The sequence below is a fragment of the Vagococcus fluvialis genome, from assembly GCF_048815235.1.
Classification (GTDB): Bacteria; Bacillota; Bacilli; order Lactobacillales; family Vagococcaceae; genus Vagococcus.
In genome coordinates, this window is sequence record NZ_JBMEAO010000002.1 from 172804 (window position 1) to 230474 (window position 57671).

General features: G+C 32.5%; 57 protein-coding genes, 1 pseudogene and 1 other annotated feature (1 of these 59 running past the window's edge). Of the genes and pseudogenes, 47 read left to right on the top strand and 11 right to left on the bottom strand.

Going from position 1 to position 57671, the window contains the following annotated elements:
• The first annotated feature begins 88 nt into the window (after positions 1 to 88).
• Together ACODH8_RS02135 and ACODH8_RS02140 are read left to right on the top strand one after the other, a co-directional pair.
• Positions 89 to 1747 (top strand): glycerol-3-phosphate dehydrogenase/oxidase, encoded by a 1659-nt coding sequence (locus ACODH8_RS02135; protein WP_332465465.1) that lies wholly within the window; start codon positions 89 to 91, stop codon positions 1745 to 1747.
• Between the two features lie 134 nt (positions 1748 to 1881).
• Entirely contained in the window at positions 1882 to 2640 is a 759-nt protein-coding gene (locus ACODH8_RS02140; RefSeq protein WP_332465464.1) for a class I SAM-dependent methyltransferase, read from the top strand.
• Positions 2641 to 2672: 32 nt separating this feature from the next.
• On the opposite strand, the gene ACODH8_RS02145 is transcribed toward ACODH8_RS02140, so the two are convergent.
• On the bottom strand, positions 2673 to 3377 hold the full coding sequence (locus ACODH8_RS02145) for an alpha/beta hydrolase (RefSeq protein ID WP_332465463.1): 705 nt from the start codon (positions 3375 to 3377) through the stop codon (positions 2673 to 2675).
• Between the two features lie 23 nt (positions 3378 to 3400).
• Positions 3401 to 4216, bottom strand: coding sequence for an NUDIX hydrolase (locus ACODH8_RS02150; protein ID WP_332465462.1), 816 nt, complete (start codon positions 4214 to 4216; stop codon positions 3401 to 3403).
• A gap of 327 nt (positions 4217 to 4543) precedes the next feature.
• Between ACODH8_RS02150 and abc-f the strand changes: the two genes are divergently transcribed.
• The 3 genes from abc-f (at position 4544) to ACODH8_RS02165 (ending at position 8160) form a co-directional block, all read left to right on the top strand.
• Entirely contained in the window at positions 4544 to 6091 is a 1548-nt protein-coding gene (gene abc-f, locus ACODH8_RS02155) for a ribosomal protection-like ABC-F family protein (RefSeq protein ID WP_332465461.1), read from the top strand.
• A 125-nt stretch (positions 6092 to 6216) separates the two neighbouring features.
• A complete protein-coding gene (locus ACODH8_RS02160; RefSeq protein WP_420517473.1) occupies positions 6217 to 7854 on the top strand; it encodes an FAD-dependent oxidoreductase in 1638 nt (545 codons plus the stop codon).
• A gap of 36 nt (positions 7855 to 7890) precedes the next feature.
• Positions 7891 to 8160, top strand: coding sequence for a metal-sensitive transcriptional regulator (locus tag ACODH8_RS02165; RefSeq protein ID WP_332465459.1), 270 nt, complete (start codon positions 7891 to 7893; stop codon positions 8158 to 8160).
• A 51-nt stretch (positions 8161 to 8211) separates the two neighbouring features.
• Here the strand turns inward: ACODH8_RS02165 and deoC are convergent, their stop codons facing one another.
• A complete protein-coding gene (gene deoC, locus ACODH8_RS02170; protein ID WP_332465458.1) occupies positions 8212 to 8877 on the bottom strand; it encodes a deoxyribose-phosphate aldolase in 666 nt (221 codons plus the stop codon).
• A 122-nt stretch (positions 8878 to 8999) separates the two neighbouring features.
• Positions 9000 to 9252, top strand: a binding site (T-box leader).
• An 85-nt stretch (positions 9253 to 9337) separates the two neighbouring features.
• Here deoC and ACODH8_RS02175 point away from each other — a divergent pair.
• The 4 genes and pseudogenes from ACODH8_RS02175 to ACODH8_RS02190 all read left to right on the top strand — a co-directional run bounded on the left by ACODH8_RS02175 (position 9338) and on the right by ACODH8_RS02190 (position 13673).
• Entirely contained in the window at positions 9338 to 10369 is a 1032-nt protein-coding gene (locus ACODH8_RS02175) for a methionine ABC transporter ATP-binding protein (protein ID WP_332465457.1), read from the top strand.
• Positions 10362 to 11045 (top strand): annotated as a pseudogene (locus ACODH8_RS02180) (methionine ABC transporter permease); the annotation flags it as partial. The gene ACODH8_RS02175 and the pseudogene ACODH8_RS02180, both read left to right, overlap by 8 nt.
• The gene (locus ACODH8_RS02185) at positions 11046 to 11912 is read left to right on the top strand and encodes a MetQ/NlpA family ABC transporter substrate-binding protein (RefSeq protein WP_332465598.1); all 867 of its coding nucleotides are present in this window, start codon (positions 11046 to 11048) and stop codon (positions 11910 to 11912) included.
• A 129-nt stretch (positions 11913 to 12041) separates the two neighbouring features.
• On the top strand, positions 12042 to 13673 hold the full coding sequence (locus ACODH8_RS02190) for an LPXTG cell wall anchor domain-containing protein (protein WP_332465456.1): 1632 nt from the start codon (positions 12042 to 12044) through the stop codon (positions 13671 to 13673).
• A 61-nt stretch (positions 13674 to 13734) separates the two neighbouring features.
• Here ACODH8_RS02190 and lrgB read toward each other — a convergent pair whose 3' ends face one another.
• From lrgB to ACODH8_RS02210, 4 genes are all read right to left on the bottom strand, one after another.
• Positions 13735 to 14421 (bottom strand): antiholin-like protein LrgB, encoded by a 687-nt coding sequence (gene lrgB, locus ACODH8_RS02195; protein ID WP_332465455.1) that lies wholly within the window; start codon positions 14419 to 14421, stop codon positions 13735 to 13737.
• Entirely contained in the window at positions 14421 to 14849 is a 429-nt protein-coding gene (lrgA, locus tag ACODH8_RS02200; protein ID WP_332465454.1) for an antiholin-like murein hydrolase modulator LrgA, read from the bottom strand. The genes lrgB and lrgA overlap by 1 nt, the downstream gene beginning before the upstream one ends.
• A gap of 179 nt (positions 14850 to 15028) precedes the next feature.
• On the bottom strand, positions 15029 to 15751 hold the full coding sequence (locus tag ACODH8_RS02205) for a LytR/AlgR family response regulator transcription factor (RefSeq protein ID WP_332465453.1): 723 nt from the start codon (positions 15749 to 15751) through the stop codon (positions 15029 to 15031).
• A 16-nt stretch (positions 15752 to 15767) separates the two neighbouring features.
• Complete coding sequence (locus tag ACODH8_RS02210) at positions 15768 to 17531, bottom strand: sensor histidine kinase (protein ID WP_332465452.1); 1764 nt, start codon at positions 17529 to 17531, stop codon at positions 15768 to 15770.
• Between the two features lie 193 nt (positions 17532 to 17724).
• Here ACODH8_RS02210 and sufC point away from each other — a divergent pair, with 193 nt between their 5' ends.
• From sufC to sufB, 5 genes are read left to right on the top strand one after another with little or no spacing between them, the layout of a single operon-like run.
• Positions 17725 to 18495: a Fe-S cluster assembly ATPase SufC gene (gene sufC, locus ACODH8_RS02215; RefSeq protein ID WP_332465451.1), complete on the top strand. Its 771-nt coding sequence runs from the start codon at positions 17725 to 17727 to the stop codon at positions 18493 to 18495.
• Between the two features lie 19 nt (positions 18496 to 18514).
• Entirely contained in the window at positions 18515 to 19804 is a 1290-nt protein-coding gene (gene sufD, locus ACODH8_RS02220) for a Fe-S cluster assembly protein SufD (RefSeq protein WP_332465450.1), read from the top strand.
• Between the two features lie 2 nt (positions 19805 to 19806).
• Positions 19807 to 21039: a cysteine desulfurase gene (locus ACODH8_RS02225; protein WP_332465449.1), complete on the top strand. Its 1233-nt coding sequence runs from the start codon at positions 19807 to 19809 to the stop codon at positions 21037 to 21039.
• A complete protein-coding gene (gene sufU / locus ACODH8_RS02230; RefSeq protein WP_332465448.1) occupies positions 21026 to 21523 on the top strand; it encodes a Fe-S cluster assembly sulfur transfer protein SufU in 498 nt (165 codons plus the stop codon). Before ACODH8_RS02225 ends, sufU begins: the two co-directional genes overlap by 14 nt.
• Positions 21516 to 22910 (top strand): Fe-S cluster assembly protein SufB, encoded by a 1395-nt coding sequence (sufB, locus tag ACODH8_RS02235; RefSeq protein ID WP_332465447.1) that lies wholly within the window; start codon positions 21516 to 21518, stop codon positions 22908 to 22910. The genes sufU and sufB overlap by 8 nt, the downstream gene beginning before the upstream one ends.
• A 97-nt stretch (positions 22911 to 23007) precedes the next feature.
• Here sufB and ACODH8_RS02240 read toward each other — a convergent pair whose 3' ends face one another.
• Positions 23008 to 24150, bottom strand: a complete 1143-nt coding sequence (locus tag ACODH8_RS02240; RefSeq protein ID WP_420517474.1) for a tyrosine-type recombinase/integrase — start codon at positions 24148 to 24150, stop codon at positions 23008 to 23010.
• Positions 24151 to 24211: 61 nt separating this feature from the next.
• Positions 24212 to 24826, bottom strand: coding sequence for a helix-turn-helix domain-containing protein (locus ACODH8_RS02245; RefSeq protein WP_420517475.1), 615 nt, complete (start codon positions 24824 to 24826; stop codon positions 24212 to 24214).
• Between the two features lie 134 nt (positions 24827 to 24960).
• On the opposite strand from ACODH8_RS02245, the gene ACODH8_RS02250 reads away from it, so the two are divergent.
• The 19 genes from ACODH8_RS02250 to ACODH8_RS02340 all read left to right on the top strand — a co-directional run bounded on the left by ACODH8_RS02250 (position 24961) and on the right by ACODH8_RS02340 (position 37867).
• On the top strand, positions 24961 to 25173 hold the full coding sequence (locus ACODH8_RS02250; protein WP_420517476.1) for a helix-turn-helix domain-containing protein: 213 nt from the start codon (positions 24961 to 24963) through the stop codon (positions 25171 to 25173).
• The gene (locus ACODH8_RS02255) at positions 25174 to 25467 is read left to right on the top strand and encodes a hypothetical protein (RefSeq protein ID WP_125943531.1); all 294 of its coding nucleotides are present in this window, start codon (positions 25174 to 25176) and stop codon (positions 25465 to 25467) included.
• Between the two features lie 54 nt (positions 25468 to 25521).
• Entirely contained in the window at positions 25522 to 25707 is a 186-nt protein-coding gene (locus ACODH8_RS02260; RefSeq protein ID WP_420517477.1) for a hypothetical protein, read from the top strand.
• Entirely contained in the window at positions 25700 to 25948 is a 249-nt protein-coding gene (locus ACODH8_RS02265) for a hypothetical protein (RefSeq protein ID WP_420517478.1), read from the top strand. Before ACODH8_RS02260 ends, ACODH8_RS02265 begins: the two co-directional genes overlap by 8 nt.
• Before the next feature lie 115 nt (positions 25949 to 26063).
• Positions 26064 to 26300 carry a hypothetical protein gene (locus ACODH8_RS02270; protein WP_227258574.1) on the top strand — a complete coding sequence of 79 codons (237 nt, stop codon included), beginning with the start codon at positions 26064 to 26066 and terminating at the stop codon, positions 26298 to 26300.
• A 20-nt stretch (positions 26301 to 26320) separates the two neighbouring features.
• Entirely contained in the window at positions 26321 to 26674 is a 354-nt protein-coding gene (locus ACODH8_RS02275) for a hypothetical protein (RefSeq protein WP_420517479.1), read from the top strand.
• Positions 26675 to 26676: 2 nt separating this feature from the next.
• The gene (locus tag ACODH8_RS02280; RefSeq protein WP_420517480.1) at positions 26677 to 27498 is read left to right on the top strand and encodes a hypothetical protein; all 822 of its coding nucleotides are present in this window, start codon (positions 26677 to 26679) and stop codon (positions 27496 to 27498) included.
• A gap of 15 nt (positions 27499 to 27513) precedes the next feature.
• Positions 27514 to 28341, top strand: a complete 828-nt coding sequence (locus ACODH8_RS02285) for an ATP-binding protein (protein WP_227258570.1) — start codon at positions 27514 to 27516, stop codon at positions 28339 to 28341.
• A gap of 86 nt (positions 28342 to 28427) precedes the next feature.
• Positions 28428 to 28949, top strand: coding sequence for a hypothetical protein (locus tag ACODH8_RS02290; RefSeq protein WP_420517481.1), 522 nt, complete (start codon positions 28428 to 28430; stop codon positions 28947 to 28949).
• 45 nt (positions 28950 to 28994) lie between these two features.
• Positions 28995 to 29177: a hypothetical protein gene (locus ACODH8_RS02295; protein ID WP_420517482.1), complete on the top strand. Its 183-nt coding sequence runs from the start codon at positions 28995 to 28997 to the stop codon at positions 29175 to 29177.
• Between the two features lie 100 nt (positions 29178 to 29277).
• Positions 29278 to 29781, top strand: a complete 504-nt coding sequence (locus ACODH8_RS02300) for a sigma factor-like helix-turn-helix DNA-binding protein (RefSeq protein ID WP_420517483.1) — start codon at positions 29278 to 29280, stop codon at positions 29779 to 29781.
• 689 nt (positions 29782 to 30470) lie between these two features.
• Positions 30471 to 30959, top strand: coding sequence for a hypothetical protein (locus ACODH8_RS02305; RefSeq protein ID WP_420517484.1), 489 nt, complete (start codon positions 30471 to 30473; stop codon positions 30957 to 30959).
• A gap of 755 nt (positions 30960 to 31714) precedes the next feature.
• Positions 31715 to 32407, top strand: coding sequence for a hypothetical protein (locus tag ACODH8_RS02310; RefSeq protein ID WP_420517485.1), 693 nt, complete (start codon positions 31715 to 31717; stop codon positions 32405 to 32407).
• 299 nt (positions 32408 to 32706) lie between these two features.
• Complete coding sequence (locus ACODH8_RS02315) at positions 32707 to 33648, top strand: hypothetical protein (RefSeq protein WP_420517486.1); 942 nt, start codon at positions 32707 to 32709, stop codon at positions 33646 to 33648.
• 20 nt (positions 33649 to 33668) lie between these two features.
• The gene (locus ACODH8_RS02320) at positions 33669 to 34127 is read left to right on the top strand and encodes a hypothetical protein (RefSeq protein ID WP_420517487.1); all 459 of its coding nucleotides are present in this window, start codon (positions 33669 to 33671) and stop codon (positions 34125 to 34127) included.
• A gap of 121 nt (positions 34128 to 34248) precedes the next feature.
• Positions 34249 to 34854, top strand: a complete 606-nt coding sequence (locus ACODH8_RS02325; RefSeq protein ID WP_420517488.1) for a hypothetical protein — start codon at positions 34249 to 34251, stop codon at positions 34852 to 34854.
• A gap of 1 nt (position 34855) precedes the next feature.
• Positions 34856 to 35932 carry a YecA family protein gene (locus tag ACODH8_RS02330; protein ID WP_420517489.1) on the top strand — a complete coding sequence of 359 codons (1077 nt, stop codon included), beginning with the start codon at positions 34856 to 34858 and terminating at the stop codon, positions 35930 to 35932.
• Positions 35933 to 36288: 356 nt separating this feature from the next.
• Positions 36289 to 37455, top strand: coding sequence for a recombinase family protein (locus ACODH8_RS02335; protein ID WP_332465428.1), 1167 nt, complete (start codon positions 36289 to 36291; stop codon positions 37453 to 37455).
• Positions 37436 to 37867: a hypothetical protein gene (locus tag ACODH8_RS02340; protein WP_332465427.1), complete on the top strand. Its 432-nt coding sequence runs from the start codon at positions 37436 to 37438 to the stop codon at positions 37865 to 37867. The genes ACODH8_RS02335 and ACODH8_RS02340 overlap by 20 nt, the downstream gene beginning before the upstream one ends.
• Positions 37868 to 37920: 53 nt before the next feature.
• Here ACODH8_RS02340 and ACODH8_RS02345 read toward each other — a convergent pair whose 3' ends face one another.
• Positions 37921 to 38361, bottom strand: a complete 441-nt coding sequence (locus ACODH8_RS02345; protein ID WP_332465426.1) for a GNAT family N-acetyltransferase — start codon at positions 38359 to 38361, stop codon at positions 37921 to 37923.
• A 440-nt stretch (positions 38362 to 38801) separates the two neighbouring features.
• Between ACODH8_RS02345 and ACODH8_RS02350 the strand changes: the two genes are divergently transcribed.
• Positions 38802 to 40196, top strand: a complete 1395-nt coding sequence (locus ACODH8_RS02350; RefSeq protein WP_420517490.1) for a helix-turn-helix domain-containing protein — start codon at positions 38802 to 38804, stop codon at positions 40194 to 40196.
• Between the two features lies 1 nt (position 40197).
• Here ACODH8_RS02350 and ACODH8_RS02355 read toward each other — a convergent pair whose 3' ends face one another.
• Positions 40198 to 41556 (bottom strand): helix-turn-helix domain-containing protein, encoded by a 1359-nt coding sequence (locus ACODH8_RS02355; RefSeq protein ID WP_332465424.1) that lies wholly within the window; start codon positions 41554 to 41556, stop codon positions 40198 to 40200.
• A gap of 444 nt (positions 41557 to 42000) precedes the next feature.
• Between ACODH8_RS02355 and ACODH8_RS02360 the strand changes: the two genes are divergently transcribed.
• From ACODH8_RS02360 to ACODH8_RS02420, 13 genes are all read left to right on the top strand, one after another.
• Positions 42001 to 42558 (top strand): recombinase family protein, encoded by a 558-nt coding sequence (locus ACODH8_RS02360; protein WP_332465423.1) that lies wholly within the window; start codon positions 42001 to 42003, stop codon positions 42556 to 42558.
• A 228-nt stretch (positions 42559 to 42786) separates the two neighbouring features.
• Positions 42787 to 45990 carry a SpaA isopeptide-forming pilin-related protein gene (locus ACODH8_RS02365; protein WP_420517491.1) on the top strand — a complete coding sequence of 1068 codons (3204 nt, stop codon included), beginning with the start codon at positions 42787 to 42789 and terminating at the stop codon, positions 45988 to 45990.
• Positions 45987 to 46772 (top strand): pilin N-terminal domain-containing protein, encoded by a 786-nt coding sequence (locus tag ACODH8_RS02370; RefSeq protein ID WP_332465421.1) that lies wholly within the window; start codon positions 45987 to 45989, stop codon positions 46770 to 46772. Before ACODH8_RS02365 ends, ACODH8_RS02370 begins: the two co-directional genes overlap by 4 nt.
• A 50-nt stretch (positions 46773 to 46822) precedes the next feature.
• A complete protein-coding gene (locus ACODH8_RS02375) occupies positions 46823 to 48466 on the top strand; it encodes a SpaH/EbpB family LPXTG-anchored major pilin (protein WP_332465420.1) in 1644 nt (547 codons plus the stop codon).
• A 140-nt stretch (positions 48467 to 48606) separates the two neighbouring features.
• Positions 48607 to 49821 carry a class C sortase gene (locus ACODH8_RS02380; RefSeq protein ID WP_332465419.1) on the top strand — a complete coding sequence of 405 codons (1215 nt, stop codon included), beginning with the start codon at positions 48607 to 48609 and terminating at the stop codon, positions 49819 to 49821.
• Positions 49818 to 51002, top strand: coding sequence for a class C sortase (locus tag ACODH8_RS02385; protein WP_332465418.1), 1185 nt, complete (start codon positions 49818 to 49820; stop codon positions 51000 to 51002). Before ACODH8_RS02380 ends, ACODH8_RS02385 begins: the two co-directional genes overlap by 4 nt.
• 428 nt (positions 51003 to 51430) lie before the next feature.
• Entirely contained in the window at positions 51431 to 51886 is a 456-nt protein-coding gene (locus tag ACODH8_RS02390; protein ID WP_332465417.1) for a PTS sugar transporter subunit IIA, read from the top strand.
• A 1-nt stretch (position 51887) separates the two neighbouring features.
• Complete coding sequence (locus tag ACODH8_RS02395; RefSeq protein WP_332465416.1) at positions 51888 to 52163, top strand: PTS sugar transporter subunit IIB; 276 nt, start codon at positions 51888 to 51890, stop codon at positions 52161 to 52163.
• Positions 52164 to 52192: 29 nt separating this feature from the next.
• On the top strand, positions 52193 to 53455 hold the full coding sequence (locus ACODH8_RS02400; RefSeq protein WP_332465415.1) for a PTS ascorbate transporter subunit IIC: 1263 nt from the start codon (positions 52193 to 52195) through the stop codon (positions 53453 to 53455).
• 67 nt (positions 53456 to 53522) lie between these two features.
• The gene (locus tag ACODH8_RS02405; protein WP_332465414.1) at positions 53523 to 54146 is read left to right on the top strand and encodes an SIS domain-containing protein; all 624 of its coding nucleotides are present in this window, start codon (positions 53523 to 53525) and stop codon (positions 54144 to 54146) included.
• Entirely contained in the window at positions 54136 to 55032 is an 897-nt protein-coding gene (locus ACODH8_RS02410) for a dihydrodipicolinate synthase family protein (RefSeq protein ID WP_332465413.1), read from the top strand. Before ACODH8_RS02405 ends, ACODH8_RS02410 begins: the two co-directional genes overlap by 11 nt.
• Before the next feature lie 2 nt (positions 55033 to 55034).
• Positions 55035 to 55661: a ketohydroxyglutarate aldolase gene (locus ACODH8_RS02415; protein ID WP_332465412.1), complete on the top strand. Its 627-nt coding sequence runs from the start codon at positions 55035 to 55037 to the stop codon at positions 55659 to 55661.
• Positions 55662 to 55690: 29 nt separating this feature from the next.
• A protein-coding gene (locus ACODH8_RS02420) for a BglG family transcription antiterminator (RefSeq protein WP_332465411.1) crosses the window boundary here: on the top strand, positions 55691 to 57671 show its 5' portion. The gene runs 101 nt beyond the window's last position; 1981 of the gene's 2082 nt are visible here — the first part of the coding sequence; it begins with the start codon at positions 55691 to 55693; its stop codon lies off the right edge, out of view.

A 57671-nucleotide genomic window follows, 5' to 3' on the forward strand; every position in this document is an offset into this window, starting at 1 on the left:
AGATTAAAAAAAGATATCAAAGTCTTTAAGATGTGTTAAAATATAGATAGTAAACGCTTATCTCAATAAAACGTCTAGGAGGAATTATATGTTATTTTCAAATAAAGAAAGAATAAAGAACTTAGAACGTATGTCAGAACAAGAATTAGATGTTTTGGTCATTGGTGGTGGAATTACTGGAGCGGGTATCGCATTAGATGGTACTTTAAGAAACTTATCTATGGGGCTTGTAGAAATGCGTGATTTTTCATCAGGTACTTCAAGTCGTTCAACTAAATTAGTCCATGGTGGGTTACGTTATTTAGCTCAGTTTGATGTAAAAACAGTGGCGGAAGTAGGGCAGGAAAGAGCAGTTGTTTATGAAAATGCTCCTCATGTGACAACGCCTTTAAAAATGGTGCTTCCTTTTTATTCAAAAGGAACATTTGGTGCTTTTTCAACTTCTATTGGTTTAGAAATTTATGACCGATTAGCTCGAGTTAGAAAAGATGAACGTAAATTTATGTTAGATCCAAGTGATTCATTAATACGAGAACCTTATCTTAAAAAAGCAGGCTTAAAAGGAACAGGTGTATACGTTGAGTATCGAACAGATGATAGTCGATTAACCTTAGAAACAATCAAAAAAGCTCATGAAAAAGGAGCTCTAATTTCAAATTATAGTAAAGTAACCAAACTTCTTTACAGTAACGACACAGGACGAGTTATTGGTGTGGCTGTTAAGGATACGATTAACAATAAAGAACATCGAATTTATGCTAAACGAGTTGTTAATGCAGCTGGTCCATGGGTTGATAAAGTAAGAGAAATGGATAACTCTAAAAAGGGTAAATATCTCCATTTAACAAAAGGGGTTCACGTAGTTGTTGATGGGGCAAGATTCCCAATTACTAACTCTATATACTTTGATACTCCTTATAACGATGGTCGTATGATGTTTGCTATTCCTCGAGAAGGCAAAGTTTATATCGGAACAACTGATACTTTTTATGAAAAAAATCCAGCTGAACCTGAGATTAAACGAGAAGATGTAACTTATATCATTGAAGGTGTGAATCAAATGTTCGACATAAATCCTTTAACTTTAGAGGATGTTGAATCAGCTTGGGCTGGGGTTAGACCATTAATTCACGAAGAAGGAAAAGATCCATCAGAGATTTCAAGACGGGATGAAATTTTTGTATCAGAAAGAGGCCTTTATTCAATTGCTGGCGGAAAACTGACGGGTTACCGCAAAATGGCAGAAGAAATAGTAGATAAAGTCTTGAAAGATATGGCATTAGATTTTGAAGCGCAATTTGTTCCTTGTCAGACTAAGGAAGAAGCCTTATCGGGAGGTAATGTTGGCGGAAGTGAAGGGTTTGAAAGATTTATTACTAAAGGAGTTCGCATCGGGACTGAGAACTTCAATTTAGATGAGGAAACAGCAGAAGCTTTAACCCATCGTTATGGAGGGAATGTTGAAAGAGTCTATGATTATTTAATGGAAGACAATGAGACAACTCTTGATGACATGACTTACGCGATGTTAAGATACGGATTAGAAGAAGAGATGGTTATTCATCCAATTGACTTTTTACTTAGACGAAGTAGTATGATGCTTTTCAATATTGAAAGATGTTTAAGTGTTAAAGAAGAGGTTATTTCGTATATGGCAAGTTATTATGGTTGGTCTGAAGAAATAACAGAAATTATAAAACAAGAAGTTGAAGAGGAAATAACAAGACACACAGTGTATGGTTATTAATTAAAAGGAGATTAAAGAAATGATGATGTCACGAGGTAGCAACTCGATATAGCTGGAATGATAGGCACTATATCGAGTAAATAAGCTATCAATTTGGCTATATCCTTTAGAGTATAAAATAAGGAGATATGGCAATGAACATCGAGCAATTAAAAAAAGAATGGCTAATGAGTCAAAAGAGACAAGAAGAATTTGAAGGATGGGATTTTTCAAGTATCTATAAGGATTTTTGGCAAGAAGAACTGGAATGGTCGTTTCAAGAAATAGTCAAAAATTACTTAACAAAAGAGATGAACCTTCTTGATATGGGGACTGGTGGTGGCGAATTACTCGCAACTTTCAATCATCCATGTCAACTAACTTCTGTGACTGAAGGATGGCTACCAAACTATCAATTGTTACAAAAGAGGTTAGTCCCAAAAGGCATCACTGTAAAATTTGTTGAAGAAAATGATTATCTTGATTTTCCAGATAATTCTTTTGATATTGTAATAAACTCGCATGAATCTTTTGATTTGAAAGAAGTAAAACGCGTGTTGAAACCTAATGGACTATTTATTACCCAACAAGTAGGGGATTTAAATGGAATAAACTTGGCGTCACGCTTAATTCCTGGCTATCAAAAAACTGATTTTAATCTTCACTTGTCATCAGTCGTGAAAGAGTTGAAAAACTTGGATTTTGATATAATAGAAGAATTTGAAGCCTATCCGCCGCAAAAGTTTTTAAGCATGGATGCGTTAATTTATTATGTTAGAACGATTTCTTGGGAGTTCCCTAATTTTGAAGTTGAAACACATTTAGAAGAATTGGGTTATTTGTATGAAGAGTTACAACGAAATGGATTTATTTATAATCAGGAACATCGTTTTCTGGTTGTTGCTAGAAACTAAAAAAACGAGAGTGACTTTTCAGTCGCTCTCGTTTATTTCGTTTGTTCTTTTAAAAAAGATAAACTTAATTGATTTAATTTTTTAGGTTTGAGTTTTGGAACAGAATGGCCACAATTTTTAATAACCGCAAGATGTCCTGATGGTAACGTCTTAACAAAATCAGACATTTTATCTGGTGTCACAATATCATGATCTCCCATGACAACTAAAGTTGGAATATTAAGCTGTTCAAAATGAGTGACAGGTACAGGTAAATCTTCCCGCGCTAATTGAAGGACACGTTCTTTTTTCTTTGAGCGTAAAATATTTTTAGCTGCCCAATGAAGTTTGTTAGAAACAAATTGTTGAAACGGTTTTAATTGATTGAAGCTAATATTAGGTGACACTAAAATCATTTGACTGACTTTCTTTTGATAATGAGAAGCAAAGGTTAAAGCAATATTTGCCCCATCACTAAAACCAAAAAGAGCCGTGCGTTTGATTTTTTCATGTGTCATAATGACATTCATATCGGAAACGATTTGTTCAAAACTTAAATGGTCTTTACGGTTCTTAGAACGACCATGATCTCTTGTATCCATAAGGATTAAAGTGAAGCGGTCTTTAAAAAATTTGATTTGTTGTTTGAAATATTGGTGACTGCCACTATTACCATGAATGAAAAAAAGTGGCGGACCTTGACCTATTGTCCGATAAAAAATATGAGAACCATCTGCTGTAGAGATTATTTTTTTCATCTAATCATCACCTTTGAATTAGTTTAAAAATGCAGTTCGTAAATTTTAGAAGGTCGACCAACACCCATTGGTTTTTCACCAATTTCTTTAAAGTAAGGTAACATTGCTTTTTTAAAGTTAGAATGGTCAATCTCTCGGTAATTAACGCCTAAAAATTTAGCATAAACTTTCCTTGCTTCTGTAATTGTAAACTCTTCTCCCAAAACACGCAAGACTTGAGGCTCGTGATACATTTTATTACAAACACGGTTAAAAGCCTTAATGATAATACGAGAGTGGTCAAAGGCTAAGCTTTCTTTTCCTAAAGATTCATTGGTTTTTAAATCTAAAATAATTTTGGCTTGGTCTTCTTCACTAGTTAAGTAGAGAAGATTGTCTTTTCTTTCTACAGAGAACCAAGAAGCATCAGCAGCTTGATCACCAGCAGTTAAAGGCTCTTCACCAATAAAAGCAAGATAACTTACAGTAATAACCCACCCACGAGGGTCACGTCCTGGTGTACTAAACGTATGAAGTTGCTCAATGTGATCTCTTGTAATTGAGACGTTTGTTTCTTCTTTTGTTTCTCTAATACAACTATCTGAAGTTGCTTCCCCATTACGAACAAAACCACCAGGCAAGGCCCAAGAGTTTTGGAAGGGGTGAGTTTTTCTTTTGATTAAAAGAACTTTAAAATCATCATTTTCTTTATTATAACAAAATAACACCATATCCACCGTCACAGATGGCATATCTTGAGTAGGGAAATGTTGTTTTTTGTACCATTCTAAAAATTCACTTTCAGAAACTTGAGTTTCAAAATAATGACGTTCTTCAGTTCTTGATGTAAATGAAGACATTTATGTACATCCTTTCTTCATGCAGTGCATATGTTCAACATTCTTATTTTAACAAAAAAACAATACGAATCAAGAGTTAATGGTTGAAAGATGAGAAGAACTTTGATACGATTAAATTAATTTAAAGAAAGGGATAGGTATTTAAGACTATGTGGACTACATTCGCTAACTAATTTTTTAATCAAATTAAAAATTACAAGTGGATGAGTGTGTCTAAAATTACCTATACTAACGTTGAACCAAGGGATAAATGTATCTTTATTTCGTGGGGTTATTTTAAGTATATTTGTAGACAACATCCATTCGTAAGCGAGAGGATGTTTTTTTATGCTGTTAAAATTTCAAAAAGTAAAATATTATATTGGTGAGCGTTTGTTATTAGATATACCAGATCTAACGATTCCTGCTCAAAGTCGAATAGGAATCGTCGGAAAAAATGGTAGTGGAAAAACAACGTTGCTAAAATTAATTGAAGGGCAGTTAGAATTAGATGAAGGGCGAATTGATTATCAAGGGGATATTACTGTGATTGACCAATTTATCGCAGTGGATAGTCAAAAAAGTGGTGGTGAGCAAACAAAAGAAAAAATTAGGCAAAGCATTCATCAAGGGGCTAGTATTTTATTAGCAGATGAGCCAACTAATCACCTAGACTCTGCGGGACGCGAATATCTCATTAAAGAATTGAATCGTTTTTACGGAACTGTATTAATGGTGTCTCATGACCGTGATTTTTTAAATCAAATGTGTGAGGATATTATTGAGATAGAAGACGGGACAGTGACCTTATATCCAGGTAACTATGATAATTATTTAGCTCAAAAAGAGATTGAAGAAAAAGAGCATGCTCGTAAATACGATGCTTATGTGAAAGAAAAAGACCGTTTGATTTCTTCAGTGAATGAGTTACATAATAAAAGTGCTGGTATTAGAAAAGCGCCGAAAAGAATGGGGAACTCTGAAGCGAGACTTCATACAAGAGGAAAAGGAACTCTTGCGCAAGGAACCATTTCTAGGCAAGCTCAAACAATCGATACCCGATTAGAACGCTTAGAAAAAGTAGATAAACCTTGGAAGAAAAAAGACTTAGTTATTCCTTTTTCAGAAGGACAACAAATTCACAAAAAACATGTGATAGAAAGTGAAGGATTTAGTTTAGAGGCTGGGTCTAAGCAATTGCTTGATAATACTGATTTTAAGATAAAAACAGGACGAAGAACGGCTATTATTGGAGCCAACGGTGTAGGGAAAACAACTTTATTAAAAGCTATTTTAAATCAAAATATAGCTATTTCGATTAGTCAAAAAGCAAAATTTGCATACTTCAGCCAATCCTTTAATCAATTAAAAGAAGAAAAAAGTATTTTAGAAAACGTACAAGCAACCTCTATTCATGAGCCGCAAGTGGCGCGTGATTTATTAGCTCATTTACTATTTAGAGGTCAATCAGTAGATAAGAAAGTTGCTGTTTTAAGTGGTGGCGAGCGAACTAAAGTAGCGATTGCTAAACTTATTTTAGGTGAGAGTAATGTGCTGATTTTAGATGAACCAACCAACCATTTAGATATTGAATCATTAGAAGTGTTGGAAGAATCATTACGAGCGTATCAAGGAACTATTATTTTTGTCAGTCATGACCCTTATTTTGTGAAGCAAGTGGCTCAGGACGTGTTAGAGTTGAAAAATAAAAAGGTGATTAATCCTAATCAAAAAGATAAGCCCAAAAAACGTGATACACAAAAAGAAAATAAAATGCTTCTTGATATGAGAAAAACAATGATTTTATCTGAGTTAACTTTTGAATCAGATGAGAAGAAAAAACTGGCTTTAGAAGAGGAACTTCAAGAAATCGGCCTAAAATTAAGAGACTTGTAAGAGAATAACTTAAGGTTATTCTCTTTTTTTGAGCAATTCCCTTTTCTTTTTATAGGGTAGGGGGTATATTAATAGTGTAATCAAAACTTTTAAAGTTAATTTTTAAAATAAAGGAAGGTACAAATATGAAGAGAACAGTCATTGTAGGTGGAGTAGCTGGAGGAATGTCAGCCGCAACTAGATTAAGAAGATTAGATGAGAACAGAGAAATTGTTATTCTTGAAAAAGGGCCATACGTTTCTTTTGCTAACTGTGGGTTACCCTACTATGTATCGGGAGAAATTATTGACAGAAGTCAATTATTAGTTCAAACACCAGAATCATTAAAAGCAAGATTTAATTTAGATGTTCGTCCGTTTTCAGAAGCAACTGATATTAATACGAATAACAAAACTGTTGTGGTTAAAACGAATGAAGAAATTTATGAGTTAAGTTATGATGAGTTAATTTTATCACCAGGAGCAAAACCATTTGTTCCGCCATTAACAGGATTAGAAGAAGCAAAGAATGTGTTTACTTTAAGAAATGTGCCTGATGTTGACCGTATTATGGAAAGTATCGAAACAACTCAACCTAAAAAAGCGGTAGTTGTTGGTGCCGGATTTATTGGATTAGAGATGGCTGAAAACTTAGCTAAAAAAGGGTTAGAAGTGACGATTGTTGAGTTTGCCAGTCATGTTCTGCCAACAGTCGATGATGAAATGGCAGCTTTCATTCATAACGAATTAGTTGATAACGGCTTAACAGTTCATACTGAAAAAGGTGTGGTAGAACTTCAAAACGAAGGCCGTACACTTGTATTAAATACAGGAGAAACCATTGAAACTGATATGGTCATTCTTTCAGTTGGGGTTCGTCCTGAAAATGAATTAGCTAAATCAGCAGGTGTCAAATTAGGTATGCGTGGCGGTATTTTAGTGGATGAGAACTATCAAACATCTATTAAAGATATTTATGCCGTAGGTGACGCGATTATTGTTACTAATCAAATTACTAACGAAGATGCGATGATTGCTTTAGCTTCACCTGCTAATCGCCAAGGTCGTCAAGTAGCTGATGTGATTGCTGGAATGAATCGTAAAAATAAAGGAAGCATCGGAACAGCCATTGTCCGTGTTTTTAATCAATCGATTGCTTCAACAGGTTTAACTGAAAAACAACTAATTGATTTAGGTTATGAGTTCTCAATCGTTCATATTGATGGAAAAAATCATGCGGGATATTATCCAAATGCTTCTATGGTCTTCTTAAAATTACTATTTAATCCAACAACAGGGGAGATTTACGGAGCTCAAGGAGTTGGAAAAGATGGCGTTGACAAACGTATTGATATTTTAGCAACAGCTATTAAAGGACAATTAACGGTTGAAGATTTACCAGAGTTAGAATTAACTTATGCGCCACCATTTGGTTCTGCAAAAGATGTCGTTAACATGGCAGGGTATGCAGCTTTAAATATTATGGAAGGCGTGGCAAGAAATATTCAATTACATGAATTAGATGAAGCACGTGAATCTGGTGCGTTATTAGTAGATGTGCGAACTGAAGCTGAGTTTAATCGTGGAACAATTCCAGGATTTGTTAACTTCCCATTAAATGAGTTAAGAGATAATATGGAACAATTACCAAAAGACAAAGAATTGATTTTAAGCTGTCATAGTGGTCAAAGAAGTTATATCGCTGCACGTATGTTAGAGCAACATGGCTTTAAAGTTAAAAATTTAGATGGTTCATATTTGCTTTATGAGGCTGTAAACAGGTAGAATAGACAAAATACCATTGATTTAGGAGGGAAGTCTATGACTGAATCAGACGTTACTAAGAAAAAAATAGAGAATCGGCTAAAACGAAGCGAAGGACAAATTCGTGGTGTTTTAAAGATGCTTGATGAAGATAAAAGTTGTCGCGAAGTAGTGACTCAATTATCAGCCATCAGATCTAGTATTGATCGCGCGATTGGTGTGATTGTTGCTGAAAATTTAAAAGAGTGTTTAGCAATGGAAGATATTAGTGAAGATGAAAAAACAGAAAAAATACAAGAAGCTATTGCTCTTGTTGTAAAAAAATAATAAAAGAACAGATTGTCGATTCAGGCAATCTGTTCTTTTACTTAATTTGGATTAATACCCAGAAAATTCACCTTTATCACTAACTAAAGCAATACCAGAACTTGTTCCTAAACGGTCTGCACCAGCAGCAATCATGTTTTGAGCGTCTTCTAGAGAACGAACACCACCAGAAGCTTTAACTAAGGCTTTATCACCAACTGTTTCTTTCATCAATTTCACGTCTTCAACAGTTGCGCCACCTGTTGAAAATCCAGTTGATGTTTTAACAAAATCAGCACCAGCAGCAACTGACAATTCACAGGCTTTAACGATTTCTTCTTTTGTTAAAAGACATGTTTCAATGATTACTTTAACAATCGCTTTAGGATGACTTGCTTTAACAACTGCAGCAATATCAGCTTGAACGTCATCATAATGTGTTGCTTTTAACTCACCCACATTAATGACCATATCAATTTCAGTTGCGCCGTTATCAATAGCATTTTTAGCTTCGAAAAATTTAGTAGCAGAAGTAGAAGCTCCTAAAGGAAATCCGATAACAGTACACACCTTAACCTCTGAATCGTTTAGTAACTGACTTGCGTAATTTACCCAGTAAGGATTAACACAAACAGAAGCAAAAACATGCTCAGTAGCTTCCTCACATAATACTTTTATTTGTTCTTTTGTTGCGTCTTGTTTTAAAAGAGTATGGTCTACATATTTAGCTAAATTCATTTTAAGTCTCCTTTATTTAGTTATTTACTTCTTCATTTTACCATATTTGGCATATTTTCTGAGAAATTAATTGTGTTATTGACAATAATTGATTTGTTTGCTAAGATACACTTTATTAATATCAACTAGCATTGATAAGGAAAGTACGTTTTAGGAAAGTTTAAAGAGACCTCGGATAGTGTGAAAGGGGAGCTGGAGCAAAACAGAAAATGGCCTTTGAGCTTAAAAAAGTGAGCTATTGAAGTAAACTTTTTTCGGGAGTTCCCGTTATCGGACAACAGTATTCAAAGAGTTTTCTTGCGTACTGGGTGAGGTCATCATTGCGAAGTGATGGCAAATAAAGGTGGTAACACGATAAATGCTTTCGTCCTTTATTTACTTTGTTGTAAAAGTAAATAAAGGAGGGAAGCTTTTTTTGTTTTCATCTGAAGTGTAAGAGATAAGTTAAGGAGGAAAGAGTATGATTACAATAAATAATGTGACTAAAAAATATGTGACAAAAGAAAAAGAAGTAACTGCAGTGGATCATGTTAATTTAACCATTGAAACAGGCGAAATTTATGGCATTATTGGTTATTCTGGGGCAGGAAAAAGTTCTTTAATTCGTTTGCTAAATAATTTAGAAACACCAACGACAGGTGAAGTGGTTATTAACGGGCAAAAGATTAACCAATTAAAAGGGAAAGAATTAAGAGATTTTAGAAAGAAAATCGGGATGATTTTCCAACATTTTAATCTCCTTTGGTCAAGAACGGTTTTAGACAATATTATGTTACCTCTTGAATTAAGTAATGTACCAAAAGCAAAACGTTTGGAAAGAGCACAAGAATTAATTGAACTAGTAGGCTTAAAGGGGAGAGAACATGCGTATCCAAGTGAACTTTCAGGCGGTCAAAAACAACGTGTGGGAATTGCTAGAGCACTAGCAAATGAACCAGAAATCTTATTATGTGATGAGGCAACGAGTGCTTTAGACCCTCAAACAACAAATGAAGTACTAGATTTATTGCTGGACATTAATAAAAAGTTAGGGTTAACAATTGTTTTAATCACTCATGAGATGAACGTTATTCGAAAAATTTGCCACAAAGTAGCTGTTATGGAGCAAGGGAAAGTTGTGGAAGACGGTGAAGTGCTGTCACTATTTAAGCAACCAAAACACAAAGTAACGGAGCGTTTTGTGAAGCAAGATGCTTTAATTGATAGAGAAGAAAATGATGAAGCGATTGAGTATTTATTAGAAGCTTATCCAGAAGGGTTAATTGTTCGATTATTATTTGAAGGAAAGAAAGCGAATGAAGCTATTATTTCCAAAGCAGTTCGTGAGCTTAATATTGATGTGAACGTTCTGCAAGCCAATATTAAAAATAGTAATCAAACTTCATTTGGAAACATGTTAGTTCAAATTACAGGTGAAAAAGAAGTCTTGAATGATACCTTAGACTTTTTCCGTGATAATAGTGTGGGGATTGAGGTGATTCAACATGGATAAAAGTTTTATTGAAACTTATTTTGATTTTAGTCATGTTAAAGCAGATAGCTTTTTAGTAGCAACAAAGGAAACTCTTTATATGACTTTTATATCAATGTTTTTTGTTATCATTTTAGGATTAGGTATTGGATTGTTATTATTTTATTTTGGTAAAAGTGATAAAAAAGCAAGCCGTTTTGGTTATGGTGTTATCTCATTGATTAGTAATACCTTTCGTTCGATTCCATTTATTATATTAATGATTTTACTATTTCCTTTAGTCAAAGCATTATTAGGAACGATGTTAGGACCAAGTGCGGCAATTCCTGCTTTAGTCTTATCAGCAGCCCCATTCTACGGCAGACTGGTTGATATTGCTTTTCGGGAAGTGGATAAAGGCGTTCTTGAAGCAAGTGATGCTATGGGAGCAAGCCGATTCCAAATTATTTGGAAAGTGTTGATTCCAGAAAGTTTACCAGCATTAATTTCAGGTATTACAGTTACAACGATCACAATGATTGGTTTTACAGCAATGGCTGGAGCTGTTGGTGCAGGTGGTTTAGGAACTTTAGCCTACCAAGCAGGATTTATGGGAAATGATTATTCAATTATCATGTTAGCTACTTTGCTGATTCTATTGTTTGTTTTCTCAGTGCAGTGGTTAGGGGACGTATTAGTTCAGTTAGTTGATAAACGTATTACAGGAAGTAAAGGCAGTGGTAAGAAACAGCTAGTTATTGGTTTTGGTGTGATTGTAGCTGTTACAGCAGGGTTGTTTGTTTTCTTTAATAATCATCAAACAGAAGAAAAACAATCAGTTGCCTCAACAGATGATAAAGTAATTGTGGTTGGAGCTTCTCCGACACCACATGCTGAAATTTTAGAGCAAGCTAAACCTTTATTAGCTGAAAAAGGGTATGAATTGAAAATTCAAGTCTTTCAAGATTTTGTTTTACCTAATACAGCTTTAGCTGAAAAAGAAATTGATGCTAATTACTTCCAACATATTCCTTACCTAGAAAAAGAAATTTTAGATAAAGGGTATGATTTTGCTAATGCAGGTTCAATTCATTTAGAAAAAATGGCTTTTTATTCTAAGACAGTTGATAATGTAGAAGATGTTAAAGAAGGAGCAACTGTATTAGTAAGTAATTCTCAATCTGATTGGGGACGAGTGATTACAATTTTACAAGATGCAGGGCTAGTCAAAGTGAAAGATGGTGTCGAGCTCTCGAAAGCTACTTTTGATGACATTGAAGAAAATCCTAGAAATCTAAAATTCAAATATGATGTAGCACCAGAAATTTTAACAACAGCTTATCAAAATAATGAAGCAGATCTTATTGCGATTAATGCCAACTTTGCTGAAAACGTAGGTTTAAACCCAGAAAAAGATGGTGTTTTCGTGGAAAAAGGTAATTCACCTTATGCTAATGTTATTGCAACGCGTACTGAAGATAAAGATAGCGATAAAATAAAAGCATTGATAGAAGTGCTTCGTTCAGAAGAAATTAAAAAGTTTGTTGCTGAAAAATGGAACGGTACCATTTCAATTGTTGATTAAAAAAATTAAGCACCTTAAAGAGTTTAACGACTTTTTAAGGTGCTTTTCTTTGTAATTGAGAAGTTTATTAAACGTATGTTAAAAGTGTGGTATAATAGAAGTGAGGGTATAAAAGAAAGGGGTAAGGGCATGAAGAAAATAGTATTTGGCCTTATTTTAGGCTCAGCACTTGTTTCTTTTAATGGCGCTCTTGCTTTGGCTGAAGAAAGTCAAACACAAGAATCAGCTGCCATTGAACAAGTTGAAAAAAATCAAACTAATTTAGTAACAAAAGAAATGATTAATATTGGCGGAGAAGGAAAACTTAAGGTAGAAGAAAAAGAATTAAAAGGTAAAGAGCTTGAATTTGTTCCGTTTAAAAATGAAGGAATTGAACTAAAAGCTGATGGGACCTATGTTGGTTTAAAATCAGGTAAATTTACTTTTACACCTTATTACGTGATTAAAGAAGAGGCTAATACAAAAAATGCTTCATCAAAAATGGCTTTTCCAGAAGTAGCTGTAGAAGTTAAAGATAAAAGACAAGTTTTTTATGAAGTGAAAAGTGACTATGAATTAGATAAAGCTTCTTATTTAGTTGGAGAAACGGGACACATTACAAGAAAACCTGTTAATAAGATAGAAATGAAAGGTGAATTTAAGCCAGTTAAAACACCTTACTTTGAATTAGCTAAAGACAGTAGTTTCAAGAACTTAAAAGCTGGCAAAGAAAAATTAGATTTTGAGTTTATTCTTTCAGAAGAGACAGAAAAAAATCTTAAAGAAGATTACATTAAAAATGCTAAAGAAGAATTGACCTTAGATGATATTACAATTGTTGATGGCAATAAAACAAGTAGTTTAACTATTGAGGTTAAAGAAAAAGAAGTACCAGGAGAAAAAGTAACTCTAGAAGTGGTTAAAGCTTATACTATCAATACCTCAACAATAAAAGTTGGAGAATCAGCTCAAATATCAATCAAGCCATTAAATGGCGTTAACTTATCAGGAGAATATAAAACAATTGATAATGCTAATGTCAGTATGGATAAAGATGGTCGAGTAGTAGCCAAAAAAGAAGGTAAAATTGATATTCAACCGGAATTAATGCTTTCAGAAGACTCAAAAAAAGTAGTGAAAGAGCAGTATATAAAAGATTCTGGTCGAGATGATTTGAAATTAGAAGACATTACCATTGTTGAAAAAAATCAAAACGATCCAATAGCTATTCAAGTTAATAAAAAAGAAGAACCTAAAGCAGAGAAACTAAGCATTGATGTAACACCTAGTTTTTCTTTAAACAAACAAAGTTTCCAAGTGGGTGAAACAGGTGGTAAATTAACGGTTAATCCACTTCATGGTATTCAAGTGAAAGGGAAATTTAAAGAAGTGACTAATCCAGTGATTAATTTTAAATCAGATGGAAGTTTTATTGGAATGCAAGCTGGTTCAGTTGAGTTAGCACCAACCTTCGAGATTGCACCAGAAAGTTTAGAAGAAATTGCGACAGTGTTCTTGAAGAAAAGTGAAAATGCTCATTTAACCCGTAAAGATGTTGAATTCACGCATAAAGATGTTCAACCAGTTTTCCCAATCAAGTTCACTTCACCTTCTGGAAATAACAATAATAACAACAGCGGAGGAAAATCTGCTAAAAATTATGTACCAGTAGAAGAAAAAAGAATCTTACCGCAAACTGGAGAAAATCGTAGTTGGGCAATTAGCTTAATCGGTGGACTTTCAATTTTAGGAAGTAGTCTATTGTTTAGAAGTAAACGTTAAACATTAAATAATAAGCAAAAACGACTGAGTTCTTTAAGAACATCAGTCGTTTTTTATCATCTTAAACTAAATGAAGTAGATTGGCACTAATTGGCACAACGATAACTGTGATGATACCAACTAAAATCATTGAAATACTAGCCATCGCCGCTTCAATCTCACCAAGTTCCATCCCAACTGAAACACCTAAAGAATGTCCAGCAGCACCAAGAGCTAAGCCTTTTGCGATTGGATTATGGATATGGAAGAATTTTAATGCTTTTTCACCTAATGCATAAATGACAACAGCGTTAAATATAACAGCAAATGCTGTTAGTGAGGCTAACCCATTCATAGACGTTGAAAGAGGCACAGCAATGGCTGTGGTAGCAGCTTGCGGTAGTAGAGATAATAGTAATTGTGGGTGCATTTGAATCAATTTCCCAACAGTTACCATACTTAAAACAGAAGCAGCTGAACCAATAGCAATCGCAGAAAGAATTTCAACCCAATAAGTTTTTAACATGTCTCTTTTTTTATACAGAGGGATAGCAAAAGCAATTGTAGCAGGCTCTAAAAAGAAACTGATAACACTGCCACCTTTATTATAGCTTTCGTAACTAATGCCAAGAACTTTAAGGAGAATCACACCTAAAATCATAGAAACAAATAAAGGGGTGAATAAAAAGAATTGATTTGTCTTTTTGAATAAAAAAGTACCAATTCCAAAGACAACAAATGAAAGAACAATTCCTACATAGGGAGTCATTAGTTTTGTACCTCCTTAAGAGCTGCTGGTTTAGCATATTTGACAGCTGGTTCTTTTTGGTTAGCTTTTTCTTTAAGGTTTAATAGCTGAGTTGCGGACCAACCAGTTGCAGCTAAAATAATAAAAGTCGCGACAAAAATCACTGTCATGATTTCCCAACCATAGACTTTTAAAATATCCAAAGAATTGATTAGTGAAATACCTGATGGAACGAATAAAAAAGCAATAATACTAGTTAGATAACTTCCTAATGTTTCAACTTGTTCAAGTTTGATAAGATTTGTTGATAAGGAAACAAATAGAATAATTAACCCAATCACTGAAGCTGGCATTGGTACTGGACTAATATAGGCAATGCCATTTGAGATAAGCATAATAGCTGAAAAAATAAAAATTTGTTTGAGTAAAGAGGTTGTTGTGGTTTTCATGATGATAACTCCTTCGCTGATTTAATTGATACCTTAATTATATGGACAATCGAGGGAAATAGCGTTTTTTTCCGTCAAATGCAAAAATGTAAGCGTATAATGTCATAAACGGGACTTAAAAACCAAAAAAAGAACATCCCTTGATAATCGAGGAATGTTCTTCTTGTTTATTTAATAAACTAATGAATGCCAAAAACGGCCTTAAACTCTTTAACATAAGATCTACTGACAGGGACCTTTAAACCGTTATCTAAAATAATTTGTAAGGTATGATTAAACCATGGTTGGATTTCCTGAATTTTACTTGTGTTTGAAATATAACTTCTGTGAGTTTTAAAGAAAAGTGATTCAGGTAATTTTTGTTCAATTTTAGCTAAACTTCCTGAGGTTTGATAGACATTATCCTTTGTATGAACGCTTAAAAGTTTATCATCAATTGAAACTAAATAAATATCTTTAGGATGAATCAAAAAGATGCGGTCATCACAACTAATAGGTATCACGTCAGGCTCTTTTTCTGTTACTAAATGTGTCGCTTTTTGTTCAATCTGAAGGACGGCTTTATTTAGAGCTTCATGAATAGCTTTTTCATCAAAAGGTTTCAAAATATAATCTTTAGCATTTACTTTAAAAGCTTTAATGGCATAATCATCATAAGCTGTCGCAAATATTAAATACGGTGGTTGTTTTAATTTCATTAGTTTGTTAGCTAAATCAAAACCACTTTCATCTGTCAGATGGATATCTAAAAAAATAATGTCTGGTTTGTGATCCATGATTTTCTCCATGGCTTCTTCAACAGATTCAGCTTCTGCAGTACTAGAAACACTTTTATGGAGTGAGACAAGATAAGCAAGTTCCTCTCTAGCTAGTGGTTCATCATCAACAATTAATAGGTGCATGGTAAGAACTTCCTTTCTAAGAATGGTTAGTATGTTGAGTAGTTAACGGCATGGTCAAAATAAATGAAGCACCTGTATCCGTATTGTTGGAAGCAGAAAAAGTTCCTTTTTCACCAAACAGGTTTTTTAACCGTTTAGCTAAGTTTTCAAGAGCCGTCCCTGTACCTTTTTCAGAGGGGACAACCACTTTACCAAGGAGGACAAGCCGTTCTTCAGTAATCCCAAAGCCATTATCAGTTACTTGAATTTGAAGTAAGTTATCAACTAAAGAAACTGTTACTGTCACATGATTATTGTCTTTTCTGGAGCCAAAAGCGTGTTTAATTGTATTCTCAATTAGAATTTGAATGGCATAAGGTGGTACTAAATAATCTAAAGCTTTTTCTGTAATGTCAAACTGAATGTTGTATCGATTTGGAAATCGAGCTTGCTCTAACGAAAGGTAGGCATCCACTTGAGCTAATTCTTGTTTTAAAGGAATCAAAGTCTGCCTAGCTCCTTGCAAGTTTCCTCGAAAGTACGTACTTAGTTGTAATAGAAGAGTTCTAGCTTGGTTAGCATCTTTTCTAATCATTGCTGAGATAGTATTCATGGCATTAAAGAAAAAATGTGGATTGACTTGAGATTGCAAAGATTTGATTTCAGCTTCTTTTAGAAGTTTTGACTGAATTTCAATTTCACCTAACTCAATTTGAGAAGAAAAAATCGAGCCCAATCCTTCTGCTAACTGCTCTTCCACATGGGTTAATTGCGAGGCGTCAGTAAAATACATTTTCAATGTCCCAATGATACGCTCATGAACAATCAAAGGAATCACAATAGCGGCTTCTAAGGGACAGTTTGGATGAGTACATCCAATGGCTTCTTTATTGTGAACAATTGAAATGTCACCACTTTTTAAGACATCTCGTGATAATTCTGTAATTACTTCAAGTTCAGGAATATGATGGTCATCACCAACCCCGACATGAGCTAAAATTTGATGTGTATCTGTAATGCTAATCGCGCTAACTTTAGTATAATGCTTAATAATTTTAGCGACTTGTTGACTGGAAACTTCATTTAAACCTTCTCTAAAATAAGGTAACGTTTTAGCAGCTAATTCTAACACATCATGAGTTTGAACGGCTTTAGCTTGTTCTTCTTGTTGAAGAGTGGTTGTGAGAATCGAGAAGAAGATAAACGTTCCAATACTATTTAATAAAATCATCGGTAAGGCAATAAATTTTACTAAATCAAAGCCTTCCGTGATGGTGCCTCCACTAAATAACATAACGAAAGTCATCTGAATGGTTTCCATTAAGGCACCAATTAAAGCTGCTTGAATCGGCGTTGGAAATTGTTTATCTTTAGCAAAACGATTTCCTAAATAACCAGCTAAAATTCCAACTAGAAGTGAAGAGGGAACATAAAAGAAACTCAGAGAGCTACCTTGAAGGAAACGGTGAAAACCAGCAATTAACCCAACAGCGCCACCAACAGTCGGTCCAACAACTAGTCCAGATACTCCGATGACAAGCGTTCTAGTATTAGCAATAGAAACATTGTCGTGAAGGTTAAATAAAATACTACTGGGTTCAATATGGTTATCAACAATCTCAATACCAGTAAAATTTGAAATAATAGCAAATAAACCAAAAATAATAATTAATTGAATGGCAGGTCCAGTTGCTTTTCGTGTTAGTAAAATTTTCTTAAAGTAAGAAACATTTACAAGTAGAAAAGCTAACAAAATAATGAGACCTACTCTTTCCATCATTAAAATAAACAAATCAATCATAAAAAGACTCCTTTTTAGTGATAAAATAGGTGAAGAAACAAATACAGTGTAACATAATTGAACTGAATTTCTGAAGTCTAGGTTATTTATAATGATTTTAATTTAACCACTCAAACTAATTGAAGTTCATTCTCAATTAAGCTAGAATGATAAGTGTATCTTAATTTTTAATTAAACAAATGGAGGGAAAAAGATGTCCGTTTTAGAAATAAAAAACTTACATGTGTCTATTGAAGACAAAGAAATTTTAAAAGGTGTTAACCTAACGATGAAAACGGGAGAAATCCACGCAATCATGGGGCCAAATGGTACTGGTAAATCAACACTTTCAGCAGCAATCATGGGAAACCCTAACTACGAAGTAACTGAGGGAGAAATTCTTTTAGATGGTGAAAATGTGTTAGAGATGGAAGTTGACGAGCGTGCTCGTGCTGGTCTATTTTTAGCGGTTCAATATCCAAGTGAAATTCCTGGAATTACTAATGCTGAATTTATGCGTGCAGCAATCAACTCAAAACGTGATGAAGACGATAAAATTTCAGTAATGGATTTCTTAGACAAATTAGATGAGAAAATGGCTCTTTTAGATATGCCTGAAGAAATGGCTGAGCGCTATTTAAACGAAGGTTTCTCTGGTGGAGAGAAAAAACGTAACGAAATTTTACAATTATTAATGTTAGAACCAACATTTGCTATTTTAGATGAGATTGACTCAGGTCTTGATATTGATGCATTACAAGTTGTTTCAAAAGGAATCAACGAAATGCGCGGAGAAGGATTTGGTTCATTAATCATTACTCACTACCAACGTTTATTAAACTACATCGTACCAGATATCGTTCATATCATGATGGAAGGCCGCGTTGTAATGACTGGTGGCGCTGACTTAGCTAAACGCTTAGAAGCAGAAGGTTACAAAGGTATTAGTGACGAATTAGGTATTAATTACGTTGAAGAAAAATAATGAAGGAGAGACAAGATAAATGAAAAACTTAAACTTAAAAGATTATCTTGACGATATCACATTATTTTCAGCTAGTCAGGAAGAACCACAATGGATGTTAGACATGCGTCTTGCTGCTTTAGAAAAGTGTGACGAGTTAGATTTACCAAAAATCGAACGTGTTAAAATCCACCGCTGGCCATTAATGAACGTGGGAAGTCTTAATGAAGAAGTATTAGGTAATCCTGTATTACCAAGCTTTGACGAAATGGAAGACAACCCAATGATTATTCAAGGGCGTACAACAACTCTTTACGAGCAAATGCCAGTTGAATTATCAGAGCAAGGTGTTATTTTTACAGATATCTTTACAGCAATGAGAGAGCATAGCGAATTAGTAAAAGAATTCTTTATGACAAAAGCAGTGCCTATGGATGAAGATAAAATGACTGCTTTCCATACAGCCTTTTTAAATGGAGGAGTATTCTTATATGTTCCTAAAAATGTGGTTGTCAAAGAAGCCTTTGAATCATTATTCTTCCAAACAATGGCTGATAATAGTGCTTGGATTAAACATGTGCTAATCGTTGCCGATGAAAACAGTGAAGTGACTTACTTAGAAAGACTTTTAACAGAAGGCGAAGGCACTGAAAAAGTGTCAGCTAACTTTGTTGTAGAAGTAATTGCAAAAGCTGGAGCAAAAGTTAAATTTGCAGCTATTGACCGTTTAGGTGAAAACGTTAGTACTTATATGAACCGTCGTGCTCATATTATGCGTGACGCTAGTGTTGATTGGGCATTAGGAATTTTAAATGATGGTGATGTAGTAGCAGATTTTGATTCAGATTTAGCTGGTCAAGGCTCTCACTCTGAAGTAAAAGTTGTAGCGATTTCTTCAGGACGTCAAGTTCAAGGGATTGATACACGTGTGACTAACATGGCTCCTCATTCAGTAGGAAACATTTTACAACACGGTGTTATTCGTGAACGCGGTACTTTAACATTTAACGGTATTGGTCACATTCTTAAAGGAGCTAAAGGCGCAGATGCACAACAAGAAAGTCGTGTCTTAATGTTATCTGACAAAGCTCGTGGGGATGCGAACCCAATACTATTAATTGATGAATTTGAAGTAACAGCAGGACATGCTGCAAGTGCAGGTCGTTTAGATCCTGATGAATTATATTATTTAATGAGCCGCGGATTACCTCAAAAAGAAGCAGAACGCTTAGTAACAAGAGGATTCTTAGGTTCAGTTATTACAGCTATCCCTGTGAAAGCTGTTAGAGATGAATTAGTAGAAGTGATTGATAGAAAGCTGGTTGATTAACAATGCTTGATAACAAAATCAAAAATGATTTCCCTATTCTATTTCAAGAAGTTAACGATGAACCCTTAGTTTATTTGGATAATGCAGCGACAAGTCAAAAGCCAAAGCAAGTGATTGAGTCATTGGTTCATTTTTATGAACATGATAATGCTAATGTTCACCGCGGCGTTCATACGTTAGCTGAAAGAGCCACTTCTAGCTATGAAGGAGCTCGCGAGAAAGTTAGACAGTTCATTCATGCTAAAAGCACAAAAGAAGTTTTGTTTACTCGTGGAACGACAACAGCTATTAATTGGTTGTCTCGAAGCTACGGGGACGCTAACGTGTCTGCGGGAGATGAAATTCTAATCTCTCAAATGGAGCATCATTCCAACATTGTGACATGGCAAGAATTAGCTAAGCGTCAAAAAGCTAAGCTTGTTTATGTAGACTTAACGGATGAAGGCGAACTTGATGTAGAAGACTTTAAATCAAAACTTAACGACAAAACAAAAATTGTGTCAATTGCTCATGTCTCAAATGTATTAGGTGTGATTAATCCTATTAAAGAGTTGGTCAAGCTGACTCATGAAGTAGGAGCCGTTTTTGTTGTTGATGGGGCGCAATCTGTGCCTCATATGGCAGTTGATGTGGTGGATTTAGATGCTGACTTTTATGCCTTTAGTGGTCATAAAATGTGTGGACCAACTGGAATTGGTGTTCTTTATGGTAAACAAGAGTTACTAGAAAAAATGGACCCAATCGAGTTTGGGGGAGAAATGATTGATTTTGTTTATCATGATCATAGTACGTGGACTGAGTTGCCTTGGAAATTTGAAGCAGGAACACCAAACATTGCTGGAGCTATTGCTTTAGGTAGTGCCATAGATTACTTGACTGAAATTGGTATGGAGAACATCCACCAACATGAAGAAGAGTTAGTCGCTTACGTGTTGCCAAAACTTCAAGCAATCGAAGGCTTAACTATTTACGGTCCACAAGACCCTAAAAAACATACAGGCGTGATTGCTTTTAATATTGATGCTGTCCATCCTCATGATGCCTCGACAGCACTTGATATGGAAGGCGTGGCAGTGCGTGCTGGTCACCACTGTGTGCAACCACTACTAAACTATTTAGGGGTTCAATCAACGGCTCGTGCAAGTTTTTATTTTTACAATACGAAAGAAGATGCTGATCGTTTAGTCGAAGCAATTCTTGCAACAAAGGAGTTTTTCACAGATGGCTTTATCTAAATTAGAAAATCTATACAGACAAGTGATTCTGGACCATACTAATCACCCTCACAACAAGGGATTAATCGACTCAGCAACAAGCCAAATTGAGTTAAACAATCCAACCTGTGGCGATGTGATTCAATTACAACTTCTTGTTAAAGATGGGGTTATTGAAGACGTGAAATTTGATGGTCATGGCTGCTCAATTAGCATGGCAAGTGCTAGTATGATGACAGTTGCTATCAAAGGTAAAACAGAAAAAGAAGCCTTAGCGATTGTGGCTAGTTTCTTAGAACTTGTTCAAGGTGAAGAAGTCCCTAATCCTAAACCCTTAGGAGACGCAAGAATGCTATCAGGCGTTGCTAAATTCCCAGCTCGCATCAAATGTGCGACTTTAGCTTGGAAAGCACTAGAACGCGGTATATTCGAAGAAAATCAAACAACTGTCGAAGGACAATTACATAAGACGCAAAGAGTAAGGAGTGGAGCAAAGAATGAGTGAAGTACCACAGCTAGAAGAATACAAATTTGGTTTCCATGACGATGTTAAGCCAGTCTTCAGTACTGGAGAAGGACTAACAGAAGACGTGGTTCGCGCTATCTCTGCGAGAAAAGAAGAGCCAGAGTGGATGTTAGACTTCCGCTTAAAATCATTAGAAGCATTCAATAAAATGCCAATGCAAACATGGGGACCTGATTTATCAGATATGGATTTTGATAAGATTAAATACTATCAACAACCAAGTGATAAACCAGCCCGCGACTGGGATGATGTACCAGATAAAATCAAAGAAACCTTTGAGCGAATCGGGATTCCAGAAGCAGAAAGAAAATACTTAGCAGGAGCTTCTGCTCAGTATGAATCAGAAGTGGTTTACCACAACATGAAAGAGGAATTCTCAAAACTGGGAATCGTATTTACAGATACAGACACAGCTCTAAAAGAGTACCCAGAAATATTCAAACAATATTTCTCAAAATTAGTCCCACCAACAGATAACAAACTGGCTGCTTTAAACTCAGCTGTATGGTCAGGTGGAACATTTATCTATGTACCAAAAGGGGTACGAGTAGATGTGCCATTACAAACCTACTTCCGTATTAACGCAGAAAATACAGGACAATTTGAACGTACTTTAATCGTTGTTGACGAAGGCGCAAGCATTCACTACGTAGAAGGCTGTACAGCACCAACTTATTCAACAAACAGCTTACATGCGGCGATTGTTGAAATCTTTACACTAAAAGATGCTTACTGTCGTTACACAACCATTCAAAACTGGTCAGACAACGTTTATAACTTAGTAACAAAACGTGCTAAAGCAGAAGCTGGCGCAACAGTTGAATGGATTGATGGTAACTTAGGTGCCAAAACAACAATGAAATACCCAAGTGTCTACCTAGACGGAGAAGGAGCTCGTGGAACAATGCTATCAGTAGCGTTTGCTGGAGCAAACCAAATCCAAGACACAGGAGCAAAAATGATTCACAACGCACCAAACACATCAAGCTCGATTGTTTCAAAATCAATCGCTAAAGATGGTGGTGAAGTGAACTACCGTGGACAAGTAACATTTGCTAAAAACAGTGCGGGATCAATTTCCCACATTGAGTGTGATACAATTATTATGGATGAATTATCGAAAAGTGATACAATTCCATTTAACGAAATTCACAATAGCCATGTAGCACTTGAACACGAAGCGAAAGTATCAAAAATCTCAGAAGAACAACTATACTACCTAATGAGTCGTGGCCTAAGTGAAGAGCAAGCCACAGAGATGATTGTTATGGGATTTGTAGAACCATTTACCAAAGAACTTCCAATGGAATATGCAGTTGAGTTGAATAGACTAATTGCTTATGAGATGGAAGGGTCAGTGGGTTAATATTTATAGATAGGCTAGAAACTTTGTTGTATAGACGTTTCTAGCCTTTTTGTTTTGTGTTAAATCAAGAGTGACCTTGATTTTGACCTTGACGGGGTCAATTTTCCATAAATTTGGCAAAGACATCGCCAGTCTTTTTAATTGCCTTTTCTGTTACGTGGGTATAAATGTTCATTGTGGTTTTTATATCTTTGTGTCCTAGTCGTTCTTGGACTTCTTGGATGTTCACACCACTTTCAAAAAGTAAACTACAATGTGTGTGCCTAAATCCATGAGGTGTGATAACTTTTAAATCTTTGTTTTTACGATAAAGCCATTTTAACCAGTCATTTGCTATTTGAGGATAGTACAAACGGTTCTTAGTATCTGTAAACATGAATTGTTTATCATCTCTAATATTAATACCTCTAGCAAAATAATATTGCCTTTGTGCAGTTCTCCATCTCTTAAGAATATTTATTGTTTCTTGATCAATATAAATTTGTCTGACTGATGCAGTCGTTTTAGGTTCTTGGATAATCACCTTGTTGAACTCATCAATAGCCAACGTTTTACCAATATTAAGAGTTTGGTTATCAAAATCTACGTCTTTCCATTGAAGGCTTAAAACCTCGCTTTTCCTCATCCCTGTATAGCCTAAAATTCTAAAGAAAGTAAAAATCTTATAGTTTGCTATACTTTGTGTGAAGTCTAAAAACTCATTGAGTTCCTCCTTTGAATAAAAATTGATCTTCTTATCCTCTTCTTTTTTACGTGGAAGGGTAGTCTTAGCCATTGGATTATCCTTTATAACCTCAATAGATACACCATACTTTAATATTTGAGATGTTTGTTTTCTCAGATATGAATATTGTTTATATTCTTTGTGCCAGCCATTAACGATTTTTTGACAGAAAGAAACAGTCAACTTGTCTAGTTTAATCTTAGCGAATACTGGTAATATTTGATTTTTAGCATATCTTTGAGCTATGGCCACACTAGATGGCTTAACCGATAAGCGATATTGTTCTAACCAGGTATCATACAATTCTTGAAATGTAATCACCTTTTTACGATTAAATCCATTCTCAATAACCTCATGTTGTAATCTTTTTTCTTCTAGTTTTGCCTCTTTCAGCGTATCAAATCCACGCCTAGTAGTAGTTAATTGCTTTCCTGTAACCTCATCAATTCCTAGATAGGTTTTAAAAAGCCATTTCTTAGATCCGTTCTTTAGTTCGTATTGTTTAAATTGTGCCATGGTTGTTCATCCTCCTGTATTCTCTTGGACGTGTGAGATGTAAGGGGATTGTGTATAAATATTACAATTTAACTGTTATGTCACCGTTAAAAAATTCCATGTCTATTTTTACTAACAGCTCTTTTTTTCCGAAATCAAATTCTTCTTTCTTAACTAAGTATTTTATACAATTGGCTAGTTCTTTCTCAAGATAATTTGTGAAATCTGATTTAAAAGTAATATTCAATTGGTCTAAGAATTTTTCTTGAAGTTTTTCATGTAGTCCATATTGGGTACTACTTGCTTGTACGAATAAATCATATCTATCATCATACCAATCTGTATCTAAAGGTATTTGTCTAAAATATACATAATAAGCATAAGTTTCGATAGTAGTTCCGAGTGTTTGAATTATTCTAAAATCAACGCCGTCTTTGGTGAAGTTATCTGTAGAGTTGTAATCTTCAATGTCAAAATAAGTTTCGATTCGGTAGTCAAAAGGTAAATACATGAAAAACTCATTTGGAGTAACATTTAAAGCCTGACATATTTTATTAATGGTCTCTAATTGAATCATTTTGATATCGTTTTGACTTATTGACGAAATGGTATTTTTAGAAATCCCTGTTCGCTCTGAAAGAGTAGTGTTACTCATGCTTCTTTCTGAAAGAAGTATAGATAAATTATTTTTAATCATGTTAAAACCTCCTATATAGTTATAATTTTACCAACTAACTAATATTTTTACAACTATACTTGAAAAAATAATAATATAAGTGTATAGTTGTATTTATCAATAGATAGTTGTAAAAATACAAGGAGTGGTTTAATTTGAAAAATAATCTATCTACTATTTTGGGAGAAAAATTACTAAAAATTTCTGACGTATCAAATGGGACAGGTATAAGTACAACAACTTTAGCAAATGTGTATTATCAAAGAACTTATGATTTTAGGATTTCTACACTAATTAAAATTTGTGATTACTTACAAATTCCGTTAAGTGAGTTGATTGAGTATGAGCCTAAGAAAGAAGGTGATTAAATGCAACAAATAGAAACACAATCAGCGTTTGAAATGTTCTTTCAACAATTTGAGAAGGAAGTGTATGAAAGAGCTTATGCAACTATTCAATTAGCAATCGAAGAAGCTAGGCAAGATAGTAAGTTAAATGTTGATTTACTTAATCAGAAGGAAGCAGCAAAACGTTTAAACATGAGTGTTAACTACTTGAAAGGGTTACAAGAAAAGGGCTTGCCAGTTGTATTACTGGATAACAAGCCGATGTACCACATTCCGAGTTGCTTAAAATGGATCATTAACAACTATCAAAAATAAAACATTTGGACGTGTGAGATGGTAAGTTGTTAAAACATCAAAGGAGAGATGAAAGTGTGTAAGGTTAGACGATTTGGAGCGTTATTAGGTGTCTTTATATTAGGAATGAGCTTGGGAGCTTTTAACAGCCAATTATTAGCAATTTTAGGCATACCATTGTTTTTAATTTTCTTCATGGCTTATGAAGAAGCAAGTTATACAAGGAAAAATATAAGAAGTAGGAGGATGATTAATGAGTAAAATTGTTGAGTTTAAAGGTGGTAAGAATGAAACAGTAAAGAATCTACTGGATGAAGCTAGGGAAACCCTGATTAATGTTTTAAACCTAGAAGAGGGGAATAGGTGCTCCGTTACCATAACCGATGATACAGGTTCAAAAAGGACAACTGAGAGTGCCTTAGAACGTGCCAAAGGTTTAGTAGCAATAGCAATCGAAAAGTATATCGATGAAGCACAGGAAATTTTAAGCGATGAAAAGTAAAAAGTCCCTTGAAGTATTGGCGTACTCCAAAGGACGAGACTAAGAATAACTTCCACAAGCTTTCTTAGTCTCAAGTTTATCACAAAAACCAAATTTGAGAAACGAGGATATTCATTTGAACAACGAAGAAATTAACTTAAATCAATTATTACTAGAAAAAAACATGTTAACTGGTGCATTAGAGGGGTTAGCTGCTTTTGTCAGTGATCACATCTCTAAAGAAAATGTACTGATGCAAGATGTGAGTGCCTTGCATGGTTTAATTTATGGTATTCAATTAATGGCAGAAGCTCATGGCGATAACTTGGACAAGTATGAGTTAAAACTTATTGATGAAAAAAGAAATAAATAAAGAAAAGAGGTCCATGATTTATGGCTAGAGTGTTAAGTGTTCTTGAAAGTTCTGTTCTTAATTTAGTACCACAAGGAATGGACAACAGAAGAAATTTAAAAGAAATAGCATCTCTCATTGATTTAGATGTGAGATCGATTCAAGAGATTATAAACAGATTAATCAGCTACGGAGTGCCTATTTGTGCGTTCCGTGGCAATAATCAAAGTGGTGTTTATATACCGACCAATCAAGAAGAATTAAGGTTAGGCACCAGGGCGGTTAAGTCTCAGATTAAAGAAATGATGATACGTGTTGACCGAGTAGAAAATGCTGATTTGATTAATTGGAAGTCTGCAGTAGTGACTACTAGACAAAGTGAGTTGGAGGTGTAGAGATGGCTGAAAGAAGAATGTTTGCTAAGACCATTATAGATAGTGATTTATTTTTAGATATGCCATTAACTACACAATTATTATACTTCCATCTCTCAATGAGAGCGGATGATGATGGATTTATTAATAATCCAAAAAGAATATTAAGAACTGTTGGTTGTGGAGATGATGATTTAAAAATACTTATAACAAAGAATTTTATTATTCCTTTTGAAAGTGGAATAGTCGTTATCAAACATTGGAAAATACATAATTATATTAGAGTTGACAGATATAAAGCAACCGTTTATAGCGAAGAGAAACAGCAATTAATTACTAACGAGAACAAGATTTATGATGTTGGTATGTCCTCTGGTATACCAAATGACAACCAAATGGAAACCCAGGTTAGGTTAGGTAAGGATAGGCTAGGTAAGGATAATAATAATATAGATCAAATGTCACAAAAAAACGATGACAAAGAGAATGTTAAAAATTCTTTTGAATCTATTTGGAAACTCTATCCAAAGAAACAAGGAAAAGATAATTCTTTCAAAGCATATCAGAAAGCATTAAAAGATGGCGTGACGGATGAACAGATAATACAAGGTATTGAGGATTATAAAAAGCAGATTGAAATACAACGAACTGAAATGCAGTATGTAAAAAATGGAAGTACGTTCTTCAATCAACGTTGCTATTTAGATGAATTTATAACTATGACTAACAAAAGACAATATCAAGCTAGTAAAGCTGAGGAAGTCCCTCCCGAATGGGCTGAGGAATACGCTGGTGCTGGTCAATTTACAGTTAGTGATGATGATTTATTAGATTTACCTTTTTAAGAAAGGAGAAATAAAATGCAGTTAGGAAGTATAAAGATACCTGAGAGCCAAATTGAGCGAACAGGATTTATTGAGCTAGATGAACCATGCGATAAAAAAGGGCATGAAAAATATAAGTTGTGGCATTTTAATGGGGAAATAGTTTGTCCTGCTTGTTTAGCAGAAAGAAAGAACAATAAATTTGAGCAAAAAGAAACGGAAAAACAGTTTGATGCTACTGCAGAAGGTAGACGTAAGTTCTTATACCGTCATAGCATCATGCATAATAAAAAACTTCTTGATAAAGGTATTAGGGATTTTATCAATAAAGATGGTAACGAGAGTAGAGTTAAAAATGATACTCGAAAAGTTGTTAAGGAAGTGTTAGAAAATAATCGAAATGTATTTATGGTTGGTTCTCCAGGAGTTGGAAAAACCCATCTTATGATAGGAATGCTTAAAAACATCAACGAGTTGAATGATTCTAAAAAATGCTTATTCGTTTCAGTTCCTAGATTATATGAGTTGATAAGAAAATCTTATGACAATAATTATAGTGATTCAATGAGTGAGGGTGATTACATTGAGTTATTGGCTAGTGCTGATGTTTTGGGGCTAGACGACATAGGCGGAGAACTATCAATGAATACGAATAAACAAGCATCCGATTTTAGCTCTCGTATTCTGTATAGCATTTTAAATGCTAGGGAGAGCAAGACAACATTATTCACTAGTAATCTATCACTAGATGAATTAAGTCTTATCTTAGATGAGCGTATCATCTCTAGGATAAAGAGCAATATGCTTAAAATGGACTTTAATGGAATCACTGATAAAAGAGAGTATGCTTATAAACTAAAATAAGCCGATTTAAGAACTTGAAAAAATTCATGATGAATAAGTCGAATAACTTTATAAATTAGTACATGGAAGAAATGAGGAGGTCAGAGATGAAAGAACTAGATACTATTGATAAGCGAGTTAAATCAATTACGAATAGTTTTGATAAATTAATAAAAGAAGCTAAATCATTTAATTCTGTTATGTTCTCATATAACAGAACCTATCAGTCATTAACTGAATTATCTTTAGATTTATCCGAATATCAAACCGAAATGGCTATAAAATACGCAAAAGAGATGGTACTTTTCGTAGAACAAGGGCTATCAGTACGAGAAATAGCTTTTGAGCTAGATCTCTTTGATAATGATGTGAAGCAGCTGCTTAAAACATTAAATCTAACTGTTAAAACTAAGTCACAAATCAAATTGAAGCGATACAGGGAACAATTGGGCTATCTTGCTGAATTAGGATTCACAGTGAATGAAATAGGCGAGAAGCTAGATAAATCGCCAAATACGATAAAGCAATATTGCAGAATAAACGGTATTAAGTTTAACGATGAAAGTCGTCCGATGTTACAAGTTGAGTTAGATGATTTGATGAATGACATTGCTGATGGAGATTATTAATAATTGTGGCCAAGAAAATAGATTAAGTAGTAAAGGGAGTAAAGCATGATAGATAAGGGATTTAGAGAGTCTGAGAATGGCGTTATTCTTATAAAAAATGGTGTGAAGAAGTTAGTAGTAATACCAAACTATGGGGAAATCATTATAAAAATAAAAGATGGTATACCGATAAGAGTTGAAAGTGTCAGAGATGCCACAAGATTCGAGGAGCTACCAGATTACAAGTAATTAAATACAGTCCAACCAAAGAACTTGGAGGACATCTTAACAGCGTAGAAATACGTTTGTTGAGGTGTCCTCTTTTTTTGTTGTCGTAGGAGGAAGAGTGTTGACAGATAACGAACTTATTATTAATTCATATAAAATTGCACTCTCAAATCTGAGAGCAAGATATAAAGTAATGGATCCAGAGCATCCTGATAAAAAGACCATAAGTGGCATGATTTCATCTCTTGAGTATTCTCTATTTTGGTTAAAAAATGGTCATGAGAAGCCACCAAACAGGGATATATCACAACGTTCCTATGAGCAACGCACTGAGTATTGGGCGGATGTGTCTTTAGTTACTCAGTATCATAAAGATGCAGTAGTTCTTATTGGTGGGGAAAATGATGATGATTTAAAGCCATCTCAAATTGAAACGATAGATAATGCTTTGAAATTACTTACAGACAAAGAGCAACAGACTTTTATTGATATTTATGCCAATAGTCACACTTACCAGCAAGTAGCAGATTTATATGGATGTTCAAAAGGAACGGTGCAATCTTATATTAATCGGGCTAAGAAAAAGATAAGTACAGCGATAAAAGAAGGTGCAATATCACAATGATTTCAAAACAAACACGATACGCACCCTTTAAAAACAATCGAGTAAGCAGCGTTTTAATAAAATAGAGGGGTGCAACGTTTTTTGTTGCGTTGCGTTATTTGTTGCAACTTATTGTGTCTTATTAAGCGAGAGATGTTAGTATGATTAGTTTGAATTAACAATAAAAGAAGCCAACAATTGCCAATATTTTCAAAACAAAACTCGAAGAATGATAGTAATTTACTGACTTAAATTACAAAACAACTCGATGAGTGGAAAGCTATAAGATACTATAAACCATAACAAATCCGTACTTGATACAAAAATATACGAAACTATGAAAATTAAGAGCTTGATGCATGAGCCACCTATTATCTGACATTTCTGACACCTTAAAAGGATAAAAATGTTAGTGAGGTTTTGGGGAGGTTATCGGAGTAATCGGAGACCTTAAAAGAGATGTTATAGTTTTTAGAGTCCTAAAAAAAGAAGCAATGGTTAATGTTGATTAAAATAAAAAAACTACCACACAAAGTGATAGCAATAATTATTAATTGAAACAGGGCGCATACATTTCATTATACCTAGTCGGGCAATTCGGACCCAAACCACTGCTTAAATTTATTATATGACCAAACATTTATTTAAGCAATTGATCTTAGCAATTAATCGAATTCTAATCAGATAAGCAAGTATAAAGGAGCAATAAGATGAAATTATTAAAAAATGGCGAAACAGTAGAGCAACCAATCGAGCTTATTTTACCTATGTACGTCCATCATAAATATAAATTGATGTGGAATAGTATAGAGATGAAATTTGAACAGCTGGATAGTCTCAAATCGTTTAGCAATGAATTTAAAACAGTTGCTACACTTGATTATATCGTTAAAAGCTTGTCTGAGGATGAGAGAAAGACTTTTGAGCTATTAACCTATATTGAGCCGTTTAATGCTAGAGATGTTGATATTTTTAACCTACAGCCAAACGAGAATAGCGTAGCATTGAAATTCATCTCTAAAGAAAAAGGCTTTGATGCTGCTTATGTTAAAGAGAAACTTGCTCCAATGTATCCAGGTAAGAAGTCGATACCTAAGAAAACTTATAAAAGTTTATTGGGATCGTTAGAGCTTGGCTTAGTCGAGGTACAAAGGCAGGTAACTGAAGGTGAGCTATTTCTTGAAGATATGTTGATTTGATATGTTCATCTCTTGTCACCTTACTTCTCGCATGAGATAATATTACTGTAATGCTAGATGTTATGACACTAGCCGATGTACCTGTAAGCTCACTTTAATTAGTGTGCTTTTTTTGCTTTAAGTGTGAGATTTGCGAGGCCCTAAAAAGGTATTTTTGATAGGTTCTAGGTAGTTAAATTTGAGTAAATTAACGTGAGAATGTTAACTTTTGTTAACCTCAAAACAAATAGGCAAGGTTTAGACAAGGTAAGGGACCTCACAAAACCTCACTTAATGGATTATACAGTTCTTGAGAACTTGACTAAACATGACCTTTATTCTCTTATAGTAGTTGTTTTGTTGAGAAATGTTGAGGTTTGTCATCTTACCTATGCTAAGAATTGATAAGGTTAGGCTATCCTACAGGCTTAGAAATGCTGAAATTAAACTTTCTGTATGCTAACAAATGCTAACCGTCCACATCTATATACTAGAGATGTAAACCTAAAATGTTAAGAAATGTTAAGGTTAAAACGTATATAGGGAACGATTTTTTTACAATGTAAAACCAACCAGGGGAAGTTTGCTCTCGTTAAGCCAAAGGGGAAATCTCCTTTGGGTATCTTGCCCAAAAATGGGCCACCCTGAACTTTAAGGCGAGCACAGATTTGTGCTGGCTAGTTAACGAGGGAAAGTTTGCTCTGGTTAAATCGTTGTTAACATCCGTTATTTTATTAGGTATAATGATATTAATAAATACAGTAACGGAGGAAATTATGCAACCACATATCTACTTTTGGGAACCACAAGTGCAAAAATTTATTAGCCTGAACAATAGAGTATTGAAAATGTATGAAGATACTAGGATAGATAAAGATGCTTTATGGGATAAATATGAATCTGCTGCAGATAAAGAAATGGATGATAGAACTAGAAATTTCAATCCCGAAAACTATGATGGCGGCGACTATGCCGATGATTACGAAGATTTAATAAGTGGTTATGCAGATTTATTTTGGCACATTAATTATAATCACTTGTATCAATATTTAACTATTTTATGCCAAACGTGGGAAAATATATTAGTTTCATTTTGTATCAAAGAAATAAAAGGGCAAGGTTTTAAATTCAGTAAGTATCCTGATTATGGTGAAATAATGAGGATAATAATTAAAGATGTAGGAGAATCCAACATAGAAAGTTTGGGAAAAGTAAGAGAGTTAAGACATCTTGTTAATGTGATAAAGCATGGCGATGGTGACGCAGCAGAAAAATTAAGGAAAAGCAGACCAGATTATTTTAAATTTGAAGATAATAAAGAATTAAGTAGGTTAAATGATCGCTTAGAGACTTACGACTCAGTATTCATTAATGGACAAGCTTTAAATGTAAAAGAAGAAGATTTATATGAATATCATGAAGCGATAACTAACTTTTGGAAATCTATTCCTGAAAGAGTGTACTTTTAGGCGATAGAATCTTAAAAAGAGATGATTTCTCATCTCTTAATCAATATAAATTTAGAATTAATATCACTGAAATACTCTTAACGGGGTATTTTTTTGTTTTGATTAATTAACATTAAGTTGCTTATTTTTTAACTGACATCTCTACCTATCATTTTACAGGGAACGTCAGTTCTGATATAATAACTATATAGTCCTTTGAGATTATATTAGCTGAGATGTAAGATACTATTGTTATCTTATGTCTTTTTTGCTTTAATAGATGGTAAGCTAATGTAATTAATAAAAGGAGATATTTGATTATGAGTACTAAATACAAAACGATTCATTTTTTTAGACTTGATATGTATAAAATTGAAAACAATGAACAGAGAGATCCCGTCCAACGTCACTTAAAGCTTGAAGAGAAGATTTTATATTTAAATAATTTGTTAATTAAAAAACTTCCAGAAAAAACTACAATGAAAGTTCATAAATATAATTCTACTGATGGTGATAATGTTGCAACTGTAGAAATGGTTTCTATAACTGATGAATATGCTTTTGGGAAGATGGGAAGAGAGCAAGATATAAATAATTTTCAACTTCGAGAGAACGATACTTTGGAATCATCACCAATTTCAAAGAATCCGGATCAATTCTTTGAAGCTTTTTCTTATTTTGTGATTGATAGAAAGACTTGTGCGGTTTCTTATATCATGGAAAAAAGTGCACCAAGAGTAACTTTTTTAGGAGATTTATTCACGCAAGTTTTTAAAGAGTCTGATAAATTATGGGGAAGTACGGTTACAATTATATCAAAGGATTCATTAACCAAATTAGCAGGAAAGGATACCATTGGTTCTATAACTTACGATGTTACGATACCTAAAGGAACTCATAGAAATATAACTGGAATGAGTGAAGATGACTATGAATTAGTGAAGAATGATAAACATACTAAAGTGAAGGTTAATTTAGTAGCTGAAAAACGTAAAAAATCAATGTTTGATTCTTTTGAAGATGCTAAACAATTTTTTCAATCTATGGGTAAGAAAACTGATAGAGTTACAATTCGTGCTAAGGACGACAATGAAAATTTGATGCAAGAGTATAGGTTATTTGATGATATTATGGCAAAGAGAGCTTCTTTTAACTATGACACTAGCAAAACCGCAAAAGAATTTGAAGAAGATGTGATGACACAAATTATCGAACAATATACATTGAACAAGTCAGATATTTTAGAATATATAGGTTTTTAAAAAAATAAGGAGTGTTTTAGATGATGAAATTTTGGGAGAATAACAAATTATCAATTGTTATTAGTAGTTTATTCATCATTTTTGCAAGTATATTTTTTTGTTTAGGCAATCCTAACTTCGTGTCACAGAAAAATAAAATTGATAAAGAATTATTATATAACCTTCTGACTGTAAATACAATTTTCGCTGGATTTACATATAATATGCTAGGAAACATGGTTGAGTTTTCGTCTAGAGAGGATATTCAAGAGCTTGATTTGGCAGGGTACGTGGATGATTATTTTAGTCCTATGTACTTTAGTTTATTTTATTTTATTTTTTCAATTTTTATTGAATTGATTTTAATTTTTTTCGGGATTAAATGGCAATTAAACTTGCTAGTTTATATTCAACAAGTAGGAACAGCTTTAGGACTAATATTTTTTGTAATTAGCACTCTTAAAATGAAGCGAATGATTAATAAAGTTAGAAAAAAATAATTAAGATTATAAAAACTCGCCCGTGGTAATGAAGATTTTGAATACGTGACTAAATACATCCGATTTCTAGGGTGTATTTTTTGTGCTTACAAAGTATCATAATGATAAGGAGTGATATTTAATGAATTGGAAAAAAAGCTTTATAGGGTTATCAGTTGTATTAGTAGTGTTTGGAGCATTTAGTATTTACAAATTAGTTGATACTAATAATGGCATGGAAGAAATAAAAAAGGAAAACAAACAAATTTCAGATAAGATAAAAACACTTGATTCAGATAATAAAAAGTCAAAAGAAGAATTGAAGAAAAAAGATTCGGATATCGAAAAAATCAATAAAGAATTAGAAGATACTAAAAAAGAACTAGAAGCGAAGAAAAAAGAAGTAGTTAAAAAGAAAGAAGAAAAACAATTATTAGCATCTCAAGAAGTTAATAACGGTGCTGAACAGCCTAAATATAAAAATTTAGAACAAGAAGTTAATGGTAAATATCATGAAGGGGTAGGTATGGGGATGTCTCATGCCGAAGCTTATGAGTATGCTAACGGAGTTCCTTATATTGATGAGCAAGAGTTACGTGATCATGTAGCTAATATTACTGATGAAGAGGCTAACGAAAGTGTAAGGAAAAGAGATGAGTTTGCAGCAAGTTTTGAAGCTGAGTATGGCAGACAGCCAACATCAGGAGAAATACAAACTCAATGGCTGAATGAGCAAGGGTTTGAATGATATGAAATATAAAGTAGAAAATAAAATAGGTCGCAATGATCCTTGTTATTGCGGTAGTGGGAAAAAGTACAAAAAATGTTGTTATCTAAATAAGCAGGCTAGTTATACTAAAAGTGATTTTGATAATATTAAGGAACTAATGAACAAAGCATATAAACAAAAAAGAATAAAACAATGTTTACATCCTAATAGTGAAGAGTGTGTAACTAAAATAATAAAAGCACACGCAATACAGAATAACAAAATATTAAAAAAATTGGCAGTAGATGGTCAATTGTATTCTTTAAAACCTAAAAAGAATCCTTTTGAAGTATTTGTAAAATGGGGTAGGGGTGAAGTCACAACTTTTACAGGATTTTGCCAATTCCATGATAAAATGTTATTTGCTGATATTGAAGATAAAGATTTTAGAAAAACAGAAGAACAATGTTTTAAGTATATGTATAGATGTTTATGTAGTCATCTTCATGCTAAACAAGAGACGGACCAGTATGGTGAAGTTATGAGTAGTAAAAAGCATGAGTACTACCTAGGTGTTGAGCATTCAATTAAGGATTTTTTATACGATAAATCTATTTTAGATACCTGTCTAATCAGCGAAGACTATTCTTCAAAAGTTGGTTCAATAATTTGGGAATGGGATTATGAAGTATTATTTACAGGCATTGCCTTTGATAGTCCGACAACAGATTTTGAAGGTAGAAAACTTCAAGATTTATCTAATTTAAATTTGAAAATTGGGCACTTTTTTTATACAATATTTCCGGAAAATGGAAGAACATATTGTATTATTTCATGGTTAAAAGAGTTTGAAAATATTTTAAATCCATTAATAAATAAATTGAATGTATTAACAGATTTTGAAAGAAAAATCTATTTAAATAATATTTTTGTTAAACAATCTGATGAAGTAGTTCTTAGTCCGAAGTTATTTAATTCTCTTACTGATGATGACAAAAGGAATATTCAGTTTGCTTCTCAAGGAGGGGCTCTTTTCGACGCAATTTTAGAGATGGATGGACCACCAGCTAATTATGATTTAAGTGATCCGCTATTCGATTTATTTAAACAATATTAAAAAAGAGATGATTTCTCATCTCTCAATCTATATAAACTTACATCTCACACATCCGATTTTTGACCTTGATTTTGACCTTGATGAAAATACACTAATTTGATTATCAATGATATTTATTAATTTGAGAACCTTGATATATCAGTATTTAAAACGTGTAAAAAGATTGAGTGATGTCATTTACTTTAAATGGAAGGGTCTGTAGGATAATCCAGTTTATGAAAAGATTCAAGATGTGATCTTAACATCTTGAATCTTTTTTATTATTTTGTTAATAAAATTCAAAATAATACTAGTAAAAAATCAATTGTGATTTTATAATCTAAGTATTAGGTTTTTCAAATAAGGAAGTGAGATGATTGAGCAAGAATCAATCAAATTTAAGAGAGGAGAAAATACTAACTAAAAAACAGAATGAAATAAAAGAATTATTTGAAAACAAAAGGATCGTTGAAGTTATACCCTCAAGTGTCAAAAATAAAGACATACTTAAACAAAAAACTAGAGTAGCTGCATATTGTCGAGTAAGTACTTATGCAGAAGCTCAATCAGGAAGTTACGAATTACAAATCCAGAGTTATCAAGAAAAAATTCAAAATAATACCGATTGGGAATTAGTTGATATTTACGCTGATCAAGGTGTTTCAGGCACATCAATGAAAAAGAGGATTAATTTTAATCGTATGTTAGATGATTGTAGAGCGGGTAAAATTGACTTAATTCTTGTAAAAAGTATAAGTAGATTTTCAAGAAATACATTAGATTTTATCTCTATCTATAGAGAATTAAAGACGTTAACTAATCCAGTTGGTATATTTATTGAAGACTTAAATCTTAATACATTAGATAGTACAGGTGAAACCATTCTAGTTATGTTTAGTACAGTTGCTCAAGCCGAGAGTGAGCAAAAAAGTGAAGCTATCAAATGGTCTATAATAGAGAGATTTAAAAAAGGATTTCCAATTATTCCTACGCATAATTTATTGGGATATAAGAAAGATAGATTTGGTCGTATTAAAATTGATAGTGACGAAGCTGAGGTAGTTAGATTAATTTATCATAATTTTTTAAATGGTGTACGAGCTAAAGAAATAGCTCAGATGTTAATGGATAACGATATTCCTACAGCTATTGGAAATAAGAAATGGACCTCCTCGTCTATTTATAGAATTTTAAGAAATGAAAAATACTGTGGTGATGTATTAATGCAAAAAACATACACTGTTGATTGCTTTAGTCATCGAACAAAGAAAAACAAAGGTGAAAAGCCCAAATACTTATTAAAAAATGGAATTCCAAAGATAATTTCAAAATCAGATTGGCAAGAAACTCAAAGATTACTTAAAAACCCAAGAAAAGGAATCCAGCAAAAAGTTGATAAAATTGAAAAACCTAAAAAATATGTTATGAGAATTAAAACAGGAATTTTTAAAGGATTTATTATTTTAGATAAAGATTGGACTCAATTTGAATTGGAAGAAGTACTATTTAAAGGAGAACAGGATAATGACTCATTTATCATTTGAAGAATTCAATTTTGAAGTAATTAATGTTGAAAATCCAAAAAATAATGTACTGACAATAAATAAAGGTGCTATTAGTTTTGATCGTTCAATTGCAGAATGCTTGAGGTTTCCTAGTCATATTAGACCATTAATAGATAAAGATAATAAAATATTCGCTATTCAATCTTGTCGGTCTATTGCGAGTAAAGCAGTACCTTTCTCAAAGACCGAGAGTAAACAGAAAGGTTCTGTTAAAATTCAATCTATAGTGATTAGGAATGCAGTAAAAATGTTAATGAAAGACAAGTGGAGTGAAGATAAAAGGTATCAAATTGAGGGCAGATACATTGAGGAACACAAAGCTTTTATTTTTGATTTGAATGACTATAAAGAATTACCTCTTTTTAAAATTGAAAGAAAAATTAAAGATTAAAGAATCAAAATCCATATAAATTTAAAGGAGTATCTCTAAAGATACTCCTTTTCCTATTCAACAGTAAAGTCAGTCCATTCAACTTTACTGTATTCCATCACATCATTTGATTTTTCCATACCAAGTTTTTCATAAAATGGCACAGCATTTTGATTAGCAACTAGGTAGATCGCAATATCTTTTTCACCGCCAGCTGCTTCGTGAGCGGCCTTCATTAGTTCTTTGCCAATACCTTGGCCTACGTAATCTCTATCCACTCCTAAATCAGTAACATATAGCCAGTAAGCATAATCCGTTAATCCAAACAAAACGCCCACTACTAAATTTTGTTCATCTCTTGCTACTAAACTTATAAGAGCATTGTTAACTAATTTATCGATTCTTTCTTCAAATCGTTCTTTAGGGTATTGTGAGCCTAAATCAGTTCGTTTTAGGAAGTCGATATATTCATTGGCAGAAATACGTTCGCTTTTGATTGTAATATTAGTTTTCATAAAATACCTCCTTTTAAGTAAAGATGAAATGTTAATTTGAATTATACTATTATCATCATAATATCATATCTTTTTTATTATTTATCAAATAATTATAACTAATGTTTTTATCCTGGGGAAAACTTTAAGTTGGGAATGAAAAAATAGAAGTAAAATCCAGTCAAATCAAAGCGTACAGCTTTTCTGTTATTCCAATATGGAATAACAATTAACTATAAAACTTCATAAAAAATCAAATGTTACTATATAATAGTAATGTAAATTAATTTTAAATTAAATAGTCTATCAATACTCACTAAAAATAGTATTTGCTATAATAAACGTTTTTATCTATTATATAGTTATTAATAGATTGTAATTATTCTTATCTATAAAATAATTATAATTTTTAGTTAGGAAGTGTAATTATGTATAATATAATAAGCTATTCATCTAAGAGGATGATCAGAATATTAAAAGTATTTATCCAAAATGATACACAATACTCTATAAATGAGTTATCTGAAAATTTAAATATATCTCCTAAAACATTAACCAAAGATTTGAGAGAATTAAATAAATATTTTAGAAATATTGATGGATTGTATTTAACTTATAAAAACGGTAATGACAAAATAGATACTAATTTATCAATAGAAAATTTTATTGAAATTCAATCTAAGATATTATTAGACTCTTTAATAATTAAATTTATTTTTGAGTTATTAGAAAATCCTTATCGAGATATTAATTATTATTCGGATAAATTATACACGAGCAAGTCTTCTATCTATAGAATGATTACGGAATTTAATGATTATTTCAAACTATATCAAGTTAAAATATCCAGTGATGCAACTTTATATTATCTAGATTGTTTTAGTGAATATAATTTCCGTCGTTTTGTGACGGAGTTTTTATTGGAAGTCTATGGAAATAATGTATTTGAAGTCATCGATGTGAAGTCATTTGAGTTTATTACTAAACGTTTAATGAAGATGTATCGAAGTAATGCTGCAGCTATATCTGATTACTATATAGATTACTACACATTATTTTATTCAGTCTCATTAAAGAGAGAAAAAGATGGTAATCAGATAGAGTATTCTTCTTATTTTACAGGACATAATGTAGAGTTTACAGATAGTGAATTAGAAACATTAGACCAAATGAAGATGTTAATTGATTTAAATCAACTATACGCAATAGAATCTACTATTTTTATTAGCAATTATTTATTAACTTCAGTAGTTAAAAGGGAGGATCTATTAATTGTAAAAGAATTTATAGATTTGATTTATCAAGAATTTAATCTAAATACTGAAAATGAAGAGAGAAATTATTTGTTTAATATCTTTATGGATGTTTACATGGGAGTAAAATATTATCGTATTCCATATCCATTTTTAAATGATCGATATGTGTTTTTTTCTAATAACATTCAAAAAACTCATGTTATTTTTTTTGATAGATTAAAAGAACTCTTAAACTATTTTGAAAAGACAACAAGTATTTCCTTATATAAATATGAGCACTTTATAGTTTATACATTAGTTATAACAAACCCTGAAATTTTGAATTATATTTACTCTGAGCCTATATTAATCGTGAGTGAGGTTTCTAAAGAACATGCGGGATTTATTTTAGATTATTTAAAGAAAGAATTAAAAATTTTTAGTATTTTTATTGATAATACAACTATTGCAGAGACTAGGGAAGTAACAGATGCAACTATTTTAGATTTTTCCTTAGTTGTATCTGATGTAGTTTACGATGTTGAACATAATATAGTTATAGATAAATATCCATTTTTTGAAGAGCATATAGAAAAAATAAAAAATCACCTTTTAAGTTAATTTAAAAGGTGATTTTTTTATTTAAAAACAGCACAATTTGAAATTCAATTTTATTAAAATCTTTTTTAGTAATGTATTCATCAATAATAATAGCATTTGAAAAATTTAACTTTCGACTATTTGTAATAATAAGAGATTTTTTTTTTATACTAGCAACTTCCAAGGTTTCAATTACTTGGAAGTTATAATAATCATTAAAATAAGTATTTAATTGATAAACTAAAAAAATGGAATGTCGTTTAGATATAGAACTATGGACATAAATAATGTCGTTATTTTGAGAATGTAATCTAAGAACATCTGGATAATAAACAATTAAAATATAGCTTAATAAAGGAACATAAGTATCTAAGTTCACCTGTAAAATATTTTCAATATCAAAAATAATAGATTTAATTTCCCTATAGACATAACTATCTTTTTTAAGTTCATTATGAAAGAAAGTCAGCTGTCCAATAAACAATTTAATAGGTATCTGATGAGAAACTTCATTTTCATATATTTTTCTAATAAGATTAAATAAAGGAAGGCTATCTTCTTTGTTTTTAGAATTAAGTAAATCGTTTTGTATATAATTAGTTAATTTATAGAAATTACGATTATTAAAAAAAATGTTATCTATATAAGGTGAATATTGGATACTTTTTTTAATCCGATTAACCATTTCTTCCTGACTATCATTATTAGGTGACAATGGGTAATCCGTTAAAAAAAAATATTCTTTTTCTCTTACAATAGAAACAAAAATAAATGAAAAGTAATAGTCTTTTATAAGCTGATTTGTTATAAAAATGTCTGTGTAATTATTAAACTTAGAAATAATCTGAGCGTAATCAGAAATACTTTCTTCAAAATCTAAGAGATGTATTTCTACCCAAAAGATCCCAAGTAGTTCTCTAAGTAACTGTTCAGAATGAGCAAAAATAAAATATTTTTGGCTAACTCTTTTTATTTTTATTTGATAATCTTTCAATTTATGATTAATGTCTTTTATGCTTTTATAAATTGAAGAGTTACTTGTGTTTAAAAGAGTTGAATAGTAGTCAATTGTTTTAAATGGAGTTAAGAAAATATTGGTCATAACCCTAATATTTATTGAACTGTTAAGTATGACTGATTGAACTTGCTTTACTTGTTGAGAAGAAGTGTTGATGAGTTGTATTTCTTTGAAGTTGGTGCTGTTTATTTGAATATAATCATAAAAATTTTCTTGAAAATAGCTAATATCTCTTAGAACTGTGCTTTCTGAAGAATTTACAAAGGAAGAAAGTTCGTTTAAAGAGATTTTTTTGTTATACATCAACAAATAATCTAAAATATCAATTTGGCGTTGATAAATAGGCTCAAGTATATGTTTCATTGAAATTTACCCCTTACCTTAACAGAATTCACTTTAAATATAGCTTAAATATACGAAAAAAACAAATCAAAGACAAACTAAAAAAAATCATTTTTTATTTTCTGATTTTTAAAAAGAACGTTAAATAGAAAAATAGGAAAGTGTATTTGTTCACAATGAAAAAAATTGAGAATGAAAAGAAACATAAAAAAATAATGTGTTTTTTTATTTAGTCTTTTTTTCAATTTCAAAGGGTAATTCTCATAAAATATGAAATAAAAAAAGAATTGTTAGCAAAAAAATAAATTAGAAAAAGACTATCATATAATTATCCAAGGTTTTTTGGGTATAGATAAATTTAAGGGAGATCTACTTATTTATATCGTAAATAGACAGTGGATAGAATATCTATAGTTTAAAAAGTTATTATATTAGCAATTTTGTTAGATAAAGGAGGTGGAATAGTTGAGAAAAATTGGCTATGTTTATAATTTTTACAATAAACAATTTGTAGAGAAACAGTTTATTGAGTTAAAAAAGGCAGGAATTGAGACTTTTATTGCTGAAGAAAATAATGACTTCGAGCAGAAAGAAAAAGAACGTGATAAAAAACTTAATGAGATTTTCCTATTATTACATGAAGGTGATTGTTTAGTTATTTATGATTTATCATGTTTGGGAAAATCTATTATTCAACTGAGTGAATTTTTAGAACTATTACGTAGAAAAAAAATTAAGCTACAGATATTAAATAAAAAAATGTCTCAACTATCCGATGATTTATATTGTGATTTGATTATCGAAATAGCGAAGGCTGAAAAGAAGATTATCAGTGAACGAACGACAAGAGGGCTAGATAAGGCTAGAAGTGAAGGACGGATTGGTGGGCGTCCTAGAGTATCTGAAGAAACAATTGAAAGAATTCGTTTTTTATACAAATTTAGAGCATATACATTAAGGGAAATTGCAGATGAATGTAATGTTTCTTTAGGGACAGCTTATAAATATGCGCAAGAAGACTAAAATGATTGGTCTAGTTTATATGAAAAGATAATATGCTATTTTATCTTGTTATATTTCTTTAATTATTGTTTTTAAGTCATATTAAAAACTTTTCGATAATTAATAAATTTTCTTCTATATAGATTAGGCACAGAGGATTACTTAAAGGGAGAAAATTGAAAAAGAAATTGAGAAACATATCCTTCGTTAGTAGAAATGGATCTCAATACTTACCAAAGGAGGAGGAATATGAAAAAATTAATCACATGGTTATCTTTATTTGCGATTGTTTTAGGTGTTTTTATACCTTCCGTTTCAGCAGCGGATACATCAAGTGATACGCAATCTATTATTAATAGTAATGAATTAAAAATTGATGTAACTCATAAGCTAACTGATAAAGGTGTATTCTGGACAATCGATTACAGTAAAGAAGCCAAAGAAAACCAACGGCTAAAATTTCATTTGATCTCAAGTGAGAAAGAAGTCGTCTTTCCTAAAGTGAAAAACTGGCAACAAGATAAAGAATGGTTTATTGAAGAGGATGCCAATAAAACTAGTAATGGAACAATTTCTTTAGTAACAGAAGAAGACTTGTCAGAATTATTTCTAGAAGTCCAAGTTGATACGGAAGAGACTGATAATATTTTGTCACAAGAATTACAAGGTCCTCACTTACTAGAATTTCTAAACGCCGAATCTACTAGTGAATCATCAAATGAAATGGAAAATAATTTAGATGTTAGTGAATCGCTATTGAAGGAAGATGGAGTCGATACAATTAATCAGCCAATCGCACTTCGTTCATTGGCAGTACCAAATCTTCGTGCAACCATACCATATCAAGATCCATTTAATTATAGTAGTACAAATGAAGGTGTGTTTCCTGAAAGTTGGACCAATCAGTTTTTAAACGGTTCGACTATCAATACTAATCAGGAGGATACAACACGTAATTTTGATTATGGGAAAGCATATAATGGTCCACCAGCTAACAAAAATATTATTGGTGGGGCTAATAGTTTCTTAAATGGATATCACAGACACCCTAATCCAAATAAGAATGATGAAAGAAGTAGTGTATTAACTAAAAAAATAGTTAAACCAACAACAAATCCCAATCAATTTGACATTTCTGTAGATGTTATTTCTGGTGCTTCAGAAGTTGCTAAACCAGTTGATGTGGTATTTGTAATTGATAAGTCTGGGAGTATGCAAAAAAATATAAGTGGAACTGATGTTGGTTTTGATAATTATAATTCTAGATGGCAAATGACTAAACGATCACTAGATAAACTTTCAAAATCATTATTAGCACAAGGTAATGATGTTCGTTTATCTGCTGTGTCATTTGGTTCAGATTGGAATAGTAGTAGTGGTAACACGGCCGTTTGGGCAGAGAACTCTAATTTTAATGGCAGCCCTTTTACAACCAATGCGACTACTTTTATGAACAATACTATTATTACAACTAATCCAACTACTAGTGGTACACCAACCTATATGGGGGTTGAACTTGGAACGAAAATTTTACAGGAAAATGCTCGTCCTGAAGCGAAAAAGTTCTTAATTGTTTTAACAGATGGAATGGCAACCTTTTATCCAAGGACAACAAATCCTCAAGGGATTTCAGATGCTGTTGTAACTAATCCAGCAGGGAAAAGAGTCTTTAAATTAGCAACTGGGAAATTCTTAGGAGACGGAAGTGAGTCTGGAAACAATCCTAGAGACTCATATAATGGAACAATTTCTTATTTGAACAATAGAATTTATAACAGTGCTTACTATCCTAATGTTAATGATTTTAGTAAATACTCAATAGGTTTAGGAGCAACTGGAACATACATCCCAGGAACTTTAGCAGCAATTGGTAAAGATGGTCAGTTTGATGCTCAAAGTGAATCAGACTTAAATAAAGCGATTGAATCTATTTCACGAGTTATTCGTGGGTATGAGGATGTATTTACTCTTGGAACAGCCACAGATCCAATGAGTCAATACGTAGACCTTGTTGGCGGTAAAGTCTCTAGTATTCGATTTGATGCATTGACTCTTAAAGATGGAACACCAAATGTTCTTCAAGTTATTGGAGAAAATGAACCTAACTTTCCAGTCTATGCACAAACTGTCAAAACTAATGCAAAATTTGAGGATAATACAATTAAATTATCTGAAATAAATCTTTCAGGTTCAGAATCTGAGCGGACAGGAATTCGCTTTACTTACACAGTTGAATTGAAGGAAGAATACCGAGATGGTAAATTCTATCCGGCTAATGGGCCAACTTCTGCAAAAGCCTTTAATTATGATGAGTCAGTTAGTTTTGCTGTCCCATCTGTTCGTGCAGATGTATTTGATTTACCGATTATTAAAGATTGGCAAGATGATGAAAATCATTGGAATAAAAGACAAGATATTACGATTCAACTTGAATCAAAAGTTGGTTCAGGTAATTGGACAAAAGTAACAGGTCAGACAGTAACAATACCTAAAAATGCAATAGGTAAAGATTTAGAACATGTATTTAGTAACTTAGCCAAAAAGGATGCATCAGGGCAGATAATTAATTACCGAGTAGTTGAAACATCAGCTGGTAGTAAACGAGTACTAGGCTATCATGATCCGTCTTATGATAAGGAACAAGTTAACGTAAATACAGAAAATAAATTAATTACTATCAGGAATAAGTTAATGTTTATACCAATTGAATTTATAAAAGTCAACGGTGGAAGAGAGAAACTTGAAGGAGTTGTATTTACACTTTCCACAGAAGGTAAAACAGAAATTATTCAAGAAGTTACTTCTGATAAAGATGGAAAAGTAATGTTTGATGCAGTACCGATTGGTAAATATGTTTTAACGGAAAAAACAAGTTTAGAAGGATATGAACCTATTAAGCCAATTCAAATTGAAGTTAAACAAAATGAAACGACTGGTAATTTAGAAATTATTGGCTTACCAGAGAATAAAGAAGTTATTAATAGACTGAAAGATTTTGAATTAAAAGTTGCCAAAGTCGATCAAGATAATCAACCTGTTCTTGGCGTGGAATTCGAACTAACTAATTTGGCAGATGGAACTAAAGTTAAGCTACAAGCAGATGACGTTAATGGTAATTTATTCACTTTTAGCTCTTTAAAACCTGGAAATTACGAATTAAAAGAAACCATTACTCCTGACAACTATGTAGGATTAAAAGACCCAATAAAAATTTCAATTAATGAATCAGGCAAAGTAACCATTGATGATGAAGATGACGTAGCGACTGTTACCTTAGGTGAAAAAAATACTATCGAAATTCAAGTAACTAACACTTTAAAAGGACTATTACCTTCAACAGGAGGCAGTGGAACAAGATCGTTTCTCATTGGAACGATAGTCATTAGTTCTTTAATAGTATGTCTAGGGATGTACTATTTTTACCGAAACCACAGAGGAGGTAGAGTAAAATGAAAAAATTAATAAAAGTTATTTCTTTTTTATTCTTATTCTTCCTTTCTTTTAGTTTATTAGATACGACAAAGGTAAATGCTGAAGAGCAAGAAGTTCTAAAAACGGAATTCATCTTACATAAGAGAATGTATATTGATCCAAAAGCTACTCCAAAAGAAGTTTCTAATACTGGATTAGAAATGCCTGATGAAGAATTTATGAATAAAGAAACTACATATGGTTTAAATGATGTTGTTTTTGAAATCTATGATGTTAGTGAGTATGTTAGAAAACAGCGTAAGGTGAAAAAATCTACACAAGAAATTCAAAAATATTTTAGTGATACCAAGCCGAATGAATTATCTGAAACGTTTAAGAATAACTTAGTAGATACCGTGGTGACTAAAACAAGTAATGGAGAAAGTGGAATGGCAGTTTTTGAAGCTACCTCCAAGGAAGAAACACCTGCTTATTTGATACTTGAAAAAGCAGCTCCGTTAATAAAGGGGCAAAAAATAATTAAAATGGCCATGCCAATGTTAATTATTTTACCTGTCGAAAATCCTCTTGAGGAGGGAAGTTATTTATCTACGATACATTTGTATCCTAAAAATGCACAATATGATGTTTCTGAACCAGAGAAAAAAGTACCACCTACTCCAAAACCAGATCCAAAACCGAAAAAGCCATTTTTACCACAAACAGGTGAAATCAAATCAGCAATGGCAATTTTAGGAGTAGTCGTTATTGCGGTTGTATTTTGGATTTGGAAAAATAAAAGAAGTACCCAAGAAAGTATTTAAAATATGAACAATCATATTTAAATAAAATTACCATATAGGAGGAAATATAAATGAAGAAATTTGCAAAAACGTTGAAAACATTAGCGTTAAGTATGTTAGCTTTACCAGTTGTTTTTAGTACAATGGGGTCAATTCCAGTGTCTGCTGTAGAAGTAGATACAACTGCTAACGTAACTCTGCATAAATTAATCTATACAGATAACAGAGGGGTGAAGGAAAATACTGGTTCAGAAGATCCAAGTTTTACTGGAGAACCATTAAATGGAGCTGAATTTACTGTCTATGATGTAACAGAGCAGTACAAAAGTTTACGTTCTGGAGACACACCGTTATCACCCGAGGCAGCAATTACTGAAATTCAAAAAAACTATGTAGCATCTGAAACTAATAAAGTAACATCAGGTGTTACTGCTAATGGTGGTTTGGTTAAATTCTCGGATTTAGCTTTAAAAGCAGCTGATGGAAAAACTGATCAAGTGTACCTATTTTTAGAAACAAAAACACCTAATACAGTGACAGTTACTCAAAAATCAGCGCCTATTGTGTTAGCTATGCCTATCTATAAATTAGATGCAGAAGGAAAGTCAACAGATACTTTAAATACTGACATTCATTTATACCCAAAAAATGAAACACGTTATGACACAAAAGAATTTATTAACGTAGATAACAAATATGAGTGGGATAAAAATGGAGACGGAACTGACTATGTAAACGTATCAACAGGTGATATTTTGGACTTTAATGTAACTTTAAATATTCCGGCTGATATTGAACAAAAAGATTCTTATACACTAACTGATACACCAACAGAAAATCTCAAATTCGTTAAAGATTCTTTAGGTTTATTCTTTGATGGAGGCTTAGTGGTCGGTGAAGATTATACATTCACTGAAAAAGGAAATGGTTTTGAATTAGCTCTAAATACTCAAAGTACAAAAGTAAAAGCATTAGCTGGTAAAGCCATTATTGTTGGATACCAAATGCAATTAACAGCAGATGTTAAACCTGAAGTGTTAGAAGAAAATAAAGCCATTGTTAAAATTAATAATGAAACAGTAACAGAGATGATTACTCATCAAAAACCAACGGATCCAGAAAAACCAACAGATCCAAAAGATCCAGAAGATCCAAATAAACCAACAGATCCAAAAGACCCAGAAGATCCAGAAAAACCAACAGATCCAAATGATCCAGAAGATCCAACAGAGCCACCAGTAAAATTTGGTACAGGTGGACGTAAATTTGTTAAAACTGATGCTCAATCAGGTGATACATTATCAGGAGCAGAATTTGTAGTGAAACAAGGTAACAACTTTGCGATCTTCACAACAAACGCAACAACTGGTGAATATGTATTTACTGAGTGGACAACTGACAAAGTTAAAGCAACTAAAATTGTTTCAGATAAAGACGGTAAATTTGCAGTTAAAGGTTTAATCAATGGAGATTATGCATTAGAAGAAACAAAAGCGCCAGAAGGTTATGCATTATTAACAGATGATTATAACTTTAATGTTGTACACGGTAAATACGAAGATACTTCATTCTTAGAAACAGTTAAAAACACGCCTAAAGGTTTATTACCATCAACAGGTGGTAATGGTATCTATGCTTTCTTAGCAGTAGGAACAGCAATGATGATAGGTGCTTATATTTGGTTTTCAAAATCTAGAAAACAAGCAAACGTTTAATAGTTAATTCAATGATACACGAAGGGTAACTACTATTTGGGAGTTACCCTTTCTTTTTCAATCAGAAAATTAGCTATTGTTTGTGAAATAAAAATTGACATATAGTAGCTAGTTTTTTGAACAAAGATTGTGAGGAAAAAATGAAAAAGCAAAAAGATGAGCGAATAAATTTAATATTAAAACTAATGATGGCCCTACTTTTTATTTTAGGTGTCTTAGTTTTTTCATATCCATTTGTAGTGGATTCTATTAATAACTATTATGATCAAAAAGCGATAGAAAAATTACATAAAGAAAATCAAGAAGAATTTAAAACAAAAAAAATTGAACGTCTTGAAGAGATGAAGGAGCTTAACAAAAAATTAGCTGAAAATAAAAATACACAGAATATACCCGGAATGGGAATTGTTGAAGATCCTTTTGAAGCAGCTTTAACAAGTAAGCATACTAAAAAAGACCAAGAATATTATAAGGAACATACAATTGGGGCCATTTTTATTCCTAAAATCCATGTTAGTTTACCATTATTTGACGAAACCAATAATACTTTATTAGATGTTGGAGCAACTATCTTGCAAGGTAGCTCTTATCCAATAGGAGGTAAAGATTCTCATTCAGTCATTACAGGTCATAGTGGATTACCAGATAAAAAATTATTTACTGATTTAGAAAAATTAGAAAAAGAAGATATTATTTATATTGATGTAGCAGGTGAAAAGTTAGCTTACGAAATTGAAGCATTTAAGACTGTCCTACCGCATGAGTTAGATGATGTTAAAATCCAAAAAGGTAGAGATTTAATTACTCTTGTGACCTGTACACCTTATATGGTTAACACTCATCGATTACTTGTGACTGCCCACCGGATACCTTATGTGGAAGAGAAAATGGAAAAAGAAAAAGAGCAAGTTCAAGAGTATCATAAAAATCGCTTTCGTTTATTTATGTTATTCTTTCCGATATTATTTAGTATGATTTTTTATTGGATGTGGCGTAAATTCGTTTATTATCAAAGTGGTAAGTATAAATATGATTTTATTTTTTATATTCAAAGAAATAACAAACCAGTCGTAGGGGAAACATTTGTCCTAACAACCGGGAAAAAGATTGTTCGAAATAATAAAATAAAAGTAACCGCCACTAGTGATATTAATGGGGAAATTCGTTTTTCAGGCATTCGTGGTGGTAAATACACAGCAAGGCATTTGAAATTAAAAGAAATAAATGCTGTAAGGGGCTATGTCTATCTATTAAAGTATAAACAGTTTATTATTCGAGGTAAACGTAAATATTTTAAAGTTACTAAGTCAAAAAATGGAAAAAATTATATCCTTGAAATGAGGAAGAAGAAATGAAAAATCAAGGAAAAAAATTAGCATCACAAATTGGTATGTTACTCTTTTTTCTAATAGGTTTACTAATTATGACTTATCCATTTTATATAAATGCATTAAATACTTTTATTGATCAAAAACGTGTAGATATTTATTTAAAACAAGAAAAAAAGAATTTTGAGAATAAAAAGAAGTTATTAACTGAAGGAAATAAAAAAAATAAAAAGCAATTTTCCCCAGGAAATGATCCTTTTAATGAAGAAAAACCTGTTGATAAAACAGAGAATTACTTTTATGAACATTTGATAGGTACAATAGATATTCCGAAATTATCCGTCAATATTCCTTTGTATGATGAAACTAATAATGAATTGTTAAACAGAGGAGCAACTGTTCTAGATGGAACATCATATCCAGTTGGGGGAAAGGGAGAACATTCGGTGATATCGGCACATAGGGGATTACCGAATCGAGAATTATTTACTAATCTACCTGAGTTAAAAAAAGGTGATATTTTTTTGATTCAAGTTTTAGGAGAAACTTTGGCTTATAAAGTTCGTGATACTCGAGTTGTATTACCAAATCAAACAGACAGTTTAAAAAAACATTCTGATGAGGATTTAGTGACTCTAGTAACCTGTACTCCATATATGATCAACTCTCATCGTTTACTTGTGACAGGTTTTCGAGTCCCTTATTCCCCAGAGATTAAAAAGGAAAAAGAATCAGGTGATAAGTGGCGTTTAATGAAGCAGTGGCTGATTCTAATAGGTATTGTGATTACAATTATATTATGGCTTATTTTATTAGTACATCAAATTTATTTATATAAACTACGCCAAGAAAAAATGACGATTAAGATAAAGATTATTAACCAACATAAAGAAGTAACTTTGAGTCTATTTAGTAAGAGTGGAAAAAAACGAATGTTTCGAGATGGGAATCCTTATGAAATAAAGATTCAGCCAAATGAGATTGGAGAGTTTCGAGACTTACCAAGTAGTATTTATACAGTAAAACTAAATAATCAAATAATAGGACAAGTTGGTCGAAAAAAAAAACAAGAGGAAGTCCAAGTTTTTAAATTAACAGATTCTTGGAAAAGTTCTAAAAAAGAAAATATATTCTTTTTTAGAAGGAACAACAATCAAAATAATAATAAGAAAAAATTAAAAAGGAAAAAAATAAAAAAATATAGATAGAAGAAACATTACAGAATAGATTCGATATACTAGATAATTAAGAGTAACTATAAAAGTTATTATGAGTTAATCGATATAAGTATCAAAATTGCAATTAATTAAAAATAACATAGAATGACTTCATAATTTTATGGAGTCATTTTTTTGCCTCAAGATTCCATTCATTGAAAGAATTAATAGCAACATTTTTTCAACAAATCAGTTCACTTTATTTTTAGAATAAAATAAAAAGTGAGTAGATTTTGATTAAAAATAAAGAAAACGCCTTCTTTTCTGAAAATAAGTAATAAACGTTTTTGTTTCGGTTCATCTTTTTTTATAAATGATAAAAAGAGTACACTCAATGACAATTGAAAAAGACCTAGATATCCCATATAGTGAGGACATAAAAGAAAACTCGAGAATTCTTGATATAAGAGGTGACAGATGTGTTAAGTAAAGTGATGAAAAAAAATTATATTCAATTGGATGTAGAAGTAACAGATTTTAAAGAAGCCATTATCTCTTCAGTAGAACCTTTTTTAGAAGCAGATGTGGTAACAAAAGAGTATGTCGAAAAAATAGTTGAGATTTACGAAGAGACTGGTCCATATATTGTTATTATAAAAAATGTGGCCCTACCTCATGCGCCTAGTGATAGTGGAGCAAAAGAAGTAGCTCTTGGTTTTACAAGGCTTAAAAATCCAGTGGTTTCAGGTCATAAAACAAATGATCCTGTAAAATATTTATTCCCACTGAGTGCTAAAGATAGTCAGTCTCATGTTGAGTTGTTATCTGAATTAGCTGAGTTACTAAGTGATGAATCATTTTTAGAATTTTTGGAAAATGCGACATCAGAAGAAGATATTATTGATTATTTAGAAAAATTTGAAGGAGCGAAATAACATGAAAAAAGCATTAGTAGCCTGTCGTGCAGGAGTAGGATCAAGTTTGATGTTAAAAATTAAAGTTAACGAGGTTATTCGTGAGAATGGTTTTGCTTTAGAAATTGAACATTCTTCATTAGATGGTGTACCAGGATTTAATGGTGACATTATTATTACCTTATCTGACGTTGCAGAAGAATTAGAGAAAAAGAATTTACCACAAAAAATTGTTGGCATTAATAATATAGTAGATAAAGTTGAAATTAAAGAGAAGTTAGAAAATGTTTTAGCATAAAGCAAAAGGGATTAGGGGGCTTTTAAATAATGGAATTTACGATTAGCTTTTTAAGTACACCAGCTGTGTTGTTGGGATTAGTAGCGATGGTTGGTTTGCTTGCTCAAAAGAAAAATAGTACTGAAGTAATGACAGGAACATTTAAAACGATTATCGGTTTCTTAGTATTTAGTGCCGGTGGAAGTATCATGACTGGTGCGCTACAAAACTTTAATAAATTATTTCAAACTGGATTTAACATTGTTGGAGTAGTGGCTTCACCTGAAGCCGCAACAGCAATGGCACAAACTCAATTTGCATTTGTTACTAGTTGTACTTTAATTTTAGGATTTGTGATGAACTTAGTATTTGCTCGTATTACACCGTTTAAAAATATTTTCTTTACAACTGGGCATAGTTTATTCTTTGCCTGTGTCCTTTCTTTAATTTTGAAAGCGCACAACTTTGCTGATTTACCAGCGATTTTAATTGGAGGTACTCTTTTAGGGTTCTTCTCAGCTGCTTTACCACAATTATGTCAGCCATTCATGCGTAAAATTACTGGTAGTGATTCTACTGCGATTGGTCATTTTAACATGGTTGGTTATGCTCTTTCTGGTTACATTGGTATGTTATTTGGTAAACACAAAGAAAAAACAACTGAAGATATTAACTTCCCGAAATGGTTATCATTCTTTAGAGATTTCTTAATGGGTGTTGCTGTTGTTATGATGATCTTGTTTTATGTGTCAGCTTTAAAAGCTGGAAAAGATGTGACTCAAGAATTAGCAGGTGCACAACACTGGTTAGTGTTCCCATTTGTTCAAGCGTTTACATTTACAGCAGGTATGTCAATCTTAATGACAGGGGTAAGAATGTTCTTAGCAGAAATTACAGAAGCTTTTGTCTCTATTTCAGAAAGATTCATTCCAAATTCTCGTCCAGCATTAGACGTACCAACAGTATTCCCATATGCACCAACAGCAGTTATCGTTGGTTTCTTATCATCTTATACTGCAGGTCTTTTAGGGGTACTAATCATGGTAGCGTTAAAATTCCCAGTTGTTATTATTCCAGCAGCACATATTTGTTTCTTCTCTGGAGGAACAGCAGCTGTGTTTGGTAACTCAACAGGTGGTTGGCGCGGTGCTGTAGCAGGATCATTTGTGGTTGGTTTATTATTAGCTTTCTTACCAATCGTCTTATATCCAACTTATGGTAGTTTAGGTATTGAAGGATCAACTTTCCCAAATATTGATTACAACGTAATGGGAATTTTATTAGATAAAATTTTAGGAATCTTTGGTTTTTAGAAAAATGACATAAAACAAGTTTAGTAATGAGAATTACTAGACTTGTTTTCATAATAGGAGAAGAGTTATGAAAACAATTAAAGTAGATCAATTTATCGATGCAGTGCAATTAGAATTAAGTCAATTTTTAGAAGAAATTAATCGTGAAGAACTTATAGCAGCAATGGAAGTTATTAGTGAGTGTAAGAAAAACAAAGGCCGTGTTCATGTAACAGGTGTTGGGAAGCCAAGTCATGTGGCTGAATACATTGCAGCATTAAATTCTTCAACAGGAACGCCTTCTTACTTTTTAGATGCAACAGAGGCTGTTCACGGTTCAGCTGGCCAAGTGTTACCAGAAGATGTGGTGATTGCTATTTCAAATAGTGGTGAAACTGAAGAGTTAAAAAGTACTGTGTTAGCTTTAAAAAAACTTGGTGTGAAATTAGTTGGTGTTAGTGGTGGAAGTGAATCATGGTTAAAAAATAATGTGGATGCTTTTCTGTTTGCAGGCGTTAGACAAGAGGGCGATGATTTAAACAAGCCGCCTCGTATTTCTATTTTAGCCGAAACGATTATTTTACAATGTGTGTCAATCTTACTTCAAGATGAGGAGAACATTGATAGTGATAAATACTATTTATGGCATCCAGGCGGTGCTTTAGGAGCATCAATTAAAGACGAGAAAGTAGGAACAAGTAATGAAAATTAAAGGTATTGTAACAGCTATGGTCACACCCGTTAATGCAACTGGTGGAATTGACGAGCAAGCAACTAGAAAATTAGTCAATCGATTAATTGATTCTGGTATTCATGGTTTATTTATTCTAGGAACAAATGGTGAGTTTTATGCCTTAACAGACGCAGAAAAAATTGAATTAGCTAAGATTGTTGTTGAGGAAACAAATGGCCGTGTTCCAGTTTTTGCTGGAGCAGGTGGTATTTCAACAGAGGGAGTTATTCATTTAGCTAAAGAGTTTGGTGAGATTGGTGTTGACGCCATTTCTGTTATCACGCCATTCTTGATTAAGATTGATGATGATGAGCTGACACGTCACTATGAAACTATCGCTGATGAAAGTCCATTACCAGTTATTTTGTATGCTATTCCTAAAAATACAGGTATTCATATTAGTGAAGGTGTTTATGATAAGTTAATCACACATTCAAACATTGTTGGTATTAAAGATAGTGGTGGCGATATTGACGTGTTAAAAATGTATATCGAAAAAAATAAACGAGATGATTTTAGTGTCTTAGTTGGATCAGATTCTCTGATTTTAGATGCTTTAAGTTTAGGGGCAGATGGGGCAGTTGCGGCTACTTCAAATGTTTTAACTAAAACAGATATTGGCATTTACCAACTGTTCTTAGAAGGCGATTTAGACAAAGCTAGAAGTTATCAATTAAGCATTAATGAATTTAGACGTATTTTGAAATTTGGTACAGTTCCAAGTGTTTTAAAAGAAAGTTTAGTCTTTATTGGAGATAATGTAGGACATCCTAAAACACCCGTTCTACCTGTATCAGAGGAGCATACATCAGAAATTAAAGAAGTACTGCGTTTATATCAAGAAATTGAAGGATATGAGGTATAATGATGATAAAATTCGAAAGATTAAACCGTATTCAACAAGAAAAAATTATGGCCATCATTCGAGTAGAAACGAAAGAACGGGCAATTGAAATTGCTGAAGGCTGTTTAGCGGGAGAGGTTTCTTGTTTGGAAATTAGTTACACAAATGACACAGCAGGAGACATGATTCACTTTTTAAAAGAAACATATGGTACTCGCTTGTTTCTAGGTGCAGGGACTGTGTTAGATGGTTATACAGCAAGACATGCTATTATTAAGGGAGCAGAGTTTATTATTTCACCTAGTTTTAGCGCTGAAGTTGCTCAAGTCTGCAATAGATACCATGTGCCTTATTTACCAGGTTGCATGACAATGACTGAGGTGGTTTCAGCGATTGAAAGTGGTTGTGATATGGTTAAAGCTTTTCCAACATCGTCATTAATTGGTCCAGAAGTTATTGGAACAATTAAAACGCCATTACCAAATGTAGCGGTTTTATCATCAGGTGGTGTAACTCTTGATAATGTCCATCAGTGGTTAGATGCTGGCGTGGATTGTATGGGAATAGGTTCTTTACTGTCTAAGGGGAGCAGTGAAGAAATCGCTACAAATGCTAAAGAGTTAAGAGGTTTAGTTAATAGTTATAATTAATTTGCTTATCAAGTGGGGGGATATGCATGATGTTAATGGATCAACGCTCAAAAAATTTAATTGAAAAACTAATTGAAAACACTCATATCAGTCATACGTCTTTACAAGACTGTTTAGGTGTGACAAAACAACAGTTAGATTACGTTATTGAGAAGGTAAATGATTTGTTAGTAGATTCCAATTTACCAACTATCTATACTAATGCTGTTAATGTCATCTTACCAAAAGAAAGTCGCCACTATTTTTTAGAGTTATTCGCAAGTGATGGTTTTTGGGATCGATATGAGTTAAATGCAAGTGAAAGAAAAAGTTACATTTTTTTAATGCTTATTTACTATGTTGATGATTATCTATCAATTAATCACTTTCTAGATGCTTTAAAAGTAGGTAAAACAACCCTGATAAGTGATTTAAGAAAACTTGAAAAAGACCTTGAAAAAGAACAAATAGAAATTGTTTATTCTAGAAAAGACGGTTATCAGTTGAATGGGGACGAAAGTAACATCAGAAATTATATCATGAAACAAATTTTGGATGACTTTAGTGCAGAAGATAGCCGTTTTATTTACCAGTTTTTTATTCGTAATGAGAAAATATTAACTTACCAAAAAGTAAAAGATGTGACAAAAGAGTTTCTCATTGTTTATGATCTAGATTTAGTTGAAAACAGGTTAAATGAATTTTGTTATATCTTTTTAGTATTGTTGCCTCGATTAAATAAGTCTCATCAAGTTTTTTATGACAAATTCCATTTTCCATCCTTTTACAAAATGAAAGAATATCTTTTTGCAAAAGATCTATTAACGGCTTTTGATATTGATAATAAGGAAGCTACACTCTATATTTGTTGTTGGTTATTAGGAAATGCTGTGGGAGATAACAGTGATTTAACAAAAGACCATTCGATTATTAAAGAACTAGTTGAAAGAATCGTTCATCGTTTTGAAATGCTATCAGGTGTCCGATTTAAAGATAAAAATAAAGTAATTAAACAGCTATACAGTCATTTTAGACCGACTTATTATCGCTTGTTCTTTAATTTTCCAATCATCAATGTTCTTCATGATAAAATTGTTCAAGAATACGCAGAGTTGTTCCAAATCGTTAAAAAGACGATGACACCTATTGGTAATTTACTAGAAATCGAGATTCCTGATGATGAAATTTCTTTTTTAACCATTCATTTTGCATCTTTAATTAAGAATTATGAAGAATATCATGTGTCTCAAAAAGTTGGCGTAGTAGTTTGTCCTAATGGGATTGGTAGTTCTTTAATTGTGTATAACGAACTGAAGACTATTTTTCCAGATATCATTTTCTTAGGTCCGTTTGAGATGCATGAATTAGGAAATATTCAAAGTGAATTTGATATGATTTTTACAACGGTACCTAATATGAGGCTTTATTCATTTGGTAAGCCAGTTTATGTGGTTAGCCCTATTATGACAGATGAAGAACGTTATAAATTAGTTCATACTGTTCATACGAAAAAAATGTTTAATCCAGGGCAATATGTAGACGTGAATCAATTACTAAAGATTATTGAAAGTCATTCCGATATAAAAAATAAGTCTAAGTTAGAAAAAGAAATTAGTTCCTTTTTAAAACAAGATTATATGGAAGATAACTTTTTAGAGGATAAAAAGGAATCAGGATTAGACCTGTTAGATTTACTTCAAGAAGACTTTATTCAACTAAATGTCGAAACTAATAGTTGGGAAGAAGCTCTTTATGTGGCTGCCACACCAATGCTTAAAAAAGGTGTTATTACACGAAAATACATCGATGAAATTATCAGATTAACCCGACAAGAAGGCCCATATATGGTGATTACAACTAATGTTGCTTTACCACATGCCAGGCCAGAAGAAGGAGCAAAAAAATTAGGACTAGGCATTACGGTATTAAATAAAGAAGTGGATATTTTAAATCAATCCACAATGAAGTATATTTTTACTCTATCTGCTGTCGATAATCACCAACACTTAACAGCGATTTCTGAGTTAGTTA

Coding starts and splice junctions, on each gene's coding strand:
- ACODH8_RS02135 (WP_332465465.1), top strand. CDS start 89: ATGTTATTTTCAAATAAAGAAAGAATAAAGAACTTAGAACGTATGTCA.
- ACODH8_RS02140 (WP_332465464.1), top strand. CDS start 1,882: ATGAACATCGAGCAATTAAAAAAAGAATGGCTAATGAGTCAAAAGAGA.
- ACODH8_RS02145 (WP_332465463.1), bottom strand. CDS start 3,377: ATGAAAAAAATAATCTCTACAGCAGATGGTTCTCATATTTTTTATCGG.
- ACODH8_RS02150 (WP_332465462.1), bottom strand. CDS start 4,216: ATGTCTTCATTTACATCAAGAACTGAAGAACGTCATTATTTTGAAACT.
- abc-f (WP_332465461.1), top strand. CDS start 4,544: ATGCTGTTAAAATTTCAAAAAGTAAAATATTATATTGGTGAGCGTTTG.
- ACODH8_RS02160 (WP_420517473.1), top strand. CDS start 6,217: ATGAAGAGAACAGTCATTGTAGGTGGAGTAGCTGGAGGAATGTCAGCC.
- ACODH8_RS02165 (WP_332465459.1), top strand. CDS start 7,891: ATGACTGAATCAGACGTTACTAAGAAAAAAATAGAGAATCGGCTAAAA.
- deoC (WP_332465458.1), bottom strand. CDS start 8,877: ATGAATTTAGCTAAATATGTAGACCATACTCTTTTAAAACAAGACGCA.
- ACODH8_RS02175 (WP_332465457.1), top strand. CDS start 9,338: ATGATTACAATAAATAATGTGACTAAAAAATATGTGACAAAAGAAAAA.
- ACODH8_RS02190 (WP_332465456.1), top strand. CDS start 12,042: ATGAAGAAAATAGTATTTGGCCTTATTTTAGGCTCAGCACTTGTTTCT.
- lrgB (WP_332465455.1), bottom strand. CDS start 14,421: ATGACTCCCTATGTAGGAATTGTTCTTTCATTTGTTGTCTTTGGAATT.
- lrgA (WP_332465454.1), bottom strand. CDS start 14,849: ATGAAAACCACAACAACCTCTTTACTCAAACAAATTTTTATTTTTTCA.
- ACODH8_RS02205 (WP_332465453.1), bottom strand. CDS start 15,751: ATGCACCTATTAATTGTTGATGATGAACCACTAGCTAGAGAGGAACTT.
- ACODH8_RS02210 (WP_332465452.1), bottom strand. CDS start 17,531: ATGATTGATTTGTTTATTTTAATGATGGAAAGAGTAGGTCTCATTATT.
- sufC (WP_332465451.1), top strand. CDS start 17,725: ATGTCCGTTTTAGAAATAAAAAACTTACATGTGTCTATTGAAGACAAA.
- sufD (WP_332465450.1), top strand. CDS start 18,515: ATGAAAAACTTAAACTTAAAAGATTATCTTGACGATATCACATTATTT.
- ACODH8_RS02225 (WP_332465449.1), top strand. CDS start 19,807: ATGCTTGATAACAAAATCAAAAATGATTTCCCTATTCTATTTCAAGAA.
- sufU (WP_332465448.1), top strand. CDS start 21,026: ATGGCTTTATCTAAATTAGAAAATCTATACAGACAAGTGATTCTGGAC.
- sufB (WP_332465447.1), top strand. CDS start 21,516: ATGAGTGAAGTACCACAGCTAGAAGAATACAAATTTGGTTTCCATGAC.
- ACODH8_RS02240 (WP_420517474.1), bottom strand. CDS start 24,150: ATGGCACAATTTAAACAATACGAACTAAAGAACGGATCTAAGAAATGG.
- ACODH8_RS02245 (WP_420517475.1), bottom strand. CDS start 24,826: ATGATTAAAAATAATTTATCTATACTTCTTTCAGAAAGAAGCATGAGT.
- ACODH8_RS02255 (WP_125943531.1), top strand. CDS start 25,174: ATGCAACAAATAGAAACACAATCAGCGTTTGAAATGTTCTTTCAACAA.
- ACODH8_RS02265 (WP_420517478.1), top strand. CDS start 25,700: ATGAGTAAAATTGTTGAGTTTAAAGGTGGTAAGAATGAAACAGTAAAG.
- ACODH8_RS02275 (WP_420517479.1), top strand. CDS start 26,321: ATGGCTAGAGTGTTAAGTGTTCTTGAAAGTTCTGTTCTTAATTTAGTA.
- ACODH8_RS02280 (WP_420517480.1), top strand. CDS start 26,677: ATGGCTGAAAGAAGAATGTTTGCTAAGACCATTATAGATAGTGATTTA.
- ACODH8_RS02285 (WP_227258570.1), top strand. CDS start 27,514: ATGCAGTTAGGAAGTATAAAGATACCTGAGAGCCAAATTGAGCGAACA.
- ACODH8_RS02290 (WP_420517481.1), top strand. CDS start 28,428: ATGAAAGAACTAGATACTATTGATAAGCGAGTTAAATCAATTACGAAT.
- ACODH8_RS02295 (WP_420517482.1), top strand. CDS start 28,995: ATGATAGATAAGGGATTTAGAGAGTCTGAGAATGGCGTTATTCTTATA.
- ACODH8_RS02305 (WP_420517484.1), top strand. CDS start 30,471: ATGAAATTATTAAAAAATGGCGAAACAGTAGAGCAACCAATCGAGCTT.
- ACODH8_RS02310 (WP_420517485.1), top strand. CDS start 31,715: ATGCAACCACATATCTACTTTTGGGAACCACAAGTGCAAAAATTTATT.
- ACODH8_RS02315 (WP_420517486.1), top strand. CDS start 32,707: ATGAGTACTAAATACAAAACGATTCATTTTTTTAGACTTGATATGTAT.
- ACODH8_RS02320 (WP_420517487.1), top strand. CDS start 33,669: ATGATGAAATTTTGGGAGAATAACAAATTATCAATTGTTATTAGTAGT.
- ACODH8_RS02325 (WP_420517488.1), top strand. CDS start 34,249: ATGAATTGGAAAAAAAGCTTTATAGGGTTATCAGTTGTATTAGTAGTG.
- ACODH8_RS02330 (WP_420517489.1), top strand. CDS start 34,856: ATGAAATATAAAGTAGAAAATAAAATAGGTCGCAATGATCCTTGTTAT.
- ACODH8_RS02340 (WP_332465427.1), top strand. CDS start 37,436: ATGACTCATTTATCATTTGAAGAATTCAATTTTGAAGTAATTAATGTT.
- ACODH8_RS02345 (WP_332465426.1), bottom strand. CDS start 38,361: ATGAAAACTAATATTACAATCAAAAGCGAACGTATTTCTGCCAATGAA.
- ACODH8_RS02350 (WP_420517490.1), top strand. CDS start 38,802: ATGATCAGAATATTAAAAGTATTTATCCAAAATGATACACAATACTCT.
- ACODH8_RS02355 (WP_332465424.1), bottom strand. CDS start 41,556: ATGAAACATATACTTGAGCCTATTTATCAACGCCAAATTGATATTTTA.
- ACODH8_RS02365 (WP_420517491.1), top strand. CDS start 42,787: ATGAAAAAATTAATCACATGGTTATCTTTATTTGCGATTGTTTTAGGT.
- ACODH8_RS02370 (WP_332465421.1), top strand. CDS start 45,987: ATGAAAAAATTAATAAAAGTTATTTCTTTTTTATTCTTATTCTTCCTT.
- ACODH8_RS02375 (WP_332465420.1), top strand. CDS start 46,823: ATGAAGAAATTTGCAAAAACGTTGAAAACATTAGCGTTAAGTATGTTA.
- ACODH8_RS02380 (WP_332465419.1), top strand. CDS start 48,607: ATGAAAAAGCAAAAAGATGAGCGAATAAATTTAATATTAAAACTAATG.
- ACODH8_RS02385 (WP_332465418.1), top strand. CDS start 49,818: ATGAAAAATCAAGGAAAAAAATTAGCATCACAAATTGGTATGTTACTC.
- ACODH8_RS02395 (WP_332465416.1), top strand. CDS start 51,888: ATGAAAAAAGCATTAGTAGCCTGTCGTGCAGGAGTAGGATCAAGTTTG.
- ACODH8_RS02400 (WP_332465415.1), top strand. CDS start 52,193: ATGGAATTTACGATTAGCTTTTTAAGTACACCAGCTGTGTTGTTGGGA.
- ACODH8_RS02405 (WP_332465414.1), top strand. CDS start 53,523: ATGAAAACAATTAAAGTAGATCAATTTATCGATGCAGTGCAATTAGAA.
- ACODH8_RS02410 (WP_332465413.1), top strand. CDS start 54,136: ATGAAAATTAAAGGTATTGTAACAGCTATGGTCACACCCGTTAATGCA.
- ACODH8_RS02415 (WP_332465412.1), top strand. CDS start 55,035: ATGATAAAATTCGAAAGATTAAACCGTATTCAACAAGAAAAAATTATG.